At 68.8% G+C, this 51,966-nt stretch carries 65 protein-coding genes, 1 tRNA gene and 1 pseudogene (2 of these 67 cut by a window edge); 32 read left to right on the forward strand and 35 right to left on the reverse strand.

Features of this window, described 5'->3' with window-relative positions; all coding sequences use genetic code 11:
- The 6 genes and pseudogenes from AC1RU4_RS11740 to AC1RU4_RS11765 form a co-directional block, all read right to left on the reverse strand.
- Positions 1-98 (reverse strand): annotated as a pseudogene (locus tag AC1RU4_RS11740) (gene transfer agent family protein); its annotated part reaches 205 nt to the left of the window's first position; the annotation flags it as partial.
- Between the two features lie 23 nt (positions 99-121).
- A complete protein-coding gene (locus AC1RU4_RS11745; protein ID WP_492891270.1) occupies positions 122-529 on the reverse strand; it encodes a phage major tail protein, TP901-1 family in 408 nt (135 codons plus the stop codon).
- A gap of 216 nt (positions 530-745) precedes the next feature.
- Entirely contained in the window at positions 746-1,150 is a 405-nt protein-coding gene (locus AC1RU4_RS11750; RefSeq protein WP_492891271.1) for a DUF3168 domain-containing protein, read from the reverse strand.
- Positions 1,147-1,305, reverse strand: a complete 159-nt coding sequence (locus AC1RU4_RS11755; protein WP_492891272.1) for a hypothetical protein — start codon at positions 1,303-1,305, stop codon at positions 1,147-1,149. The genes AC1RU4_RS11750 and AC1RU4_RS11755 overlap by 4 nt, the downstream gene beginning before the upstream one ends.
- Positions 1,302-1,640, reverse strand: a complete 339-nt coding sequence (locus tag AC1RU4_RS11760) for a head-tail adaptor protein (RefSeq protein WP_492891273.1) — start codon at positions 1,638-1,640, stop codon at positions 1,302-1,304. The genes AC1RU4_RS11755 and AC1RU4_RS11760 overlap by 4 nt, the downstream gene beginning before the upstream one ends.
- The gene (locus AC1RU4_RS11765; RefSeq protein WP_492891274.1) at positions 1,637-2,203 is read right to left on the reverse strand and encodes a head-tail connector protein; all 567 of its coding nucleotides are present in this window, start codon (positions 2,201-2,203) and stop codon (positions 1,637-1,639) included. The genes AC1RU4_RS11760 and AC1RU4_RS11765 overlap by 4 nt, the downstream gene beginning before the upstream one ends.
- Before the next feature lie 106 nt (positions 2,204-2,309).
- Between AC1RU4_RS11765 and AC1RU4_RS11770 the strand changes: the two genes are divergently transcribed.
- Positions 2,310-3,050 (forward strand): S1 family peptidase, encoded by a 741-nt coding sequence (locus tag AC1RU4_RS11770; protein ID WP_492891275.1) that lies wholly within the window; start codon positions 2,310-2,312, stop codon positions 3,048-3,050.
- Positions 3,047-3,577: a hypothetical protein gene (locus AC1RU4_RS11775; RefSeq protein ID WP_492891276.1), complete on the forward strand. Its 531-nt coding sequence runs from the start codon at positions 3,047-3,049 to the stop codon at positions 3,575-3,577. The genes AC1RU4_RS11770 and AC1RU4_RS11775 overlap by 4 nt, the downstream gene beginning before the upstream one ends.
- A 57-nt stretch (positions 3,578-3,634) precedes the next feature.
- Here the strand turns inward: AC1RU4_RS11775 and AC1RU4_RS11780 are convergent, their stop codons facing one another.
- From AC1RU4_RS11780 to AC1RU4_RS11795, 4 genes are read right to left on the reverse strand one after another with little or no spacing between them, the layout of a single operon-like run.
- Positions 3,635-4,885 carry a phage major capsid protein gene (locus AC1RU4_RS11780; protein ID WP_492891277.1) on the reverse strand — a complete coding sequence of 417 codons (1,251 nt, stop codon included), beginning with the start codon at positions 4,883-4,885 and terminating at the stop codon, positions 3,635-3,637.
- Positions 4,886-4,892: 7 nt separating this feature from the next.
- Complete coding sequence (locus tag AC1RU4_RS11785) at positions 4,893-5,477, reverse strand: HK97 family phage prohead protease (RefSeq protein ID WP_492891278.1); 585 nt, start codon at positions 5,475-5,477, stop codon at positions 4,893-4,895.
- Positions 5,474-5,665, reverse strand: coding sequence for a hypothetical protein (locus AC1RU4_RS11790; RefSeq protein WP_492891279.1), 192 nt, complete (start codon positions 5,663-5,665; stop codon positions 5,474-5,476). Before AC1RU4_RS11790 ends, AC1RU4_RS11785 begins: the two co-directional genes overlap by 4 nt.
- Positions 5,662-5,850, reverse strand: coding sequence for a hypothetical protein (locus AC1RU4_RS11795; protein ID WP_492891280.1), 189 nt, complete (start codon positions 5,848-5,850; stop codon positions 5,662-5,664). Before AC1RU4_RS11795 ends, AC1RU4_RS11790 begins: the two co-directional genes overlap by 4 nt.
- A gap of 313 nt (positions 5,851-6,163) precedes the next feature.
- On the opposite strand from AC1RU4_RS11795, the gene AC1RU4_RS11800 reads away from it, so the two are divergent.
- Positions 6,164-6,499, forward strand: coding sequence for a hypothetical protein (locus tag AC1RU4_RS11800; RefSeq protein WP_492891281.1), 336 nt, complete (start codon positions 6,164-6,166; stop codon positions 6,497-6,499).
- A 26-nt stretch (positions 6,500-6,525) separates the two neighbouring features.
- On the opposite strand, the gene AC1RU4_RS11805 is transcribed toward AC1RU4_RS11800, so the two are convergent.
- The 3 genes from AC1RU4_RS11805 to AC1RU4_RS11815 all read right to left on the reverse strand — a co-directional run bounded on the left by AC1RU4_RS11805 (position 6,526) and on the right by AC1RU4_RS11815 (position 9,655).
- Entirely contained in the window at positions 6,526-7,704 is a 1,179-nt protein-coding gene (locus tag AC1RU4_RS11805; RefSeq protein ID WP_492891282.1) for a phage portal protein, read from the reverse strand.
- A 123-nt stretch (positions 7,705-7,827) separates the two neighbouring features.
- The gene (locus AC1RU4_RS11810) at positions 7,828-9,195 is read right to left on the reverse strand and encodes a DNA-packaging protein (RefSeq protein ID WP_492891283.1); all 1,368 of its coding nucleotides are present in this window, start codon (positions 9,193-9,195) and stop codon (positions 7,828-7,830) included.
- Positions 9,116-9,655, reverse strand: coding sequence for a hypothetical protein (locus tag AC1RU4_RS11815; protein ID WP_492891284.1), 540 nt, complete (start codon positions 9,653-9,655; stop codon positions 9,116-9,118). Before AC1RU4_RS11815 ends, AC1RU4_RS11810 begins: the two co-directional genes overlap by 80 nt.
- Before the next feature lie 293 nt (positions 9,656-9,948).
- On the opposite strand from AC1RU4_RS11815, the gene AC1RU4_RS11820 reads away from it, so the two are divergent.
- From AC1RU4_RS11820 to tsaA, 3 genes are all read left to right on the forward strand, one after another.
- The gene (locus AC1RU4_RS11820) at positions 9,949-10,497 is read left to right on the forward strand and encodes a hypothetical protein (protein WP_492891285.1); all 549 of its coding nucleotides are present in this window, start codon (positions 9,949-9,951) and stop codon (positions 10,495-10,497) included.
- The gene (locus AC1RU4_RS11825) at positions 10,494-10,715 is read left to right on the forward strand and encodes a TOBE domain-containing protein (RefSeq protein WP_492891286.1); all 222 of its coding nucleotides are present in this window, start codon (positions 10,494-10,496) and stop codon (positions 10,713-10,715) included. Before AC1RU4_RS11820 ends, AC1RU4_RS11825 begins: the two co-directional genes overlap by 4 nt.
- 84 nt (positions 10,716-10,799) lie before the next feature.
- Entirely contained in the window at positions 10,800-11,291 is a 492-nt protein-coding gene (tsaA, locus tag AC1RU4_RS11830; protein WP_492891287.1) for a tRNA (N6-threonylcarbamoyladenosine(37)-N6)-methyltransferase TrmO, read from the forward strand.
- A gap of 111 nt (positions 11,292-11,402) precedes the next feature.
- Here the strand turns inward: tsaA and AC1RU4_RS11835 are convergent, their stop codons facing one another.
- Both AC1RU4_RS11835 and AC1RU4_RS11840 read right to left on the reverse strand, forming a co-directional pair.
- A complete protein-coding gene (locus tag AC1RU4_RS11835; protein WP_492891288.1) occupies positions 11,403-12,086 on the reverse strand; it encodes a TetR/AcrR family transcriptional regulator in 684 nt (227 codons plus the stop codon).
- A complete protein-coding gene (locus tag AC1RU4_RS11840) occupies positions 12,076-12,648 on the reverse strand; it encodes an NADPH-dependent FMN reductase (protein WP_492891289.1) in 573 nt (190 codons plus the stop codon). The genes AC1RU4_RS11835 and AC1RU4_RS11840 overlap by 11 nt, the downstream gene beginning before the upstream one ends.
- Before the next feature lie 236 nt (positions 12,649-12,884).
- Here AC1RU4_RS11840 and dcd point away from each other — a divergent pair, with 236 nt between their 5' ends.
- The gene (dcd, locus tag AC1RU4_RS11845) at positions 12,885-13,442 is read left to right on the forward strand and encodes a dCTP deaminase (RefSeq protein ID WP_492891290.1); all 558 of its coding nucleotides are present in this window, start codon (positions 12,885-12,887) and stop codon (positions 13,440-13,442) included.
- Positions 13,443-13,445: 3 nt separating this feature from the next.
- Here the strand turns inward: dcd and AC1RU4_RS11850 are convergent, their stop codons facing one another.
- Positions 13,446-14,213 carry a FadR/GntR family transcriptional regulator gene (locus AC1RU4_RS11850; RefSeq protein ID WP_492891291.1) on the reverse strand — a complete coding sequence of 256 codons (768 nt, stop codon included), beginning with the start codon at positions 14,211-14,213 and terminating at the stop codon, positions 13,446-13,448.
- Positions 14,214-14,452: 239 nt separating this feature from the next.
- Here AC1RU4_RS11850 and AC1RU4_RS11855 point away from each other — a divergent pair, with 239 nt between their 5' ends.
- From AC1RU4_RS11855 to AC1RU4_RS11865, 3 genes are all read left to right on the forward strand, one after another.
- On the forward strand, positions 14,453-16,135 hold the full coding sequence (locus AC1RU4_RS11855) for an L-lactate permease (protein WP_492891292.1): 1,683 nt from the start codon (positions 14,453-14,455) through the stop codon (positions 16,133-16,135).
- Positions 16,136-16,195: 60 nt separating this feature from the next.
- Positions 16,196-17,335, forward strand: a complete 1,140-nt coding sequence (locus tag AC1RU4_RS11860; RefSeq protein ID WP_492891293.1) for an alpha-hydroxy acid oxidase — start codon at positions 16,196-16,198, stop codon at positions 17,333-17,335.
- Positions 17,336-17,398: 63 nt separating this feature from the next.
- Positions 17,399-17,980 carry a LysE family translocator gene (locus AC1RU4_RS11865; RefSeq protein ID WP_492891294.1) on the forward strand — a complete coding sequence of 194 codons (582 nt, stop codon included), beginning with the start codon at positions 17,399-17,401 and terminating at the stop codon, positions 17,978-17,980.
- On the opposite strand, the gene AC1RU4_RS11870 is transcribed toward AC1RU4_RS11865, so the two are convergent.
- Positions 17,972-18,487: a YcgN family cysteine cluster protein gene (locus AC1RU4_RS11870; RefSeq protein WP_492891295.1), complete on the reverse strand. Its 516-nt coding sequence runs from the start codon at positions 18,485-18,487 to the stop codon at positions 17,972-17,974. The genes AC1RU4_RS11865 and AC1RU4_RS11870 overlap by 9 nt on opposite strands.
- 211 nt (positions 18,488-18,698) lie before the next feature.
- Here AC1RU4_RS11870 and AC1RU4_RS11875 point away from each other — a divergent pair, with 211 nt between their 5' ends.
- From AC1RU4_RS11875 to AC1RU4_RS11885, 3 genes are read left to right on the forward strand one after another with little or no spacing between them, the layout of a single operon-like run.
- On the forward strand, positions 18,699-20,861 hold the full coding sequence (locus AC1RU4_RS11875) for a transglycosylase domain-containing protein (RefSeq protein WP_492891353.1): 2,163 nt from the start codon (positions 18,699-18,701) through the stop codon (positions 20,859-20,861).
- Positions 20,862-20,919: 58 nt separating this feature from the next.
- Complete coding sequence (locus tag AC1RU4_RS11880) at positions 20,920-21,495, forward strand: DUF1214 domain-containing protein (RefSeq protein ID WP_492891296.1); 576 nt, start codon at positions 20,920-20,922, stop codon at positions 21,493-21,495.
- The gene (locus tag AC1RU4_RS11885; protein WP_492891297.1) at positions 21,492-22,037 is read left to right on the forward strand and encodes a DUF1254 domain-containing protein; all 546 of its coding nucleotides are present in this window, start codon (positions 21,492-21,494) and stop codon (positions 22,035-22,037) included. Before AC1RU4_RS11880 ends, AC1RU4_RS11885 begins: the two co-directional genes overlap by 4 nt.
- Positions 22,038-22,045: 8 nt before the next feature.
- Here AC1RU4_RS11885 and AC1RU4_RS11890 read toward each other — a convergent pair whose 3' ends face one another.
- Positions 22,046-22,216 (reverse strand): hypothetical protein, encoded by a 171-nt coding sequence (locus tag AC1RU4_RS11890; RefSeq protein ID WP_492891298.1) that lies wholly within the window; start codon positions 22,214-22,216, stop codon positions 22,046-22,048.
- A 155-nt stretch (positions 22,217-22,371) separates the two neighbouring features.
- On the opposite strand from AC1RU4_RS11890, the gene AC1RU4_RS11895 reads away from it, so the two are divergent.
- On the forward strand, positions 22,372-23,376 hold the full coding sequence (locus tag AC1RU4_RS11895; protein ID WP_492891299.1) for a DUF2336 domain-containing protein: 1,005 nt from the start codon (positions 22,372-22,374) through the stop codon (positions 23,374-23,376).
- An 11-nt stretch (positions 23,377-23,387) separates the two neighbouring features.
- Here AC1RU4_RS11895 and AC1RU4_RS11900 read toward each other — a convergent pair whose 3' ends face one another.
- Entirely contained in the window at positions 23,388-23,723 is a 336-nt protein-coding gene (locus tag AC1RU4_RS11900) for a DUF1491 family protein (RefSeq protein ID WP_492891300.1), read from the reverse strand.
- A gap of 9 nt (positions 23,724-23,732) precedes the next feature.
- Complete coding sequence (locus AC1RU4_RS11905; RefSeq protein ID WP_492891301.1) at positions 23,733-24,419, reverse strand: peptidoglycan-binding domain-containing protein; 687 nt, start codon at positions 24,417-24,419, stop codon at positions 23,733-23,735.
- Positions 24,420-24,658: 239 nt separating this feature from the next.
- On the opposite strand from AC1RU4_RS11905, the gene AC1RU4_RS11910 reads away from it, so the two are divergent.
- The gene (locus AC1RU4_RS11910; protein WP_492891302.1) at positions 24,659-25,162 is read left to right on the forward strand and encodes a DUF5330 domain-containing protein; all 504 of its coding nucleotides are present in this window, start codon (positions 24,659-24,661) and stop codon (positions 25,160-25,162) included.
- Positions 25,163-25,224: 62 nt separating this feature from the next.
- Positions 25,225-25,662, forward strand: a complete 438-nt coding sequence (locus tag AC1RU4_RS11915) for a SufE family protein (protein WP_492891303.1) — start codon at positions 25,225-25,227, stop codon at positions 25,660-25,662.
- Positions 25,663-25,752: 90 nt separating this feature from the next.
- Here the strand turns inward: AC1RU4_RS11915 and AC1RU4_RS11920 are convergent, their stop codons facing one another.
- Entirely contained in the window at positions 25,753-26,325 is a 573-nt protein-coding gene (locus tag AC1RU4_RS11920; RefSeq protein WP_492891304.1) for a DUF6456 domain-containing protein, read from the reverse strand.
- Positions 26,315-26,662 (reverse strand): helix-turn-helix domain-containing protein, encoded by a 348-nt coding sequence (locus tag AC1RU4_RS11925; RefSeq protein WP_492891305.1) that lies wholly within the window; start codon positions 26,660-26,662, stop codon positions 26,315-26,317. Before AC1RU4_RS11925 ends, AC1RU4_RS11920 begins: the two co-directional genes overlap by 11 nt.
- A 189-nt stretch (positions 26,663-26,851) precedes the next feature.
- Here AC1RU4_RS11925 and AC1RU4_RS11930 point away from each other — a divergent pair, with 189 nt between their 5' ends.
- On the forward strand, positions 26,852-27,130 hold the full coding sequence (locus AC1RU4_RS11930; RefSeq protein ID WP_492891306.1) for a hypothetical protein: 279 nt from the start codon (positions 26,852-26,854) through the stop codon (positions 27,128-27,130).
- Positions 27,131-27,173: 43 nt separating this feature from the next.
- On the opposite strand, the gene AC1RU4_RS11935 is transcribed toward AC1RU4_RS11930, so the two are convergent.
- Positions 27,174-27,593, reverse strand: a complete 420-nt coding sequence (locus tag AC1RU4_RS11935; RefSeq protein WP_492891307.1) for a Ros/MucR family transcriptional regulator — start codon at positions 27,591-27,593, stop codon at positions 27,174-27,176.
- Positions 27,594-28,022: 429 nt separating this feature from the next.
- On the opposite strand from AC1RU4_RS11935, the gene msrB reads away from it, so the two are divergent.
- Both msrB and AC1RU4_RS11945 read left to right on the forward strand, forming a co-directional pair.
- Positions 28,023-28,469, forward strand: coding sequence for a peptide-methionine (R)-S-oxide reductase MsrB (gene msrB, locus AC1RU4_RS11940; RefSeq protein WP_492891308.1), 447 nt, complete (start codon positions 28,023-28,025; stop codon positions 28,467-28,469).
- On the forward strand, positions 28,429-30,579 hold the full coding sequence (locus AC1RU4_RS11945) for a S9 family peptidase (RefSeq protein WP_492891309.1): 2,151 nt from the start codon (positions 28,429-28,431) through the stop codon (positions 30,577-30,579). Before msrB ends, AC1RU4_RS11945 begins: the two co-directional genes overlap by 41 nt.
- Positions 30,580-30,655: 76 nt before the next feature.
- Here the strand turns inward: AC1RU4_RS11945 and AC1RU4_RS11950 are convergent, their stop codons facing one another.
- Positions 30,656-31,810 carry a hypothetical protein gene (locus AC1RU4_RS11950; protein WP_492891310.1) on the reverse strand — a complete coding sequence of 385 codons (1,155 nt, stop codon included), beginning with the start codon at positions 31,808-31,810 and terminating at the stop codon, positions 30,656-30,658.
- Positions 31,811-32,156: 346 nt separating this feature from the next.
- Here AC1RU4_RS11950 and AC1RU4_RS11955 point away from each other — a divergent pair, with 346 nt between their 5' ends.
- Positions 32,157-32,753 carry a superoxide dismutase gene (locus AC1RU4_RS11955; protein ID WP_492891311.1) on the forward strand — a complete coding sequence of 199 codons (597 nt, stop codon included), beginning with the start codon at positions 32,157-32,159 and terminating at the stop codon, positions 32,751-32,753.
- 80 nt (positions 32,754-32,833) lie between these two features.
- Here the strand turns inward: AC1RU4_RS11955 and AC1RU4_RS11960 are convergent, their stop codons facing one another.
- A complete protein-coding gene (locus tag AC1RU4_RS11960) occupies positions 32,834-33,223 on the reverse strand; it encodes a hypothetical protein (RefSeq protein ID WP_492891312.1) in 390 nt (129 codons plus the stop codon).
- Between the two features lie 55 nt (positions 33,224-33,278).
- On the reverse strand, positions 33,279-34,268 hold the full coding sequence (locus AC1RU4_RS11965; protein WP_492891313.1) for a zinc transporter ZntB: 990 nt from the start codon (positions 34,266-34,268) through the stop codon (positions 33,279-33,281).
- A 173-nt stretch (positions 34,269-34,441) separates the two neighbouring features.
- On the opposite strand from AC1RU4_RS11965, the gene AC1RU4_RS11970 reads away from it, so the two are divergent.
- Positions 34,442-34,840 carry a hypothetical protein gene (locus tag AC1RU4_RS11970; protein ID WP_492891314.1) on the forward strand — a complete coding sequence of 133 codons (399 nt, stop codon included), beginning with the start codon at positions 34,442-34,444 and terminating at the stop codon, positions 34,838-34,840.
- Positions 34,841-34,908: 68 nt separating this feature from the next.
- On the opposite strand, the gene folK is transcribed toward AC1RU4_RS11970, so the two are convergent.
- A complete protein-coding gene (gene folK, locus AC1RU4_RS11975; protein WP_492891315.1) occupies positions 34,909-35,445 on the reverse strand; it encodes a 2-amino-4-hydroxy-6-hydroxymethyldihydropteridine diphosphokinase in 537 nt (178 codons plus the stop codon).
- Positions 35,435-36,292, reverse strand: coding sequence for a dihydropteroate synthase (folP, locus tag AC1RU4_RS11980; protein WP_492891316.1), 858 nt, complete (start codon positions 36,290-36,292; stop codon positions 35,435-35,437). Before folP ends, folK begins: the two co-directional genes overlap by 11 nt.
- A 183-nt stretch (positions 36,293-36,475) precedes the next feature.
- On the opposite strand from folP, the gene AC1RU4_RS11985 reads away from it, so the two are divergent.
- From AC1RU4_RS11985 to AC1RU4_RS11995, 3 genes are all read left to right on the forward strand, one after another.
- Positions 36,476-38,122 carry a helicase HerA-like domain-containing protein gene (locus AC1RU4_RS11985; protein ID WP_492891317.1) on the forward strand — a complete coding sequence of 549 codons (1,647 nt, stop codon included), beginning with the start codon at positions 36,476-36,478 and terminating at the stop codon, positions 38,120-38,122.
- Positions 38,123-38,133: 11 nt separating this feature from the next.
- Positions 38,134-39,516: a dipeptidase gene (locus AC1RU4_RS11990; protein ID WP_492891318.1), complete on the forward strand. Its 1,383-nt coding sequence runs from the start codon at positions 38,134-38,136 to the stop codon at positions 39,514-39,516.
- A gap of 104 nt (positions 39,517-39,620) precedes the next feature.
- Entirely contained in the window at positions 39,621-40,481 is an 861-nt protein-coding gene (locus AC1RU4_RS11995) for a branched-chain amino acid aminotransferase (RefSeq protein ID WP_492891319.1), read from the forward strand.
- Between the two features lie 94 nt (positions 40,482-40,575).
- Here the strand turns inward: AC1RU4_RS11995 and AC1RU4_RS12000 are convergent, their stop codons facing one another.
- Positions 40,576-40,779 carry a CsbD family protein gene (locus AC1RU4_RS12000; RefSeq protein WP_492891320.1) on the reverse strand — a complete coding sequence of 68 codons (204 nt, stop codon included), beginning with the start codon at positions 40,777-40,779 and terminating at the stop codon, positions 40,576-40,578.
- A gap of 93 nt (positions 40,780-40,872) precedes the next feature.
- Between AC1RU4_RS12000 and meaB the strand changes: the two genes are divergently transcribed.
- From meaB to AC1RU4_RS12015, 3 genes are all read left to right on the forward strand, one after another.
- Positions 40,873-41,868 carry a methylmalonyl Co-A mutase-associated GTPase MeaB gene (gene meaB / locus AC1RU4_RS12005; RefSeq protein ID WP_492891321.1) on the forward strand — a complete coding sequence of 332 codons (996 nt, stop codon included), beginning with the start codon at positions 40,873-40,875 and terminating at the stop codon, positions 41,866-41,868.
- Between the two features lie 142 nt (positions 41,869-42,010).
- Complete coding sequence (locus AC1RU4_RS12010; RefSeq protein WP_492891322.1) at positions 42,011-42,388, forward strand: response regulator; 378 nt, start codon at positions 42,011-42,013, stop codon at positions 42,386-42,388.
- Complete coding sequence (locus AC1RU4_RS12015) at positions 42,385-43,020, forward strand: pyroglutamyl-peptidase I (protein WP_492891323.1); 636 nt, start codon at positions 42,385-42,387, stop codon at positions 43,018-43,020. Before AC1RU4_RS12010 ends, AC1RU4_RS12015 begins: the two co-directional genes overlap by 4 nt.
- Here the strand turns inward: AC1RU4_RS12015 and AC1RU4_RS12020 are convergent.
- Together AC1RU4_RS12020 and AC1RU4_RS12025 are read right to left on the reverse strand one after the other, a co-directional pair.
- Positions 42,998-43,354, reverse strand: a complete 357-nt coding sequence (locus tag AC1RU4_RS12020) for a c-type cytochrome (RefSeq protein ID WP_492891324.1) — start codon at positions 43,352-43,354, stop codon at positions 42,998-43,000. The genes AC1RU4_RS12015 and AC1RU4_RS12020 overlap by 23 nt on opposite strands.
- Before the next feature lie 60 nt (positions 43,355-43,414).
- Positions 43,415-44,680 carry a PQQ-dependent sugar dehydrogenase gene (locus AC1RU4_RS12025; protein ID WP_492891354.1) on the reverse strand — a complete coding sequence of 422 codons (1,266 nt, stop codon included), beginning with the start codon at positions 44,678-44,680 and terminating at the stop codon, positions 43,415-43,417.
- A gap of 383 nt (positions 44,681-45,063) precedes the next feature.
- Between AC1RU4_RS12025 and AC1RU4_RS12030 the strand changes: the two genes are divergently transcribed.
- A complete protein-coding gene (locus AC1RU4_RS12030) occupies positions 45,064-45,990 on the forward strand; it encodes a sulfite exporter TauE/SafE family protein (RefSeq protein WP_492891325.1) in 927 nt (308 codons plus the stop codon).
- On the forward strand, positions 45,987-46,856 hold the full coding sequence (locus AC1RU4_RS12035) for a TIGR02186 family protein (protein ID WP_492891326.1): 870 nt from the start codon (positions 45,987-45,989) through the stop codon (positions 46,854-46,856). The genes AC1RU4_RS12030 and AC1RU4_RS12035 overlap by 4 nt, the downstream gene beginning before the upstream one ends.
- Positions 46,857-46,900: 44 nt before the next feature.
- On the opposite strand, the gene AC1RU4_RS12040 is transcribed toward AC1RU4_RS12035, so the two are convergent.
- Both AC1RU4_RS12040 and AC1RU4_RS12045 read right to left on the reverse strand, forming a co-directional pair.
- The gene (locus AC1RU4_RS12040; RefSeq protein ID WP_492891327.1) at positions 46,901-48,319 is read right to left on the reverse strand and encodes an AtzE family amidohydrolase; all 1,419 of its coding nucleotides are present in this window, start codon (positions 48,317-48,319) and stop codon (positions 46,901-46,903) included.
- Positions 48,316-48,537 carry a DUF4089 domain-containing protein gene (locus AC1RU4_RS12045; protein ID WP_492891328.1) on the reverse strand — a complete coding sequence of 74 codons (222 nt, stop codon included), beginning with the start codon at positions 48,535-48,537 and terminating at the stop codon, positions 48,316-48,318. The genes AC1RU4_RS12040 and AC1RU4_RS12045 overlap by 4 nt, the downstream gene beginning before the upstream one ends.
- A 167-nt stretch (positions 48,538-48,704) precedes the next feature.
- Between AC1RU4_RS12045 and AC1RU4_RS12050 the strand changes: the two genes are divergently transcribed.
- Together AC1RU4_RS12050 and AC1RU4_RS12055 are read left to right on the forward strand one after the other, a co-directional pair.
- Positions 48,705-48,781: transfer RNA gene (locus tag AC1RU4_RS12050), tRNA-His, on the forward strand.
- A 181-nt stretch (positions 48,782-48,962) separates the two neighbouring features.
- Complete coding sequence (locus AC1RU4_RS12055; protein ID WP_492891355.1) at positions 48,963-50,342, forward strand: pyridoxal phosphate-dependent decarboxylase family protein; 1,380 nt, start codon at positions 48,963-48,965, stop codon at positions 50,340-50,342.
- An 88-nt stretch (positions 50,343-50,430) separates the two neighbouring features.
- Here AC1RU4_RS12055 and AC1RU4_RS12060 read toward each other — a convergent pair whose 3' ends face one another.
- On the reverse strand, positions 50,431-50,748 hold the full coding sequence (locus AC1RU4_RS12060) for a hypothetical protein (protein WP_492891329.1): 318 nt from the start codon (positions 50,746-50,748) through the stop codon (positions 50,431-50,433).
- Positions 50,749-51,163: 415 nt separating this feature from the next.
- On the opposite strand from AC1RU4_RS12060, the gene AC1RU4_RS12065 reads away from it, so the two are divergent.
- Positions 51,164-51,451, forward strand: coding sequence for a hypothetical protein (locus AC1RU4_RS12065; protein WP_492891330.1), 288 nt, complete (start codon positions 51,164-51,166; stop codon positions 51,449-51,451).
- Between the two features lie 99 nt (positions 51,452-51,550).
- On the opposite strand, the gene AC1RU4_RS12070 is transcribed toward AC1RU4_RS12065, so the two are convergent.
- A protein-coding gene (locus AC1RU4_RS12070; RefSeq protein ID WP_492891331.1) for a hypothetical protein crosses the window boundary here: on the reverse strand, positions 51,551-51,966 show its 3' portion. It continues 298 nt past the right edge of the window; 416 of the gene's 714 nt are visible here — the last part of the coding sequence; its start codon lies off the right edge, out of view — the gene reads right to left on this strand; the stop codon is at positions 51,551-51,553.

The raw sequence follows: 51,966 nt of genomic DNA on the forward strand, positions 1-51,966 counted from the left end.
GCGTCCTCCAGCTCGGCGAGCGCGCCCAGCGTCAGCACCAGCCGGCGCCGGCGCCCGTCGAGTTCGGCGGCGATCTCGCCGCGATGCCGGTTGGCCATGGGCCCCTCCATCCCGCCCGTCCTCACAGCGCCGCGAAGGTGATTTCGCCGGCGCTTTCCAGCGCGATGTCGAAGGTCACTTCGCGGTCGTGCTCGGCGGCGATCTCCAGCGCGGTGACCTGGAACGGCCCGGTCAGGGTGCCGAAATCCGGCACCAGCAGCTGGGCGTTCTGCACCGCGCCGTCGAAGAAGCTCTGGCGGATCAGCGCGTCCGACGCCGCGTCCTTGAACACGCCGGAGCCGGAGATCGAGGCGCGCTTCACCCCCGCCCCGGCGAGAAGCTCGCGCCAGCGCCCGGCGCTCTCGGCATGGGTCACGTCCACCGCCTCGGTGTTGAAGGCGATCTGCCGCGAGCGCAACCCGGCCACCGTCACATAGGCCGAGCCGTCATGGATCTTCAGCAGCAGGTCCTTGCCCTTCTGCGCCGCCATTGTCCTGTCCTTCCTTGGTATTTAGGGACCGTTAACCGCGATGCGGTAACGTTGAGTCACGTGCCGCCCGCGCGGATGCGTGCGAGGGTTCGGCATTGCTAAGAAATTGAATCCGAAAGCCTGGCTAAGCGACTTCATCCTGAGATTCAGGTTGAAGTCATTTTTGTAAGTCGATGCCAGCTCTTGATCGGATTTCTTTAAGCATCGTCGAGTTCTTCAATTCGATTCCGTCACGGCACGGAACCGGATGATCGCGTGATAGATGCGCCCGCCCGATTCACGGCGGATGTCGGCGCCGGTCGCCCGCAGGTTTACGAGCCGCGCGCCATCGAGCGGCAGCGCCGCGTCGTGCAGCGCGTCCTGCACCAGCGCGGCGATCTCGTGCGCCTCGCCATGCCCGCCCTGCCGCGACCACACATGCAGGGTCAGCCGGTGCTCCTCGCCGCGATCACTCGCCGTCGACCAGTCGAGCACCTGCGCCTCGCCCAGCGTCACATAGGGAAAGTCCGGCGAGGCCGGCGGCACGTCGTGGACGCGCGGCCCGCCCAGCGCGGCGGCCAGCGGCGCGTCGGCGACCAGCGCGGCATAGAGGGCGGCCCTCAGGGCCGTCGCCGCGCTCATCGCGCCACCTTGCCGGGCGTCGCCGCCCTGGTTTGCGAGGCCCCGGTTTGCGAGGTCCCGGTCCGCGCCGCCAGCGCGGCCCACTCGGAGGGGCGCAGCGCCGCGATCAGGCGGGCGAGCCGGCCGCCGCCTTTCAGTCGGGTGGTGAATTTCATGGTGTCTCCTCCCGGCAGCGGCAGAGAAGCCGCCGCCCGCGTCCTTCCGGGTCGCTCACCACCTCGACCAGCAGCACCCGCGCGCCGAGACGCAGCCGGTCGCCCGGCTTCACGCTCGCCGGCGCCCGCAGCGTGACCGCATGGGTCAGCACCGCCCCCGGCCGGTCGGCGATCTCGGCGGCCGCCGCCTCGGTGAGGATCTCGGCCCAGAGCTGGTCCACCGCCACATAGGCCAGCGCGGCGCCGCCGAGCCCGTCCGGCGTGCCCACCGGCGTCTCGTGGGTGAGCCGGTGGCGCATCTCGCCGATCCCGTTGGTCTCGCCCGCCGCGCTCACAGCCGCGTCACCCGATAGGGCGCCACCAGCGCGTCGAGCGCCGCCGGGAAGGCGGCCGAGGGGCCGGCCTCGTCGCGGTGCTCGTAGAAATGCGCCAGCACCAGCCGCACCGCCTCCACCAGCGGCGCCGGCACGTCGGCGGCGCTCGCGCCATGGCCGGCGGTGATGTCGAGCACGATGCCGGCAAGCGTGCGGATCGGCGGCGCCACCGCGGTGCCGTCGACGCGGATCAGCCCCGGCAGCCGCGCGGCGTCGAGGAGGAAGGCCGACAGCGGCACCGCCAGCTCCGCACCCGCTTCGTCGATGACCGCCGCCGCGTCGAGGCTGCGCAGCGGATTGACCGGCGCCGGGATCAGCCCGCTCGCCGGCCAGAAATCGCGTACGATGCGCCAGCGCTGTTCGATCAGCACCCGGCGGGTCAGCGCCTCCACCGTGGCCCGCGCGGCGACGATCATCGATGAGATCAGCGCGTCCTCGGCATCGTGGTCGACGCGCAGGTAGTCCTTGGCCTCGGCCAGCGTCAGCGGTTCGCTCGCGGGACCCGCGAGCAGCAAAGCGGGCATCGGCCCCTCCCCTGATGATGAAATCTTCCGGCACCGGGACGGCACCCCGGTTGACGCCAGCGCGGCCATACGGGCAGAACCGCGCCGTACTCCCTGAGGAAGCCCGATGCGCCGTGTCCGTCCTGTCCTGATCCGTCTCGCCTGCGTGGCCGCGCTGGCCGCGTGTGCCGCCCCCGCGCTCGCCATCGTCGGCGGCCAGCCGGCGGGCGAGGTGATCAAGGCGCAGACGGCGCTGGTGGTCTCCACCCGCGGCGCCTCCTGCACCGGCGTGGTGCTGGGCCCGCAGGTGGTGCTCACCGCCGCGCATTGCGTGCAGCCGGCGGCGAATTACGCCGTGGTGGTGTTCGAGGCCGCGGGCCCGCGCCTCGTCGAGGCGAGCCGCGTCGCGGTGCATCCACAATTCGACCCGGCCTCGTTCGAGACCCGCCGCCCGACGCCCGACCTCGCGCTGGTGAAGCTCTCCGCGCCGCTGCCGGCGGGCTTCCGCCCGGCGACGCTGTCGGCCGAGCAGGGCCTGCCGTCCCGCCGCACCGCCTTTACCCTCGCCGGCTACGGCGTGGCGAAGGACGGCGACGGCACGTCGGCCGGCACGCTGCGCACGGTGCAATTGCCGAGCATCGGCATCACCGGCGGCATCATGGTCCGCCTGTCGGACGGCGCCGCCGCCGGCGGCTGCACCGGCGACAGCGGCGGCCCGGTGTTCCTGGAGGGAACGGTCGCCGCCATCATCGGCTGGTCGACGGCGGCCGGCGGCGCGCGCGGCTGCGGCGGCGTCACCGGCGCGACGCTGGTCGGCCCGCAGCGCGCCTGGATCGACGCCACCGCGCGGGCGATGGGGGTGGAGTGAGCAACGGCGATCAGCAATTTGAAATGACAGAACCTCAACAACGGGCGGAATTTCGTTCCGAGCGCTTCCATCGCCTCGTCGTTACACCGAACTTCGCTGCGGCGGTCGATGAGCCGGCTGATGAACGTCACATGGCGAACGCGATACTAACACTTGATGCGTGTATTGGCCTCATCCACCAAGATCTATTGGCGAGTAGACATCGCGATATTCCGTTACGCGACGACTGCTATCGAGACAAGTTGGCGGTCGCCAACCCAGACTACCGACTACTCCGCGATCTTGCCGCCGCATACAAGCACGGAGAATTGACGGGCCAAAAAATCCGACTGGTCCGTAACACTGATCAGATGTCCGCGATACAGAATGAAATAGGTCTGTTCGAGTGCGGGGATGAACTGGGTGGAGATATACTGATCGTCGAAACGAACGAAGGGAACTTCGTTCGCGCAACAAATGTCCTCTACACGACGCTGCGTATGGCGCGCGAGCTTCTGAAGTTGCTGGACGCATCAGATAATACCTGAAATGCCCCCTCCCCGTTGGGAGAGGGGGATTATCATTCCCAGGTTCTGTACTGCCCGCTACGACGCCGCGAACTTCAGCAGCTTGATGGCGTCGAAGTCCTGCACGCCGCCGCCGACGCGCTTGGTCGTGTAGAACAGCACATAGGGCTTGGCCGAATACGGGTCGCGCAGCACCCGCACCCCGGCGCGGTCGACCACCAGGTAGCCGCGGCGGAAATCGCCGAACGCCACCGAGAGGCTGCCCGCGCCGATATCCGGCATCTCCTCCGCCTCGTGGACGGGGAAGTTCATCAGGCTCGGCGGCTGGCCGGCGGCGGTCGGCGGCGCCCAGAGATACTGGCCGTTCTCGTCCTTCAGCTTGCGTACCGCGCCCTGCGTGCGGCGATTCATCATGAAGCTGCCATTCTGCCGGTAGCCGGCCTTCAGCGCATAGACGAGGTCGACCAGCGGGTCGGAAGGGCTGGAGCTCGGGAAGTCGCCCGCCGCCCCGGTCGGCACGAAGCCGAGCTTGCCCCACACCCAGGCGGTCTCCGCCACGTTCTCATAGGCGAGGAAGCCCTTCGGCTTGCCGATGCCGTCGCCGATGACGAAGGCGGTGCCCTCCTGGCTGGCGAAGGCGGCCTCCACCTCGATGGCGAGCCATTCGTCGATGTTCACCGCCGCGTCGTCGAGCAGGGTCTGCGTCGCCGCCGGCATGGCGTAGATCTCCATCGCCGGGAAGCTCAGCTCGTCGAGCACCGGGCTCGCGGTCTGGGCGCGGGCGGCGGTCTCGGCCACCCAGCCGACCGCCGGGCCGGAGGTCATGAACGGCTTCTTGTAGGTGCCGGCCGAGATGGTGCGCACATCGGCGATGGCGCGCACCGGGGAGAGCGCGGCGAGCCGCTTGCCGATCTCGCGCTCGGTCTCGCTCGGCACCACGTAGCCGCCATCGGTGGCGACGCCGGCCGACATCGCCTTGGCCTCGATGCGCTTGAGCCCGGAGGCCTCGCCATGGCGCACATAGGCGTCGAAGGCGGCCTTGTGCTCGCGGGCGGCGAGGTCGGTGACGAGGTCGGCGCGGCCGGACAGGCCGGGCCGGCGGGCCTTGAGCACCAGTTCGTCGATCAGCGCCTTCTGGGTGTCGAGCGCGGCATTGATGCGCTCCACCTTGTCGGTGGTGACGGAATCGACGCCGCGGCGCTCCAGCTCGCCGAGCCGCTGGTCATTGGCGTCCTTGAACGCCTCGAAGGCGCCCATGAACTCCTCGAAGGCGGCGCTCACTTCCGGGCCGTTATGGGCGGCCGACTTGGTTTCGAGATGGGTCTGCATGAAGAAGTCATCCTGCTGTTGCATGGAGGGAGCCGAGGGTCCGCAGGCGCCGGGCGCCGCGTCGGATGGTGGCGGCGAGCCGCGTGCCGCTGCCCGGCGCGCGTTTCACCGCGTCGATCCGGGCATCGGGCTGCATGGGGAAGGTGACGACCGACACCTCCCACAGATCGATGCGGGTGAGGCGCCGCACCCGCGAGCGCGGGTCGGTGCGCCCTTCCACCGCGCGGAAGCCGATGGAGAGCCCGTCCAGCGCCCCGGCGCGCATCAGCGCCAGCACCTCGCGGGCGCGGGCGACCTCCGGCATCAGCCGGCCGCGCACGTAAAGCCCGGTGGCGTCCTCGCGGATCTCGGTCCAGATGCCGATCGGCTCGGCGGGGTCGTGCTGGAACAGCATGCGCACGCCGCCCGCGCCGCGCTCGGCGAGCGAGCGGGCGAAGGCGCCGCGCACGATGAGGTCGCGGCCGAGATCGACCCGGCCGAACAGCGCGGCATAGCCCTCGAAGCTGCCATCGGCCTCGACCTCGACGAGCGCGCCCGGCCGGGCCTTGGTCTCGATGGGCGGTTCCGTGAGGACGGCGCGGCCGGGCCTCATGCCGCGCCGCCCTTCTTGCCGCCCTTCCTGGGCTTGCCCGCCGGTTTCCCGGTATGGGCGGCGCGGTCGAGCTTGCCGAGGGTGCGGCTGAATTCGCGGAACACTTTCGGCGCGTCGCCGGCGCGCGTCGGCGCCGGCAGCAACGGCCGTCCGGGCAGGAAGGCCCGGATGCGGGGTGTGACCTTCATTCGTCGTCTCCGAACAGGGAGTTGAAGCGCGCGATCTCGCGCACGAAGTCGTCGAAGCGCCGCGCTCCGGCGGCGAGTTCGCGCAGGGCGATGCAGGCGAAGGCAGAGGCGCCGAGCGCCCAGGCGAGCAGCGCGAGATGCGCCAGATCGCCCCGCGCGGCGAAGGCGTCGATGAGGGTTTGCATGGTCGGGTCTCGACATGAGGCGCTGGCCGCGCGCGAACGGCATGGGTGGCCGGCAGGCATCGCCGGCAGGCCTGAATCGCCGGCAGGCCTGGATCGCCGGCAGGTCCGGTTCAGTGCCCGCCTCGGGTGGACGGATCCGTCGCGATGGCGGCCGGCGCGTCTTGCCGGGTTCGCCGGATGCGGCCGTCATTGGCTCCGGCGGTGCCGGGGTCGACGCGATGGGTGGCGAGGTCGCTACGATGAATTTAGTTTTAAATTTGTACTAAAATCCGTTAAACTGGCTCCGTTGCCTTTGACAGGGAGTCGCCGGACGATGGCTACCTTTCACGATGTCCTGCAGTCGGCCCGCGAGACGCCGCGGGACGCCCGTGAACATGGCGATCGCGCGTTCTGCGCCCGCGACGTCAGCCACGCGGAGATGCGTCCGCAGCCGCCCGCCGTCCTGGAGATGCCCGACCCGCTTCGCGCCGGCATGTCCGACGGCTGGCGTCCTGTCGACATCGAGCGCGTCCGCAGCAGCAGCCAGCACCCCTATGCGGCGATCGACGACATGGTCGCCCGGGTGATGGCCGAGTTCATGGCCGATCTCGGGGTGACGTGCGCCTCCGGCATGGAGGCCGAATCCGAGTTCTCGATCAATCCGATGTAGGTCGCGGGGCCGGCATGACGGTCCCGTCAGCCGCTCGCCCCATATCCCACCGCCGCCCGCTTCTCCTCGTCCGAGAGGAACCCGGCCTCGTTCACCCGGCGCCACAGCGCCTCGCGCTCGGTACTCAGCGCCTCGATGGCGTCGAGGTCCGGCACCAGTTCCAGCGCCGCGTCGCCGAAGGCCGGGGCCAGCCAGCCGGCCAGCCCCTCGCCGATGCGGCGCGCCATCGGCAGCACCGCCTGGCGCCAGAACACCCGGTTGGCCTCGGAATAATTGGCATAGGTGGCGTCGCCGGGAATGCCGAGCAGCATCGGTGGCACGCCGAAGGCGAGCGCGATCTCGCGGGCCGCTGCGTTCTTCGCCTCCAGGAAATCCATGTCCTTGGGGCTCAGCGACAACGGGCGCCAGTCGAGCCCGCCCTCCAGCAGCAGCGGGCGGCCGGCATTGGAGGCGCCGGCGAAATTGCTCTCCAGCTCCTCCTTCAGCCGGTCGAACTGCTCGTCGGAGAGGTTGCCCGCCCCGCCATAGACCAGCGCGCCGGAAGGCCGCGCCGCATTGTCGAGCAGCGCCTTGTTCCAGGCGCCGGCGGCATTGTGCAGGTCGAGCGCCGTCTGCGCCGCTTCCAGCGGCGGGGTGCCGTAATGGTCGTCGAGCGGGTTGAACAAAGCGAGGTGCAGGATCGGCGGCACCGCCCCGTCCTGCGGGAAGCGCATGGTGCGCGCGCCCACCGTATAGTCATAGGCATCCGCCCAGCCGTCGGCGCCGGGCACCACGCGCATGCGGTCCGGCCGCAGCACATGCAGCTCGCGCACCCGGCCCTCGAGGCTCACCGCCTCGACATAGGCATTGCCGGCGAGCAGCAGATGGGCCGCCACCGCCTCGATGAAGGTCGCCCCGGTGGCCCGCGCATTGGGCCGGGCGATCAGTTCCAGCAGCGGATGGGCGGCATGCTCCTGCGCGCCCTCCATCAGCGTGAAGCGCACCTGCGCCGTACTTTCCGCGGTCATCCGCACGCAGCGATGGGCGATGGCGTTGCGCTGGTAGCCCTCGCAGGCCAGCGCCGCATAGTCGCGCGGCGTCCAGCGCGGCCGCCCGCCCGAGAGCAGCGCGACCAAGGCCTCGGTACGCGAGGCTTTCGCCTCGGGGGGCGCGGCCGCCGCGCCGAGGGCGGTTTCCGGGCGGCGGGAGAGGAAGGGCAGCTTCATGTCGGCGGTCCTGTCTTCGTCAGGTCGAGAGCCGCCGGCGCGCCGGGAGAGATGATCCCCCGCCGCCTCAGGCCGGCAGCCGTGAAAATCGGCAAGGACGGCGCGCCGGGCCGACGCGCCGCGTTACATCCGCCGCACCCGCGGCGCGGTCTCCTTCGGGCCCAGCGCCAGCGCGGTGATCGCCCAGACCAGCGCGTCGAGCCGGTCCGGCGAGTGGCCGTTCGACAGCCCGTCCGGGCCGAAATCGCACAATTCGTCCTCCAGCGCCGGGAACGGCCCGGCATGGCGCACCCGGCCGCGCTCGTAGAGCGCCGCCACCGGCTCGGCGCGCAGCCATTTGCCGCGCGTCGCCCGCACCTCGGCCACCGGCAGCGACGGGTCGATGCCGGCAAGGATGGTGCGCACCATCTCGCCGCCCTGGTTCACCTCCACCACCACCCGGTCGGCGGCGAGCCGGTGGAACAGCGCCACCACCCGCGCGCCCCAGGCGCCGGGGGTGAGCCCCTGCCCGCTCTCGTCGGCGAGCACATGTATGAGCCCCTCGCCATCGAGCCCGGCGGCGACGATGCCGCAGGCATCCGCCCCCTTGCGGGAGGAGGCCGGCGGATCCACCGCCACCACGATGCGGGCGAGCGGCGGGGCCGCCTCCTCGCGCCCGGCCTCCAGCAGCGCCCGGCTCCACAGCGCGTCGGCGCGGTCCTCGATCAGCTCGCCCTCCAGCTCCTGCCGGCCGAGCCTTGTCCCGGCATAGCGCCCGACCACCGTCTCCAGGAAGGTCGGGGCGAGATGGGCGGCGTTCTCCGCCGTGCCCATGCGGGTCACGGCGGTCATCGGGTCGGCGAGCAGCCGGCGGACCAACGCGGTCGGGCGCGGCGTCGTGGTCACCATCTGCCGCGGCCTCTCGCCGAGGCGCAGGCCGAATTGCAGCATGTCGAACGCCGCCTCGGCATAGCGCCACTTGGCGAGCTCGTCGCACCAGGCGGCATCGAATTGCGGCCCGCGCAGGCTTTCCGGGTCGTCGGCGGAAAAGCCTTGCGCGATGGCGCCGCTCGGCCATTCGAGGCGCCGGCGCGTCGGCTCCCAGCGCGGGCGCTCGATGCGCGGATGCACGGCCATCAGGCCGGACACCCCCTCCACCATCACCTCGCGCACGTCGCCGAAGGTCTCGGCGACCAGGGCGATGCGCCCGGCCGGCCGCGTGGCGAAGCCCGGCGTGCCGAGCGCCAGCGCCCGCACCCATTCGGCGCCGGCGCGGGTCTTGCCGGCGCCGCGCCCGCCCATCACCAGCCAGGTGATCCAGTCGCCGCCGCCCTGCGCCGCCTCCGGCGGACGCTGGGCGGGACGGGCGAGCAGGCTCCAGCAGTGCATCAGCCAGCGGGCGGTGTCGGGCGCGAGCCCGGCCACCGCCTCGTCAAGCCGCCCGTTCCGCCAGCACGCGCTCAAGAGTTGCCGCAAGCTCGCGTCGGTAGGCGTCGGCGTCACGGAACCCATCCTCGTCCTCGATATCCTCGTCCGGCTCGGCCTCGGCCCGCTCGATGGCGGCGAGCTCGCGCAGCGAGCGCACCAGCACCGCCAGCGTGCGGGCGGCGCGCTCGGCGTCGGCGGCGCTGTTGCGGCCGGCATTGAGCCCGGCGCGCGCCACCAGCCGCTCCACCGCGGAGATCTCGCTCTCCACCCGCGCCACCAGCCGGGCGATCAGCAGCTTGCGCGACACCGGCCCCTCCTCGACGACGGCCGGCCGGGAAGCCGGCGGCGGCAGCGGCGCGGCGGCCTCGACCGCCAGCCGGTCCTTGCGCCGCTTCCAGCCCCATTGCCGCACCCGGAGGTTCAGCGTCGAGCGGCTGATGCCGAGAAGGTCGGCGATGTGCTGGTTCGGCACGCTAGTGTTTTCATAGAGTCGCCGTGCTTCCTCGATCGCCTCGGGCGAGACGTCGCGCTTGGGTATCGACATGGTTCAAAGCCCCTCGAATGTCCTGACCCCGATTGATGGCTCCAGAAACGTGGTTCGACGACAATAAAAAAGCCGGCCTCGCGGCCGGCTGACGAACGGCGCCCTGCCGGCGTCACCGCCGGCCCCGGACGCAATTGTGGAGCATGGCAGGAACATGCCCGAGCAGCGTTACGCTGTCAAGGCATTTATTCCTACACGTCGAAATTTCCCCGCAACCCTTGCGCGATTGTCCCGATGCCCGGAAATCCTATATTCACTGAAATATAGTTCAAGGTGCCGAGGAGGCGCCCGCCATGCCCTTCCCTCCGCGCCGTCCCCGCCTCGCCGCCTGCCTCGTCCTCTGCCTCGCCCTCGGCCTCGCGGCCGCGCTGGTCGGATGGCCCGCCGCCGCCGGCGCGCAGGCGCCGAAGCAGGGCCTCACCCTCGGGCGTGACGGCACGCCGGCGCAGGCCTTCTCCGCCGAGGCGCTGCGCGCCCTGCCGGCGATCACGCTGGAGACCCGCTATCTCACCGCGCGCGGCGAGGAGACCGGCCGCTTCACCGGCGCCAGCCTGTGGGCGGTGCTCACCGGTGCCGGCCTCGTCGACCCGGCCGACCACCACGGCATCGCCCGCTCCATCGTGCTGGTGACCGGCCGCGACGGCTATGCCGCCGCCCTCGCGCTGGGCGAGATCGCGCCCGACCTCGAAGGCAAGGCCGTGCTGGTCGCCTATGCGCGCGACGACGCGGCGATCCCGGGCGACAAGGCGCCGCGCCTCGTCATCCCCGGCGACAAGCGCGGCTCCCGCGCCGTCTTCGCCATCGACCGCATCGACATCCTCAAACCGGAGACCCGGAAATGAAGCTCAGTGCCCGCAACGTCATCCCCGGCACCGTCGTGGCGATCCAGAAGGGCGCCACCACCGCCCATGTCCGCATCGAGATCGCCGCGGGAGACGGCAAGTCGCAGGTCCTCACCTCCTCCATCACCAACGAGGCGGTGGACGAGCTCGGCCTCAAGGTCGGCGGCCCGGCCTATGCGGTGATCAAGGCCTCCGACGTGCTGGTGGCGGTCGACTGAGCCGAAAGCCGCCTTTTCTGCCCTCATGCCCGGAGATGAGGGGTCATTCGAACTTTCGGTCAGCTCCGGGGACAGGAGGCAATCATGGTCCGCCTCAACGAGATCCGCGCCGGCGAGGCAAGCATCGCCCCGCCGGCGGCGCACGATGCCGGCCTCGTCTATATCGGCCGCATCCGCACGCCATGGGTCTCGCGGCTGGAGACCCCGCGCCTCGGACGGCTCGACGGGCCGGAATGCCGCATCGAGATCCTCGAGCCGTGGCGCCCGGCCCTCAAGGGCATCGAGGCCTATGAACGCATCGAGGTGCTGTTCTGGATGCACCTGTCGCGCCGCGACCTGGTGATCCAGAGCCCGGCCGATGACGGGCAGGGCCACGGCACGTTTTCGCTGCGCTCGCCGGCGCGGCCGAACCCGATCGGCACCACCATCGCCCGGCTGGTGCGGGTGGAGGCGGACGCGCTGATCGTGCGCGGCCTCGACTGCATCGACGGCACGCCGCTCATCGACCTCAAGCCGGACCGCAGCCTGTTCACGCCCCTCGCGCCGGAACAGCCGGGCGACACCCAGGTCGGTTGAGGTCAGGCCGGCGGAACGCGCCGGAACCGGCACCCCCGCGATGCGGCGGCACCGGGAACTCGACGGCAAAGGTTCTGCGATTCAAAGGGTTGGCCCGTTCGGACCACATGCTCATGCGCCGGCGGGGCGCGCGCCCGGCTCCGGCGGCGCCCCGACCCATGCCATCATCGCGGCCACCGCCGCCCGCACGGCCTCGGCGCGGTCCGCCTCGCTCGGCGCCGCGTCGATCAGGGCGCGGCTCTGCAGGTCGCTCACCACCATGTCGTGGAACAGCCGCGCCAGCACCGCCACGTCGCTGCTGCCGGGCAGCAGGCGGCCGAGGAAGGCGGCGAAGGCGGCCTGCGCGGTGGCCGGCCCCGCCGCGTACCAGGCGGCGCCGAGACGGGGAAACCGCCCGCTCTCGCCGATGACGGTGCGATGCAGCGCCAGCGCCTCGGGGGTCAGCAGCGCATCCACCAGCGCCCGCCCGAGCCGGGCGAGCCCCGCCTCCAGGAGCAGGCCGCCGGTATCGGCCGCGGTCAGGGGCCGCAGGGTCTCGGCGCAGGACTGCTCGACGGCGGCGACGAACAGCCCCTCCTTGCCGCCATAGAAGGCATAGATATTGGTCTTCGAGCCGCCGGCCGCCTGCACGATCTCGTCGAGGCTCACCCCGTCATAGCCGCGGCTGACGAACAGGCAGGCGGCGACGCGGCGCAGCCGCTCGCAGGTCGCCCGCCCGCGGTCGGTGCGGCGCTCCGGCGCTCGCGGGGCGGTGGTTCGCCCCGCGCCGCCCTCACAGGGTTGGTCAGGCGTCATTCTTGAGCAGCGCCAGCGCCTTGATGTCGGCGATCAGCTGGTCGACCGCGCCGAGCGTGAAGATGATGGCTTCCTTGTCGGTGAGCTTGCCGTCCTCGACCTTCTTGCCGACGCTGGCAATGGCGACATGCGGATAGACCACCGGGCGGGCGCCGGCGCCCGCGAGTGCCGCCAATACCTGCGCCTGCGCGCGCACGCCACCGGCGGTGCCGGGCGAGGAGGTGATGATCAGCGCCGGCTTGCCCTTGATCGCGCCGTTGCCGCCGGGGCGGGAGGCCCAGTCGATGGCGTTCTTCAGCGCGCCGGAAATGCCGTAATTATATTCCGGCGAGGCGACGATGATCCCGTCGGCGGCGGCGATGGCCTCGCGCAGCGCCTTCACGCCTTCGGGCGGCGTCTGGGTGTCGAGGTCCTGATTGTAGAGCGGCACGTCGTTCAGGCGGAACACCGCCAGATCGGCCCTCGGGTCGACGGCATCCTTCAGCCCTTCCAGGATCGCGGTTGAGAAGGAGCCGGCGCGCAGGCTGCCGGAAATGCCGAGAAGCTTGGGACGTGCGGACATGGGATATCGTCTCTCTCGATGCGGCCGGGATACCGTGGCGATACCGGGCCATGAATGATACTGCTTGGTATCATTTACGCGATCCCGCCAGCGGCGCAAGGGGCGGCGCGGCGATGTGTCAGGGCGGGGCGGCGCGGCGATGCGGCGCTCGCGTGCCGGCGCGGTCCATGTTACCGATTCGGCATGCAACCTTCGGTGCAACGCCCGATGCAACGCCTGAATTGGGGTTCTCGCCCTTGATCCTGACCGACCGGGACATCCGCGACGCGCTGGCCGCCGGCCTCCTGCGCATCGATCCGCCGCCACCGGCGGATTTCTATGCGCCCAACGGGGTCGACCTGCGGCTCGACGCCCGCCTCACCCTCTATCGCCCCCCCGCCGAGGGGGAGGACCCGGTCATCGACCCGGCCGGACCGGGCTATACGTTCCGCGAGGCGATCCTCGCCATGGCGGGCGACATCGAGATCGGCGAGCAGGGCTTCGTGCTCGACCCCGGCCGGCTGGTTCTGGGATGGACCTGCGAGACGGTCGACCTCATGCCCGGCGCCCGCCTCGCCGCGCGGGTGGAGGGCAAGAGCTCGCTGGCGCGGATCGGGCTCATCGTACACCTCACTGCACCGACCATACATGCCGGCTCGACCGGCCGGATCCAGCTCGAGATCATCAATCTGGGTCCGCGCCCGATCCGCCTGCGCGCCGGCATGAAGGTCTGCCAGCTGATCCTGGAGCAGACGCTGGGGGTGCCGGAAACCGGCTATCGCGGCCAGTTCGCCGGCCAGCGCGCGGCGGGATGAGGCCTAGCCGCCGGAAATCAGCGTCGAGCGGTTGAGGCGGCGCAAGGCAAGGCTGGCCCGCGCCTCGTCGCGGCGGAAGCGCTCGACGCTCTGGCCGGTATAGATGAGGTGGCGCAGCGCCGCCTCCTCCGCCGCGGCGGCGTCGCCCTGCACCACGGCATGGCCTATCGCCTTGTGCTGGCTCAGCAATTCCTCGCGGAACTCGTCCACCGAGAACAGCTGCGTGCGGTTGAAGAAGATGTCCCGCCGCAGCATCTCGCTGAAGGCCCGCATGACGTGCAGGATGACGAGGTTGTGCGAGGCGCCGTAGATCAGCCGGTGCAGCACGATGTCCGCCTCCGCCTCGCGGTCGGGATCGGCAACGTCATGCGCCGCCTGCATTTCGGCGAGGCAATCGAGGATCGCCTGCCGCTCCGGCTCGCTGGCCCGCACCGCGGCGAGCCCGGTGGCCTTGCGCTCCACCGCCTCGCGGTACTCGAAATAGTCGACGGTCACCTGGTCGTTGGATTGCAGCAGCCCGGCAAGCGGATCGGTGAGCGGCGCCAGGAACTGCGTCACCCGCGTGCCGTCGCGGCCGATCGCCAAAAGTCCACGTTCCTCAAGGATTTGCAGGGCATCGCGCAGCGAGGGCCGCGAGACCTCCAGCCGTTCGGCGAGGTCGCGTTCGCTGGCCAGCCGCTCGCCCGGCCGCAACACGCCCTCGAGAATCATCCGCTCGATGTGCTCGGCAATGGCCTCGGCCAGTTTGGGCGTGCGCAACCGCGCGGTCATGCGTGCTCTCCGAGCGGATTTTCCATTGCTTTTTTCATTTTCCGGCGACCGCGTCTACAACGAAGAGCTAATCGTCTAACCAGTTGACTCGATTGGTAAGTTAAATTTACCAAACATCACTGCTGTAACCACCTTCCCTAACGGGGGCGGATTCAAGGTGCCGGCCTCGCGGCGGCGCCCAATCGCGAACGCGCAACAACGGACGCCAAGTCCGACGCTCGGTTTGGAGGAAACGGACCTTGACCTGGAACCAGATTTACGACCCGTTCGGCAGCCTTGCGCTGTCGACCCTGTTTGCGGCCGTCCCCGTCGTGGTGATGCTTGTCGGCCTCGGCTTCCTGCACATGAAGGCGCATGTCGCCGCCTTCGCCGGCCTCGTCGCCGCCTTCGTCATCGCGGTGTTCGCCTTCGGCATGCCGGCGGAAAAGGCAGGCATCGCAGCTGGTTACGGCGCCGCCTACGGGCTGATGCCGATCGGCTGGATCGTGCTCAACATCATCTTCCTGCACCAGCTGACCGAGGCGAACGGCTCGTTCACCACGCTCCAGCGCTCCATTGCCGGCATCACCGGCGACCGTCGCCTGCAGCTGCTGCTGATCGCCTTCTCCTTCGGCGCCTTCTTCGAGGGAGCCGCCGGCTTCGGCACGCCCGTCGCCGTCACCGCGGCGCTGCTGATCGGCCTCGGCTTCTCGCCGCTTGCCGCCTCCGGCCTGTCGCTGATCGCCAATACCGCTCCCGTCGCCTATGGCGCACTCGGCACCCCGGTCATCGCGCTGGCGGCCGTCACCGGCCTCGACCTGCTCGATCTGTCGGCGATGATCGGACGCCAGCTGCCGTTCTTCTCGCTGCTGGTGCCGTTCTGGCTGATCTGGGCCTTCGCCGGCTGGCGCGGGATGATGGAGATCTGGCCCGCCATCCTGGTCTGCGGCATCTCCTTCGCCCTTCCGCAGTTCCTGGTCTCCAACTTCCATGGCCCGTGGCTGGTCGACGTGGTCGCCGCCATCGTCTCGATGGCCTGCCTCGTGGCCTTCCTCCGGGTCTGGCAGCCGAAGAGGATATGGACCTCCACCGCGCTCAAGGGCCGCACCAACGGCGACGGCTCGGAGGGTGCGACCACCAAGGGCGCCACCGACTTCACCACCGCCCGCCCCTCCACCGGCGCGCTGGTGCGGGCCTGGCTGCCCTGGGCCATCCTCACGGTGTTCGTGTTCTGCTGGGGCATCCCGCAGATCAAGGCGCTGCTGGACGGGTTCTTCATCCAGAAGTTCGAGATGGTCGGCCTGCACAATCTCGTCTTCAAGACCCCGCCGGTGGTCGCGGCAGCTCACCCGGAGCCGGCCGTCTTCAACTTCAACATCATGTCGATGACCGGCTCGGGCATCTTCCTCTCCGCCGTGGTCGCCGGCCTCGCCATGGGCTTCTCGCCGGTGGCGCTGGTGAAGATCTATGGCCGCACGCTGTGGAAGGTGCGCTACTCGCTGGCCACCATCGCCATCATGCTGGCACTGGGCTTCCTCACCCGCTATTCCGGCCTCGACGCCACGCTCGGCCTCGCCTTCGCCACCACCGGGCCATTCTACCCGCTGTTCGGCACGTTGCTCGGCTGGCTCGGCGTCGCGCTCACCGGCTCGGACACCGCCTCCAACGTGCTGTTCGGCGGCCTGCAGAAGATCACCTCGCAGCAGCTCGGCCTGTCGCCGGTGCTGATGGCGGCGGCGAACTCCTCGGGCGGCGTCATGGGCAAGATGATCGACGCCCAGTCGATCGTCGTCGCCTCCACCGCCACCGGCTGGACGAACTCGGAAGGCATCATCCTGCGCTACGTGTTCTTCCACTCGATCGCGCTCGCGGTGCTGGTCGGCCTGCTCGTCACCGCCCAGGCCTATGTCTGGCCGTTCACCGCCCTCGTCATCCATCATTGACCTCATTCAGGGGAGGCGTAATAGCCTCCCCTGCACCTTGGCTGCACAGGAATCCCGCCGATGGTCACCGTCACCAACATCCAGGATCTTCGCGCCATCGCCCGGCGCAAGGTGCCGCGCGCGATCTTCCACTATGCCGATCGCGGCTCCTATGACGAGACCACGCTGAAGGCGAACCGATCCGACCTCGCCGCCATCCCGCTGCGCCAGCGGGTGATGATCGACGTCTCCGAACGCTCCACCGAGACCACCATGATCGGCGAGAAGGTGGCGCTGCCGCTGGCCATCGCGCCGACCGGCCTCACCGGCCTGTTCCATGGCGACGGCGAGATCCATGGCTGCCGCGCCGCCCATGCCGCCGGCATCCCCTTCACATTGTCGACCATGTCGATCTGCTCGATCGAGGACGTGGCCGGCGCGGTGAGCAAGCCGTTCTGGTTCCAGCTCTATGTGATGAAGGACCGCAAGTTCTCGGAATCGCTGATCGAGCGCGCCAAGGCGGCGAAGTGCTCGGCGCTGGTGCTGACGCTCGACCTGCAGATCCAGGGCCAGCGCCACATGGATATCAAGAACGGCCTCGCCGTTCCGCCCAAGCTCACCGTGGCCAACGCCATCGACATCGCCACCAAGCCGGCCTGGGCGCTGAGCGTGCTGATGGGCAAGCGCCATTCCTTCGGCAACCTCGCCGAGCGGGTGCCGGGCGCCGACAGCCTCACCACCCTGTCGCAGTGGATCGCCGGCCAGTTCGATCCCTCGCTGTCCTGGAAGGATGTCGAATGGGTGCGCTCGATCTGGCCGGGCAAGCTCATCCTGAAGGGCGTGCTCGACGTCGAGGATGCCAGGATCGCGGCGGAAACCGGCGCCGACGCCATCGTGGTGTCCAACCATGGTGGCCGCCAGCTCGATGGCGCCGTCTCGTCGATCTCGGCGCTGCCGAAGATCGTCGACGCCATCGGCGGCGGCAGGAGCGAGATCTGGTTCGACGGCGGCGTGCAGTCGGGCCAGGACATCCTGAAGGCCGTGGCGCTGGGCGCCAAGGGCTGCATGATGGGCAAGGCGTTCCTGTGGTCGCTGGCGGCCGGCGGTCAGGCCGGCGTCGCCAAGGCCATCGAGATCATGCGCAAGGAACTCGACGTCTCCATGGCGCTCACCGGCACCAAGGACATCAAGAACGTCGACAAGAGCGTGCTGGGGTTCTGAGCCGAAAGCCCTAAGCAGACTGCCGGATGCCCCGGCACGACGCCATCGCCTAGACAGGGCGGCATGATCGATCCCGTCCTGTTCGCCCTCTCCGTGCTGGCAATCCTCGCCACGCCCGGCCCCACCAATACGCTGCTCGCCACCGCCGGTGCCGCCGGCGGGCTGAAGCGGGCGCTGCCGCTGATGCCGGCGGAAATCGGCGGCTATCTGATCTCCATCATCGCGATCGGCCTCGCCTTCGGCCCCTTGATCGCCGCATCGCCGCTGGTCGGCACGACGCTGCGGCTTGCGGTGGGCCTGTACCTGCTCGCCACCGCCTGGGCGCTGTGGCACCAGGCTGGCGCGGCTTCCGATGCGGTCGTTGCCGTCGTCACCCCGATGCGGGTGTTCATCACGACGCTTTTAAATCCCAAGGCGATCCTGTTCGCGCTCGGCGTGGTGCCGTTCGGCGCGGAGCGGGTCTGGCTCTATCTGGCGGGCTTGGCGGCCATATGCGCACTGGTGGCGCTGGGCTGGATCGGCCTCGGCGTGCTGGCCGGCCGCGCGGCACTGTCGATCGGGCGCAGCCACGTCATCCCACGGATCGGTGCCGCCGCCGTCGCCACTTTTGCGACGATGCTGATCGGCGCGCCGCTGCTACGCTGAACGCCTCTTGCGGGTCTTGCCCACCGCGCCCCTCGGCAGGCGCAGCGGCCAGCGCACCATGTGGTCGACGAAGTCCTCCAGCGGCAGTTCGTCCTCCAGCGCCGCCACCCGACCGCGCACCGAGACGCCGGCGGCATGCACCGTCTCGGCATCGCCCGAGACCAGCGGATGCCACCAGTACAGGTCGCGCCCCTCGGCGATCAGCCGATAGCCGCAGGAGGCCGGCAACCAGTCCAGCGTGCGCACGACCTCCGGCGTCAGCCGCACGCAATCCGGCACCTGTGCCTGCCGGTTGGGATAGTCGCGGCAGCGGCAGCCGAAATCGTCGAGCAGCTGGCAGCCGATATCGGTATAGGCGATGGCCTCGGTATCCTCGTCCTGCAGCTTGACCAGGCAGCAGCGCCCGCAGCCGTCGCACAGGCTCTCCCATTCGGCCGCGCTCATCTCCTCGAGCGGCTTGCGCTTCCAGAACGGCACGTCCAGCGCAGCGGCGACATCGGAATTCATCGGACCTCTCGGCAGGCAGCGGGCTTCACGGCTTGGCAATCAAACATTAGATAGCTTCCGTGCTCGTTGCTGGCGAGCCCCGCGGCGCGAGTAGTGCGCCCGCGGCGCCTCGGCTATAAGAGCGGTCGCGATGCAGCCTCCCGGAGACACCGGCTTGGACGACAGGTCGACACAGGACGAAGCCCCGCCGGGAGGACGGCCGCCGCGCCGGATGCGCCGGCTGCGCAATCGTCTGCTCGCCTTCGATTCCTGGATCGACAGCACCATCTATTCCGGCGGCGTGCGGCTGCGCGCCGGCTGGGAGGCCTTCGTCGCCTTCACCGAGCGATTCAACCTGCAGGGCCCGGCCCGCTGGGGCGTCGAGATCGCGTCGGAAGGCATGACCTGGGGTGCGGTCGGCGCCGTGCTGATGCTGGCGCTGGCCATTCCCGCCTTCCACGAGACCTCGGACGACTGGCTCAAGCGCTCGGAGCTCTCCGTCACCTTCCTCGACCGCTACGGCACCACCATCGGCGAGCGCGGCATCCGCCACAACGACACCGTGCCGCTGGAGGAATTCCCGGACCACCTCATCAAGGCGGTGCTCGCTACCGAGGACCGGCGCTTCTACGAGCATTTCGGCATCGACATTCCCGGCACCTTCCGGGCGGTGCTGTCGAATGCGCGGGCCGGCGGCGTGGTGCAGGGCGGCTCCTCGCTCACCCAGCAGCTGGCCAAGAACCTGTTCCTGTCGAACGAGCGCACGCTGGAGCGCAAGATCAAGGAAGCCTTCCTAGCGCTGTGGCTGGAGTTCCACCTCACCAAGAACCAGATCCTGAAGCTCTATCTCGACCGCGCCTATATGGGCGGCGGCTCCTTCGGCGTCGACGCGGCGGCGCAGTACTATTTCGGCAAGTCGGCGCGGGAGGTCACGCTGGCGGAAGCCGCCATGCTCGCCGGCCTGTTCAAGGCGCCCTCGAAATTCGCCCCGCACGTCAACCTGCCGGCGGCGCGCGGGCGGGCCTCGGTGGTGCTGGACAACCTCGTCGATGCCGGCTTCATGACCGAGGGCCAGGTGTTCGGCGCCCGTCGCAACCCGGCGACGCCGGTCGACCGCAAGCTCGACGACATGCCGGACTATTATCTCGACTACGCCTTCGACCAGGTAAAGACGCTCGTCGACAAGCTGCCGAAGAACTACGCCGAGCGCTCCTTCGTGGTGCGCACCGCGCTCGACCCGAACATCCAGAAGGCCGCCGACACCGCGGTGCGCGACAGTCTCAAGCAATTCGGCAAGGATTACGGTGCCAAGCAGTCCGCCATGGTGGTGCTGGAGCCCAACGGCGCGTTGCGTGCCATGGTCGGCGGCCGGGACTATGGCGAGAGCCAGTTCAACCGCGCCACCGACGCGCTGCGCCAGCCCGGCTCGTCCTTCAAGCCCTATGTCTATACCGCGGCGCTGATGACCGGGAAATTCACGCCGCAGACCATGGTGGTGGACGGGCCGATCTGCATCGGCAACTGGTGCCCGCAGAATTACGGGCGCTCCTATGCCGGCCGCATTCCGCTGATCACGGCGCTGACCCGCTCGCTGAACACCGTGGCGGTGAAGCTCGCCGAGGCGATCGGCCGTGGGCGCATCGTCGACCTCGCCCATGCCATGGGGGTGAAAAGCGAGCTCAAGATCACCCGTGCGCTGCCGCTCGGCGCCGCCGAGGTGACGGTGGTCGACCAGGCGACCGCCTATGCGGTGTTCGCCAATAACGGCATGTCGGTCGACCCGCACGCGATACTGGAGATGCGCACCCCCGCCGGCGAGCCGGTGTGGAATTTCGACCGCAACGGTCCCAAGCCGCACCGCGTCATCCCAGAAAACATCATCGCCATGATCAACCCGATGCTGAACAGCGTGGTGGAGAACGGCACCGGCCGGCGCGCCATGATCCCCGGCACCAAGGTGTCGGGCAAGACCGGCACCACCAATGCCTATCGCGACGCCTGGTTCGTCGGCTTCACCGGCAACTATGTCGGCGCCATCTGGTTCGGCAATGACGACTACACGCCGACCCGCAAGATGACCGGCGGCTCGCTGCCGGCGATGACCTGGCAGAAGGTGATGGCCTTCGCCCATCAGGGCATCGAGCTGAAGCCCACGCCCGGCCTCGGCAATCAGCCGGCGCCCAAGCTCGATGGCGCGGTGGCGGAATCCGCGCCGCTGGAAATCGACGGCTTCCAGCGCCCGGTGACGCTCTCGCCCGCCGCCGCCGCCCGGCTGATGGCACTGTCGGAACGGATGCGCGAGGCAGCCGAGCCGCCGCGCCGGCCGAGCGCCTCCCTGCCAACCACCGAACGCGTCGCCGATGCCGTCGCCAATCCGGCAATCGGCCGCAACTGACCTCCGCTCCCGGCGCCCCTGCCGATATCGTGCCCCTGACACCGGATCCGACCCGATCGTGCGTTCGCTCCCCTTCCTCCTGACCCTTGCCATCGGCGCCCTGGCCGGTCTCGGCCTCACCTGGCTCACCACGGCCAGTGGCTATGGGCCCGGCGGGGTGCGCGCCGGCGCCTGGAAGGCGTGGCCGAAAGCCGGCACCGAGGACGCCGATCCCTATGCCCGCGCCGCGCTGGCGCGCGCCGGCGAATTGCCGCTGGAGCTGGCCGACGGCCTCGCCTTCATCGCCGCGACCGACGACAAGGGTGCGCCGCTGGACGGACGTTGCGACATCCGCCTGTCCGGCACGGTGCCGCAGGCCCGCTTCTGGACGCTGACGCTGACCGATCGCGACGGCAACCTCGTCGACAACGCCGCCGACCGCCACGGCTTCACCAGCACCGAAGTGGTGTGGAACCGCGACGGCACCGTCGACGTGGCGCTCGGCCCGCGTGCCCGCGCCGGCAACTGGCTGCCGACCGGCGCACGCGACCGCCTCGTGCTCACGCTGCGACTTTACGATGCGCCGGTGGGCCTCGCCAGCCGCACCAGCGACGCGCCGGAAATGCCGAAGCTGGTCACGGAGCGCTGCCCGTGAAGCGGCTCCTCTTCCCCATCCTCGCCGGGCTGGTGCTGGGCGGCATCGTCCATTTCGCCGGTGTGCTCATCATGCCCTACGTGGCCGAGCAGGACGCCTATGCCCGGCTGTCGGGCGTCGGCACCGTCAATGCCGTGACGATGATCGAGGATCCCGCCGCGCTGGCGGCGGTGCTCCCCGCCTCCGATCCTGCCTTCGTAACCTCGGTCTGCCTCTACGATCTCGGCGAGGGACCGCTCAAGGTGCGCGTGCCGACAACCGAGGACTACACCTCGATCTCGTTCTACACGCGCCACGGCCTGCCCTTCTACGCGATCAACGACCGCTCGGCCGGCCGCACCGTCATCGAGCTCGACCTGATGAATGCCCGCCAGAAGGCGGCGATGCCCGAGGACGACGAAGTCACCGTCGCCGACCGCCTCGTGGTGGAATCGCCGTCGGAGGAAGGCATCGTGGTTATTCGCGGCATGGTGCGCGAGCGCGGCGCGCGCGACGAAGTGAAGGCCGCCATCGCCTCAGCGAGCTGCGTTCCGGTTCCCTGAAGCGGCGTTCATCGCTTTGGCGGAACCGCGGCGGCCGAAGGTTGCGGCGGCGCCGGGCGCGAGATGCGCACCGCTGGCAGGATCACGACTTTCGCCGACGGCGGCTTCTGCCCCTCGCGGCGCGGATCGCGCGGCTCGCGAGGCTTGCGGCAGGCAGGAAACGGCACCACCGAGCCCATTCTGCGTCCTCCGACCATCAGCCCAACCGGATAGGGTGAGGCTAGTTTCGGCATGGTTAACGCCTTGCTAACGTTCATGGCGCAATTTAGTTCAGCCGCCCCGGCACGGCTTCCAGCCCCCGTCGAGCCACATCCTTCGAGTGCGTCGCCTCCCCATGCCTTCCACCATCGGCCCCGGCCTCAAGGCCGCCATAGAGGACGCCCGCCGCCGGAGCGCCGACACGCGCCCGGCGCTGCTGACGCGGCTCGTCGATCGCCTGGTCGAGGATGGCCCCGGGGATGAAGAGGCGGTCCGCCGGCTCAGCGTGCTGCTGCCGCGGCTGATGCAGGGCGTCGCGCCGGCCGAGGCGCGGGCCGCCGCCGAGCGGCTCGCTCCACGGGCGGACCTGCCGATGGCGCTGGCCCGGCTGCTGGCCGCCGGGCGGATCGAGATCGCCGCGCCGATCCTGCGCCTGTCGCCGGCTCTCGACGAGGCCGCGCTGATCGATCTCGCCGCCGGCGCCGAGCCGGCACGCCTGCAGGCCATCGCCGCGCGCCGCGACGTCTCACCGGAGCTGGCCAAGCGTCTCGCCTCCACCGTCCATCATGCACGAGGTGCCTCGTCCGCCGCCCCACGCGCCGGGACACCGACGCCGGACTTCTTCAGCGCGTCGCCGGAGGAGCGCACCGCATTGCTGCACCGGCTGCTCACCCTGCCGCCGCTTCCGCTGGCCGAACGGGTGGGCGCGCAGGGCGGTTCCTTCACCGAGAACCTGCTCGCCGCCAGCAAACGCGGCGACCGCGCCGCCCTCGCCCTGCTGCTGGAGCGGGCGCTGGGCGTGCCGGCCGATATCACGGCACGGATCGTCGAGGATGAGACCGGGCAGGCGCTCGCCGTGGCCGCCCGTGCGCTCGGCCTGTCCTTCGCGCTGCTCTCGCGCATGCTGTTCCGTGTGCACCCTGTGGTCGGGCGCTCGTCGAGCGACATGGCGCGGCTCGCCGACCTGTTCGATTCCCTGCCATTATCGAGCGCCCAGCACATGGTGGCGATCTGGCGGGGCTCCCGCCGGCCAGCCCCATCGCGCCCCGGCGCCGAGGCTCCCTCGATGCGCGATTTCGCGGTGCCGCGCCCGGCCGCCACGCAGCCCGCGGATGCGGCCGAGCAGCGGCGACAGGGCTGAAAACGGGGCGATCAGGCGAGGTCGAGGAAGCTGCGCCCGTCGCGATCCTCAAGCTCGACGAACCACAAGTCGGGATCGAAGCGGATTTCCTTGCCCATCCGCTCCTCGGCCTCGCTCTCCGGCCGGCCGGGCGGCACCAGCACGACGAACCGTCGTTCCGGGCTCGGCTCGTCGTCGAAGGAGGGCGGCGCCGGTCCGTAGAGCGCGGCGTTCCCGTCCTGCGTCGCCACCTTCACGAAGACGGCGCCCGCCTCTTCGGCCCCGCGACGGCGGACGGCGGCGAACGCCCCCGCGCCGTTGGCGCGCCGGATCAGGGCGGAAACCCAGATCGCACTCTTGAGGCGCATGGCGCGCCCCTATTGGATGGAGAAGCCGGCGACGGCGTTCAATTCGCGCACCAGCCGGTCGGAGAGCTGGCCGGTCACCGGCAGGCGGCGGTCGCGCTCGAAGCGTTCGATCGCATCCTTCGTCGCGTCGCTGCTGCGGCCGTCGATGCGGATGGGTCCATAGCCGAGACGGGCCAGTGCCTTCTGCACTTCAAGCATCCGCGCCGACACCGCGATATCGGCGGGCGGGCGGACCGGCGCGGCGGATACCGGGGCAGCGGGCGCCGGTGCGTTCGCCTGCGTCGCCAGTCCGGCGATCCCGCCGGTCTCGGCCTTGGCAACCGGCTTGGGCGCCGGCGGCTTGCCGGCTGGCTTGGCCGGCGGTAGCGGGGTCGCGGCCGCCAGCGGAACCGGAGCGGAGGCGGGCATCGCCGGGGCGGCCTCGCTCGCCGGCATCGAGGACGCCACGGGAGGCGCGCCGCTCATCGGCCGGGTCGAAGCCGGAGCGGGGACCGGAAGCGGCGTCGAGGTCCCGACGCGGCGACCATCCTGGAACACGAAGGCATTGGCGAGCACGGCGGCGCTTGCGGCGGCCGCCACCACGACCATGAACAAATCCGACCGCCGGTGCGGCACACGCTCGGGCACGACCAGACTGCGCTGCGCGCCGAGATCGATCCCGTCGACGAGAAGATCGCTCGCATAAGATCGCGGCATCCCGTACTCCCCCCGCGGCCGGTCATCCCGGCCGGCACCCCGACGACGCCATGGTCCGGCGCCGCTGCATGACGACTATGGCGTCGACGTACTTAACACCGGCTTTCCGCGATCGGCTGATTTTGCGCGATTGCGACACCGGTTGCGCAACGTCTGCCCGCTATTATGCACGAAGATCGGCGAGAAGAAGGGCGTGCGAGGGACGCTGACGGCGCCTGTCGGGGAGATGAGAAACGGCAATGTTCTTCCTTCTGCGTATCGGGTTCTGGCTGACCGTCGTGCTGCTTCTGCTGCCGTCCGTACCGGATACGCAGCCGTCGAGGACGGAGGGAGTGGCATCGGCCAAGGTCGACGCGCTGCAGGCCCTGTCTGCCGCCACTTCCGCGATGTCCGACGCCGGCAGTTTCTGCAGCCGCCAGCCGCAAGCCTGTGCCATCGGCAGCGAGATCGTCACCCTGCTCGGCACCCGCGCGGAGGCCGGGGGGCGGCTGCTCCTCGGCTATATCGGCGACCAGATCGCGGCGCAAAAACGCAAGGTCGCCGATCGCGCCGCCGCCAATCCCGCCGGGGACACGCTCACCGCCCACGATCTCAGCCCGGCCTGGCAGGCCCCCGCACCTCCGGGGACCGGCAATCGTGCGGACGCCACGTCGGCGGCCTCCCCTGCCACGCCGGCAGCCGCAAACCCGGCCTCCAGCCCCATGGCGCCCGGCGTTCCGACGCCGCCGCGCCGGCCAAGCTGACGCCGCACCATTGCGCCGGAGGGCATCGCATCCCTATATGCGCCTTTCAAGGGCACATCGACATGGCCATGCGCATCGACGACATCATCGACGACTTCGAGCTGCTCGACAGCTGGGACGACCGCTACCGTTACCTGATCGAGCTCGGTCGCAAGCTGCCGCCTTTTCCCGAGGCTGAGCGTTCCGACGCCACCAAGGTGCAGGGCTGCGCCAGCCAGGTATGGCTGGTGAGCGGCATCGAGGCGGGATCGGCCGGCCAGCACCTCACTTTCCTCGGCGATTCGGACGCCCATATCGTGCGTGGCCTCATCGCCATCCTTCTGGCGCTCTATTCGGGCAAGCCCGCGCGCGACATTCTCGCCGTCGACCCGGCGACGGTTTTCGACCGGATCGGGCTGCGCGACCATCTCACGCCGCAACGTTCGAACGGCCTGCGCTCCATGGTCGAGCGCATTCGCGCCGACGCCCGCCTTGCGCTGGAGCCCCTGTCGATCAGGTAAATTCCTGCCATCGATGGGAAAGGACTCCCGGATTCAACAGGCTGGGGAATAATCTCCCCGCAGCATCCGTTCAATTTTGCGAAACGGGCTCTAGTCACTGCCTGAGCGTTCCGATCGCTCCGGCGGCGCGACCCAGCTGCGCATCGGGGCTCGCGCGGGTCCCTTGATTTCGCGCGACAGGCCGTAGTGCCGCGCCAGCCGGTCGAGGGCGAGGCCGAGCACCACCTTGCCGGTGCGCAGCGGCCAGCCGCGCTCCTGCTCCACCCGCTCCATCCCCTTCAGGAAGCAGCATACGTCGAGCAGCATGCCGGAGAATTCCGGCCCCACCGCCTCCATGGCCCGCGCGACCCGCTGCTTGGCGGCAAGCACCGCCTCGGACGCATCGAGCCCCGGCCGGGAGCCGTGCCGGCCCGGCGCGCGGCCGCTGCCGCTCCAGTCGGCGGTGGTGCGCGGCATCATCTGCGCGCGGGTGAAATCCGCCCGCAGCCGCTCGCCGGCCATCAGCTGCATCGCATCGATGAAGGCTCGCCCATCGCGGCCGCGTCGCCGCGCCAGCCAGGCGAGAGGGCTCTCGGTGATGTCGACCTCCACCCAGGTGCTCTGGCCCTCGATGACGATCTCCAGCCGCTCGACGATGCGCTCGGCCGACTTGTCACCCGACATGACCGGCCTCCGTCTCGCCGCGCAGGCGCCGCTCGAGTCCCTCGACCCAGGCATCCCAGCCGGCGTCGTCGCGCCACTCCTCGATCCGGCGGCAGGCATGGGCGACGGTGGAGCGATGCCGCCCGAAATCCCGCGCCACCCGTGCCACCGGCTCGCCGAGGCCGACATGGGCGAGATACATGGCGAGCGCCCGCGCAGTGGCGCTGGCGCGGCCCCGGCGGTGGGCATGCAGCACTTCATGAAGGGGCAGGTCGGCGATTTCGGCCGCGAGGCGCGCCGCCACGAGGCAGGGACGCCCGATCGGCTCGACGGCCGCCTGAGAAGAGGGATATGGCATGAAACATACTCTTGATTGCAGGAATTTAAACCTACACTTTTATCGTGTATTCCGCAAGATCGAGCCTTCCATGGCCATTCATGTTGATTTTCAATACGTTCGGCGGCCTAAATGGGCCACTTCATAGGAATTCTATCCGCATCATCGGCGGTCGCTGCATAGTGGCGGACGAACGGGCGGAGCCTTCCGATGCAAGCGACACAACCTAGAAGAGCAGTCATTCGCGCGATGCGCAGCCATCATCCGGCCGAGGCGATCGCCGAGCGGGTCACCGCATTACGACCCTTGCTTGGGTCCAGCGCCGCCGAACGCCGGGCCCGCCTCGCGCGATTGCTGCGCAGCGAGCGGCGCGCGGCCCTGTCGGGCATCGGCTACGATGCGACCCGCCACGCGGCCCTGAACCGCCTCGCCGCGGAGACGATGGGCACAATGCAAAAAGGCCGCGGCGCAAAGCGCGGCGGCCTTTGATACTGACGATCGAACGCGGAAGGTGCCGCCTTGCAGGCTGCGTTCAGCGGGTGCCGCGGCGACGCTGCTGGCCGAGACCCATCTGCTTGGCAAGCTCCGAGCGCGCGGCCGCGTAGTTCGGGGCCACCATCGGATAGTCGGCCGGCAGGCCCCACTTCTCGCGATACTGTTCCGGCGTCATGCCGTACTGGGTGCGCAGGTGGCGCTTGAGCGACTTGAACTTCTTGCCGTCCTCGAGGCAGATGATAAAGTCAGGCGAGATCGACTTCTTCACCGACACCGCCGGCTTGAGCGGCTCAACCGCCGGCTCTTCCTCGACCTTGCCGAGCGAGTGAAGCGCCGCGTGGACGTCGCCGATTAGCGCCGGCAAGTCATTCGACATAACCGCATTGTTGCTGACATAAGCGGACACGATGTCCGCGGCGAGCTCAATATATTTTTCGATGTCAGTATTTTCGCCCATGAGTCGTTCTTTGTCATACTAGCGGCAGAAGAATCGCCGGCTGTCCATCCATTGCAACATCGGCTCGACGTCGAATCCATGCGACGCTCTGAAGCCATGTGCGTGTCTAACCTTTTAAATAATGTTGTTTTTGATCGACATCAAGAACTTTCGAATTCCAATAATCTATTTGTGAGATCGCGCATGTGTTTGCGCCCGTCAACGGTGAAACGCCCCTCGCTCAACTGAGCGTCCGCGCGTCGAACCGCGGCCAAAAGGGCCGTTTGAATTTCAATATACCCTCAAATCGAGGGACTTTTCATGAAATTTTATTCACCTAAGGTATCGTATCGTCGGAATTTCGAAACGTCGGATGCTGGGGCGGCATCCAGACTTGAAGAACGGCCCTCCGGCACCTATCTCAGCGCCGTTCAGCAGGGAAAGCTCGATATGGCCGACACCGCCCACCACCCGAAGGTCGTGAAGACGGAGGCCGAGTGGCGCGCGCTGCTCACCCCCGAGCAGTTCCGCGTCACGCGCGGCCATGGCACCGAATGCGCCTTCTCCGGCCCGCACCTGTCGCAGAAGGAGCCCGGCACCTATAGCTGCGTGTGCTGCGGCGAGAAGCTGTTCCATTCCGCCGCCAAGTTCGAATCCGGGACCGGCTGGCCGAGCTTCTTCCAGCCGGTCTCCAAGGACGCGGTCAGCGCCATTCACGATCATTCCCACGGCATGCACCGTATCGAGATCCGCTGCGCCAGCTGCGATGCCCATCTCGGCCACGTCTTTCCCGACGGTCCCCGGCCGACCGGCCTGCGCTACTGCATGAACGGCGTCGCCCTCACCTTCCGCGCCGATGAGGCGCCCGCCAGCGAAGAGCCCGCCGGTGAGCGCTGACCGTCCGGCCGATGCCCGTGATGCCGACGCCCATGCCCCGCTGGTCCGCCGGTTTCACGGTGAAACGCTGAGCGATCCCTACGCCTGGCTGCGCGCCGAGAATTGGCGCGAGGTGATGCGTGATCCATCGGTGCTCGCCCCCGACATCCGCGCCCACCTGACGGCCGAGAACGCGGCGGCGGATACCTGGTTTGCACCCTATGCCGGGTTGTGCCGGACATTGGTGGCGGAGATGCGCGGGCGCATCAAGGAGGACGATTCCTCCGTGCCGTCGGTCGATGGTCCCTTCGCCTACTACACCCGCTTCCGCGAGGGCGGGCAGCATCCGCTCTATTGCCGGATTCCCGCCGCCGGCGGCGCCGAGGAGCTGCTGCTGGACGGCGATGCGCTCGGGGCGGAACCGGCCTATTTCAGCTTCGGCGATATCCAGCCGTCGCCCGACCATCGCCTCGTCGCCTGGACCGCCGACACCGCCGGATCGGAATATTACACGCTGCGCCTGCGCGACGTTGCCGGCGGCGTCGATCTCGCCGATGTCATCGACGAGACGACCGGCGACGTGCTGTGGAGCGCCGATGGGCGTCACCTCTTCTATATCCGCCGCGACGAGGAGCACCGGCCGAGCTTCGTCTACCGCCATTTGCTCGGCAGCGATCCGTCCGCCGACATGCTGGTCTATGAGGAGCCGGACAAGGGCTTCTTCGTCTCGCTCGGCCGCACCCAGTCCGAACGCTTCGGCCTGATCTCCTGCGGCGACCACGACACCAGCGAAGTCCATTTGATCGACCTCGCCGATCCGCTGGCGCCGCCGCGCCTCGTCGAGCCGCGCACGCCCGGCATGCGCTATGACGTCGAGCATCATCCCGCGCTCGACGGCGCCGAGACGCTGGTGCTGCTGACCAATGCCGATGGCGCCGAGGACTTCAAGATCGCCGTCGCTCCCCTCGCAGATTCCGGCCGGGCGAACTGGCGCGACCTCGTTCCGCATCGCCGCGGCCGCTTCGTCCTGTCGCACGGCGTGCTGCGCGGCCATCTGGTGCGGCTGGAGCGCGAGGACGGCCTGCCGCGCCTCGTGGTGCGCGCGCTGGCGGACGGCGCCGAACATGCGGTGGCCTTCGCGGAAGAGGCCTATTCGCTCGGCGTCGACCTAGGGCACGGCTTCGACAAGACACTGATCCGCTTCACCTATTCCTCCATGACCACGCCCGCCGAGGTGTGGGACTACGATGTCGCCTCGCGCGAGCGCGTGCTGCGCAAGCGCCAGGAAGTGCCCTCCGGCCACGATCCGGCGCGCTATGTCACCCGCCGGCTGATGGCGGAGACGGCGGATGGCGAGCGCGTGCCGATCTCGCTGCTTTTCGCCCGCGACACGCCGCTCGACGGCACCGCGCCCTGCCTGCTCTATGGCTACGGCGCCTATGGCATCTCCATCCCCGCCGGCTTCTCCACCTCGCGGCTGTCGCTGGTCGACCGCGGCGTCGTCTATGCCATCGCCCATATACGCGGCGGCACCGAGAAGGGCTGGCGCTGGTATCTCGACGGCAAGCTGTCGAAGAAGACCAACACCTTCCACGACTTCATCACCGTGGCCGATCACCTCGTGGCCGAGCGCGTCGTCGCACCCGACCGCATCGTCGCGCATGGCGGCTCGGCCGGCGGCATGCTGATGGGCGCGATCGCCAATCTGCGGCCGGACCGCTTCAAGGGCATAGTGGCAGAGGTCCCCTTCGTCGACGTGCTCGCCACCATGCTCGACGACACGCTGCCGCTCACCCCGCCGGAATGGCCGGAATGGGGCAATCCGATCACCGACCCGGATGCCTTCCGCTTCATCCGTTCCTATTCGCCCTATGACAACGTGGCGGCGAAGGACTATCCGGCCATATTGGCCCTTGCCGGCCTCACCGACCCGCGCGTCACCTATTGGGAGCCGGCGAAATGGGTGGCGAAGCTGCGCGCCACCCGCACCAACGATGCGCCGCTGATCCTGAAGACCAATATGGATGCCGGTCATGGCGGCGCCGCCGGCCGGTTCGACCGACTGGAGGAGACGGCGCTGGTCTATGCCTTCGCGCTGGCCGTCGCTCGGGTGAACGCGCCCGCGGACTGAGGCTTCCCGCAAATGAAACGGACGTCGGGCTTTCGCCACGACGCCCGTTTTTCTCCGTCCACGTAACGATCCGACGTCAGCCTTGGCTGGCGGCAGCGCCCGAGACATGGTCGCGCAGTTCCTGCAGCGAACCGAAGCGCAGCGTGCCGTCCGGCAGGTCGGCCTCGATCGAGCCGTCCGAGAACAGCTTGTAGGCCATGCCGCCGATGACGCCGGCCTTAAGCACGGTGACTTCCGGCGCCAGCGGCTCGTCCCCCGCTTCCTCGACCAGGTCGGAGACCCGCAGGAAAGCCGGCGGCGCGCCGGGACCGGCATCGGCCACATCCGCGATCGGATCGAACGGCGCGGGAGGCTCCTCGCGCACGGGCGGCGGCGGCCGCACCGGCTCGGGCGCACGCGGCTCCGCCGGCTTCGGCATGGCGACCTTCGGCTCGACGAATTTGGGCTCGGCCGTTTTCGGTTCCGCCGGCCGCGAAGACGGCGCGCGCAAGTCCGGCATCCGCGGCTCGCGGAATACCGGCTCGTGCGCCGGTGCCGGCTTGGGCTCGACCGGAGCCGGCTTCGGCTCAGGTGCCTTGGGCGCCGCGGGCTTGGCGTCCGGCAGCTTTGCTGCCACCGGCTTGGGCTCCGTCGGCATCGCGGGCGGCGTGAGCAGGTCGGAGAGCTCCAGCGCGGGCAGATCGAAATCCGGCAATGTCGGCGCGGCCGGCGCGGCCTCGGGCTCGCGCTTGCGGCGGAACCAGGAGGGAAGCCCGCCCGAAGCCTCCTTCTCCGGCTCGGGAGCCGGCGAGACCGGGGGCGGCGGCGGAAGCGGAGATGCCGGGATCGGCGCCGCGAAGGACGGCTCGACCGCCTTGGGCTTGGCCTCGACCGGCGCAACCTCGACAGGCTTGGTCACGGTAGGCAGCGTCTCGAAGGTCGGCATCGCGGCCGGCTGGTGGCGCGCCAGTTCCTCGTCGACCGGAGCGAGGCGTCCGCTGTCGCGATGCTCCGCCTCGTAATAATCGTCTGCCTCGACATGGACGACGCCATCGAGCTTATCGGCGATGTTGACCAGAGCCCGGTGGACGAAGCCCAGCGCGACGAGCAGCAGTCCTCCGACGAAACCGATGGCGCCGACGATGACGAACGGGGTCCCGGAAGGTTGTGCCAGGGACTGCACGCCGATCAGCCCGAGACCGACGCCGATCGCGCCGACCACCAGACCGATGCCAATGATGATTGCACCCATAGAAAAACTCCGCCGGGCTGATTCGCGACCAGCCCTCCTCCCCTGCAAACTTACGTCCCGCATGGCTTTTACGGAAGCTTGCCCCAATAACCAAGCGGCTTTGCTTCCGAGAGCCCTCCAATATGGCTGCAGAGAGGCTTCGGCGGCGCCGATGGAAATTCATTCCAGGGAAATGCGGGGCCTCCGTGGCTTTCAGTTGTCCCGGGACGCGGACCGACCTATCTAATCACCGTCTATCTCTTTTCGGTGCGCACGCACCTTTGGGAGGAAGCCGCCCGGAGTTGGAGCTCCCAGCTCGGACTCCCGAGGCGGTCCAGCCGAATTTCCTATTGCGGAGACAGAGTCGATGTCCTTCACGCTTCCCGATCTGCCTTATTCCTACGACGCCCTCGCGCCCTACATGTCGCGCGAAACGCTGGAGTATCACCACGACAAGCATCACCTCGCCTATGTGAACAACGGCAACAACCTGCTGAAGGGCACCGAGTTCGAGGGCAAGTCGCTCGAGGAGATCGTCAAGGGCTCCTACGGCAAGAATCCCGGCCTGTTCAACAATGCCGGCCAGCACTACAACCACCTGCACTTCTGGAACTGGATGAAGCCGAACGGTGGCGGCGCCATCCCCGGTGAGCTCGAGAAGAAGATCATCGAGGACATCGGCTCGGTCGAGAAGTTCAAGGAAGACTTCATCCAGGCCGGCGTCACCCAGTTCGGCTCCGGCTGGGCGTGGCTGGCGGTGAAGGACGGCAAGCTCGCCGTCCTGAAGTCGCCGAACGGCGAGAGCCCGCTGATCTCCGGCGCCACCCCGATCCTCGGCGTCGACGTGTGGGAGCACTCCTACTATATCGACTACCGCAACCGTCGCCCGGACTATCTCAAGGCCTTCGTCGAGAGCCTGGTGAACTGGGACTACGTCGCCGAACTGTATTCCAAGGCCGTCTGACACCTGCGTGCCTGACAGCGACGAAGGCGTCGGCCTGCCGGGCCGGCGCCTTTTTCGTGACCTCGCCCCCGCCTGCCGCTTCAGCCGGCATAGGGCCGGCGCGGCCTGGGCTGGTTGCTCCGCACGCAATAGTCGTTCCAGAAATTGTACTGGAAGGTCGAGCGCCACTGATAAAGCCAGTTGTCGCACTCGGCACTGCTCTTGAAGCAGCCCTCCACGGTGCGGGTCTGGATTTTCTCCTCGAAGGTTCCCCATTGGCGCTGGCCGGTGAAATGACCGTACCAGAGCCTCGAGGCCGGAATGGCCTGCACCATCACCGCACAATTGCCGCCCGGAAAGGCGCCGGTGAATTCATAGGCCGATGCGGTGCCGGCCCCCAGAACGACGCCAAGCGCGCCCGCCAGCAGAACCACTCCGCCATGCATCTCCGCCTCCCGATCGGCCCCCGGCCGCATGCCCGCGACCGCCATTCTACATTCATCGAGGCGGGGCAGCGGTTCAATTTTTGCGGATGGAACCGCGCCGTCAGATCCAGCGCGCCCAGCGGAACAGGCCGACGGCCATGGCGATGCCGGCCAGGCTTGCCAGCACGGTGACGGTCCAGAACCCGCCCGGATCGTCCGATCCCGGAATCCCGCCGACATTCATCCCCATCAGGCCGGTCATCAGGGTGAGCGGCGCGAACACCACCGTCACCACCGCCAGGATCAGCATGGAGCGGTTCATCTGCTCGGCCCGCCGTTCCACCATCTGGTCGTGGATCACCGCGGCGCGATCGCGCACCGAATCGAGTTCCTCGGCGAATCGCGTCACCCGGTCGGCCGCCTCGCGCAATCGGTTGCGGTCGCGCCCGGACAGCCAGGCGGCGTCCTCGATCGAAAAATGATTCAGCGCCTCGCGCTGCGGCGCGATGTAGCGGCGCAGCAGGATGGCGACGCGCCGCACCTCCGACACTTTGGGGCTCAGCGTCGCGAGGGTCAGGTTCCACACCGTCTCCTCCAGTTCGTCGGCCTGCTCGGCAAGCGCGGTGATCACCGTGTCCATGCGATCGACCAGGCGCAGCGACAGGTCGGCGATGAACTCGCCCGGCGTGCGCGGCACCCGCCCGCGCGCCAGCGCGTCCTCGAAATCGCCCACCGCCGAGAGCGGGCGAGTGCGCACCGAGATGATGCGGTTCGGCTCCACCCAGAAGCGGATGGAGTGCATCTCGTCCGGCAGCGAATAGGGCATCAGGTTGATGCCGCGCAGGTTGAGGAAGGCGCCGCTGTCGAACAGCATGCAGCGCGGCCTGGTTTCCTCGGCCGTCAGCGAATCGGCGATGCCGGGCTCGATGCCGGCGTCGTTCTGCAGCCAGGGCAGCTGGCGGCGCTCCAGGAGCTGGAGATTGATCCAGATGAAGCCGCTCGGGCCGAGCTCGCACCCGCCGCGAATATCCGCCCAGCCGAGCCGACGCGCGCCGCCCGCCCCGTCGAAGGCCCAGGCGGCGATCAATCCTTCGCTGTCGTAGTCAGCCACCCCTATGCCTCCTGCTGCCCGGCATGAACGCTAAATGAACGGACCCGATGGAATGCGTTCAGTTTGATGAACCTTTTGCAACAGCGGGTTCAGTTTGGGTTCGAACGTCCCGGCCTAGTGTCTTCTCCATAGACGGTCGATCCCCGGCCGAAACCGAGACACAAGAGGACGTCATGAGCCGCTTCGCTCACAGCACCAAGATCGCCGCGGTCGCCCTCGCGGGCGTCGCTCTGGCCAGCGCTCTTCCCACTCCCTCGCAGGCGGGCAACAACAATGGCGCCGCCGTCGCCGCCGGCGTCATCGGCGGCCTCGTGGTTGGCGGCCTCGTCGCCTCCGCGGCCAGCGACTATTATGCGCCGCCCCCGGCCTATCGCCCCGGCCCGGGCTATGGCTACGGTCCCGGCCCCGGCTACGGTCCTGGCCCGGGCTATGGCGGCGGCTACCGGCCGGCCTATGCCCAGGGCTACCAGCCGGAATATCGCCACCGTCGCCCGCGCTGCTGGATCGAGACCCAGACCTTCTACGGGCGCCATGGCCGCCCCTACTACCAGGACGTCCAGGTCTGCCGCTGAGTCGCGTTGCGCGGCATGTCGGGACGACACCGGGAGGGCGGCGGAGCGATCCGTCGCCCTTTCCGGTCTCAAGCCACCGCCTCGGCGACCTGCACGATGCCGGTTGCGTCGAGCCCGGCCAACGCGTCGCGGATCGGCACCCCCGCCACCGCGAGATCGGGAGCGATCTCGGCGAGCGGCAGCAGCGCGAAAGCCCGCTCCATCATCCGCGGATGCGGGATTTCGAGGTCCGGCTCGTCGATCGTCGAGTCGCCGAACAGCAGGATGTCGATATCGATGGTGCGCGGCCCGAACCGCGTCTCGCGCGTGCGGTCGCGCCCGAAGGCGTGCTCGACGCCGAGCAGCATGTGCAGGAGCTCGCGCGCCGACAGCTCGGTCTCGATGGCGACGACGAGATTGAGATAGGGTCCCTGCGGCACCGGCCCCCAGGGCGGCGTCTCGTAGAGCGAGGAGCGCTTCAGGATCGTCACGCCCCCGGTGCGGGCGATCAGCCCCACCGCCTTCGCCATGGTCTCCGCCCGGTCGCCGAGATTGGAGCCGAGGCAGAGATAGGCGATGCGTTTCTCGACCCGGCGCGGCCGGCGGATGAAGAATTCAGGCGGCACCCTTGATTGCCTCCGTCACCCGCGCCGCCTGCACATGCTCGGCGACGTCATGCACCCGGATCATGGCACAGCCCGCCAGAATCCCGATCACGTTGGAAGCGATGGTGCCCGGCAGACGCTCGGCCGGGGTCGCGGCGACCACCTTGCCGATCAGCGACTTGCGCGAAGTGCCGAGCAGCAGCGGGAAGCCGAGCCGGCCGATCTCCTTCAGCCGCGCCAGCGCGGTGAGGTTCTGCTCGAAGCTCTTGCCGAAGCCGATGCCCGGATCAAGGCAGATGCGGTCGGAACGGATGCCCGCGCGCGCCGCCCGCTCCAGCGCCTTGTCGAAGAAGGCCAGCATGTCGGCGATGATGTCGATCGCCGGGTCGACGCTGGCGCGGTTGTGCATCACCACCACGCCGGCCTCGTAGGCGGCGGCGACGCGCGCCATGTCCGGGTCGCCCATCAGGCCCCATATGTCGTTGACGATGCCGACGCCCCGCTTCAGCGCCGCGTCCGCCACCCGCGCCTTCTGGGTGTCGATGGATACCGGCACGCCGATATCGACGATGTCGGACAGCGCCGGCAGCACCCGGTTCAACTCCTCCTCGGCGGTCACCGGCGTATGGCCGGGCCGCGTCGATTCCCCGCCGATGTCGAGGATATCGGCCCCATCCGCCACCAGCTTGCGGGCATTGATCACCGCATCCCCCGCCGCCGCGCTGCGGCCGCCGTCGGAAAAGGAATCCGGCGTGACGTTGACGATGCCCATGATCAGCGTGCGGCTGGCATAATCGAGCCGGCGGCCGCGGGCGTCGAAGGACGTCCGGGCCGGAGGCGGCAGCGGATGGTCGGGCGAAACGGGCATCGTTGGTGCGGACATCGTTGGAGCGGACATGGGCGGCACTCGCATTCCATCATCAAATCGCGCGGCGGGCCGGCGAATGCAAGACATCCGAGCCGGAGCCCGACAATGTGTGCAGGCCCCGCTTGCCGAACCGCCTGCCCCCGCGCTCTATAGGCGGCGACGAATCCGCGCGGGGAGAACACCATGACCGGGGATGTCGACGGCAAGATCTTTGTCGGGCGCTCCGACAAGCCCGAATACCTCACCCTGAAACTCGCCAACCGCCACGGCCTCGCCACCGGCGCCACCGGCACCGGCAAGACGGTGACGCTGCAGACGCTGGCCGAAGGTTTTTCGCGCGCCGGCGTGCCGGTCTTCGCGGCCGACATCAAGGGCGACCTGTCCGGCGTCGCCATGCCGGGCGAGGGGCAGGAATGGATCCTCAAGCGCTGCGCCGAGATCGGCGTCGACTACGCGGCGGATGAATTCCCGGTGGTGTTCTGGGACCTGTTCGGCGAGCAGGGGCACCCGATCCGTGCCACCGTCACCGAGATGGGGCCGCTGCTGCTGGCGCGGCTGATGAACCTCAACGACGTGCAGGAAGGCGTGCTCAACGTCGTCTTCCGCGTCGCCGACGAAAACGGCCTGCTGCTGCTCGACCTGAAGGACCTGCGGGCGATGCTCGCCTTCGTCGCCGAGAACGCCGCCAAGCTGACGACCACCTATGGCAATGTCTCGCCGGCCACCGTCGGCGCCATCCAGCGCGCGCTGCTGGTGCTGGAGAACCAGGGCGCCGACAAGTTCTTCGGCGAACCGGCGCTCGCTATCGCCGACCTGATGCGCGTCGACCGCCGCTCCGGCTACGGCACCATCAACATCCTCGCCGCCGACAAGCTGATGGGTGCGCCGCAGCTCTACGCCTCCTTCCTGCTGTGGCTACTCTCGGAGCTGTTCGAGGAGCTTCCCGAAGTCGGCGATCCCGACAAGCCGAAGGTGGTGTTCTTCTTCGACGAGGCGCATCTGCTGTTCGACGAAGCGCCGAGGGCGCTGCTGCAGAAGGTCGAGCAGGTGGTGCGGCTGATCCGCTCCAAGGGGGTGGGCGTCTATTTCGTCACCCAGAACCCGCTCGACGTGCCCGAGACCGTGCTCGCCCAGCTCGGCAACCGGGTGCAGCACGCGCTGCGCGCCTTCACCCCGCGCGACCAGAAGGCGGTGAAGGCGGCGGCCGACACATTCCGCCCGAATCCGGCGCTGAACACCGCCCAGGTGATCACCGAGCTCGGCAAGGGCGAGGCGCTGGTCTCGACGCTCGAGGGCAATGGCACGCCCTCCATCGTCGAGCGTACTCTCATCTGCCCGCCCGTCAGCCGGGTCGGGCCGATCACGCCGGAGGAACGCCGGGCCCTCATGGACAAGAGCCCGCTCAAGGGCGCCTATGACGAGACGCTCGACCGCGAATCCGCCTTCGAGATGCTGGCCAAGCGCGCGGAAGCGACCACGCCGGAAGCCGCCCCCGAAAAATCCGCCGCGCCGACTCCCGCTCCCACCGAGGCCGGCGCCGCGTCGGGCGGCGGCTGGCTCAGCGACGTGCTCGGCGGCATTTTCGGCACGCCGTCGCGCGGACGCATGAGCGTCGGCGAGCAGGTGGCCCGCCAGGTCACGCGCGAGGTCACCAATCAGGTGACCAAGGCGATCCTGCGCAACGTGCTCGGCGGCCGCTCGCGCGCCACCCGCGCGGTCTCCGCGACCTCCTCGCCGAGCACCTCGTCGCGGAGCGCGAGCTCGGGCGACGCTTTCGGGCAGATCTTCGACGACTTCACGGGCGCCAAGCCCACCCCCCGCCGCAAGTGAGTTATTGAACCATGAGTGATCTCGACCGCGTCCTCGCAGCGGTGGATGCCGATCTCGACGCCAGCCTCGATCGCCTGTTCGCCTTCCTGCGCATCCCCTCGATCTCGACCGACCGCGCCTATGCCGAAGACTGCCGCAAGGCCGGCCAGTGGCTCGCCGACGATCTCGCCGGCCTCGGCCTCGCGACGAAGCTGAACGACACGCCCGGCCACCCCATCGTCACCGCGACGTCGAGCCTTGGAGCCGCGCAGCGCGTGCTGTTCTACGGCCATTACGACGTGCAGCCGGTCGACCCGCTGAACCTGTGGGACAATCCGCCCTTCGAGCCGAAGGTGGTCGAGAGCGCCGGCGGCGTGAAGCGGATCGTCGCCCGCGGCTCGTCGGACGACAAGGGTCAGATCATGACCTTCGTCGAGGCGTGCCGCGCCTATCTCAAGGTCACCGGCACCCTGCCCGTCGACGTCACCGTCATGGTGGAGGGCGAGGAGGAGAACGGCTCCGGCAACCTGCCGCCCTTCCTCGCCGCCCACAAGGACGAGTTGAAGGCCGACCTCGCCCTCGTCTGCGACACCAGCATGTGGGACGCGAAGACGCCGGCGATCACCGTGTCGCTGCGCGGGCTGATGCATGACGAGATCGTCGTCACCTGCGCCAATCGCGACCTGCACTCGGGCTATTATGGCGGCGCGGCGGCCAATCCGCTGCATGTGCTGTCGAAGATCATCGCGAGCGTGCACGGGCCGGACGGGCACATCGCCATTCCCGGCTTCTATGACGGCGTCGCCGAGCCGCCGGACGAAGTGAAGGCGCAATGGAACGCGCTCGGCCTCACGCCCGAGAGCTTCCTCGGCCCGATCGGCCTGTCGCAGCCGATCGGCGAGAAGGGCCGTTCGCTGGTGGAGATGACCACCTCCCGCCCCACCTTCGAGGTCAACGGCCTGTGGGGCGGCTATACCGGCGACGGCACCAAGACGGTGATCCCCTCCATCGCCACCGCCAAGATCTCCTGCCGCCTCGTGGCGGGTCAGGATCCCATCCATGTGCGTGATGTGGTGCGCGCCTTCGTGCGCTCCCTCATTCCGGCCGACTGCTCGGTGGCGTTCCTCGGCGGCGAGGGCTCCCCCGCCGTCGCCGTCTCGCACGACAATCCGAACCTCGCCAAGGCGACCGCCGCGCTGGCCGACGAATGGGGCAAGCCCGCCGTCGTCATCGGCGCCGGCGGCTCGATCCCCATCGTCGGCCATTTCAAGAAGACGCTCGGCCAGGACACGCTGCTGGTCGGCTTCGCCCTCGACGACGACCGCATCCACTCGCCGAACGAGAAATACGACCTCGCCTCGTTCCACAAGGGCATCCGTTCCTGGGTCCGCATCCTCGCCGCGCTGGCGGCGTGAGCATTGGCCACATGTCTTCCGCCAAAAGGACGAGGCGTGTTGCCGCCCGCCTCGTCCGTCTTTCGCTATGTTGCGACCTCGTCTGATCTTCGGGAGTGCGTGAGATGACCGGCAGCTGGTCGCAGACCTGGACCTTCCTCGATGGCGCGTGGCACGAGGGCAACGTGCCAATCATGGGCGTGCGCACCCATGCCGCCTGGCTCGGCACCTCGGTGTTCGACGGCGCCCGCGCGTTTGAGGGGGTGACGCCCGACCTCGACCTGCACTGCGCCCGCGTCAACCGCTCGGCGCTCGCGATGGGGCTGAAGGCGAAAGTGTCGGTCGAGCGCTGGATGGAGCTCACCGCCGAAGGCCTCGGGCATTTCGCGCCGGATGCCGCGCTCTATATCCGCCCGATGTACTGGGCGGAGCTGCCCGGCCCGCGCACGGTGGATGCCGACCCGGAATCGACCCGCTGGTGCCTCAGCATCTACGAGGCGCCGATGCCGCAGCCCGGACGCGGCACCTCGATCACTTTGTCGCCGTTCCGCCGCCCGACCATCGAATGCGCGGTCACCGACGCCAAGGCCGGCGCGCTCTATCCCAATAACAGCCGGGCGCTGGTGGAGGCCAATTCCCGTGGGTTCGATAATGCCGTGCTGTGCGATTTCCTCGGCAACGTCGCCGAGCTCGCCACCGCCAACATCTTCATGGTGAAGGACGGCGTGGCGCTGACCCCGGCCGCGAACGGCACCTTCCTCGCCGGCATCACCCGCACCCGCACCATCGGCCTGATGCGCGAGGCCGGTCTCCCGGTCTCCGAGGCGACGCTGCGCTGGGAGGACTTCAAGGCCGCGGATGAGCTGTTCACCACCGGCAACTACTCGAAGGTGTCGCCGATCACCCGCATCGAGGATCGCGAATTGCAGCCGGGCCCGGTTTTCCGCCGGGCGCGCGAACTCTACTGGGACTTTGCCCATAGCTGATCCGCAGGCCGCCGAAGCGAAACGGCCGGGACAGGCCCGGCCGTAATGACGCGATGTCCGCCCTCGCGAGGCGAGGGAGCGACCGCAGGCCCGATCACATGCGGAAACGGCCGCTCCATTCGTCGACCTGGCGCTTGGCCTCGTCCTTGGCGATGCCGTAGCGCTCCTGCAGCACGCCTTCGAGCTCCTGGCGCTTGCCCTGCATGCGGTCGAGGTCGTCGTCGGTCAGCTTGCCCCATTGCTGGCGAACCTGACCCTTGATCTGCTTCCAGTTACCTTCGATACGGTCCCAGTTCATGGCGTTCATCTCCGTTTGATCGCTGGTATGCCGCGCCTCGTCAGGCACGGTTCCGGCTGCTAGCATCGCGGCGTCAACGCGCAGGCTTCGGTTTTGATCCACGCTCCGGCCCTTCTCCCCTCGCTCGACGAACTGGTCGACGGCGTGCGCGCCGGGCGCCGGGCGGTGCTCGCGCGGGCGATAACGCTGGTCGAATCGCGCAAGCACGCCCACCGGCAGCTCGCCGAAGACCTGCTCCAGGCGCTGCTGCCGTTCACCGGCGACGCCATGCGGGTCGGCATTACCGGCGTGCCCGGCGTCGGCAAGTCGACCACCATCGATTCGCTCGGCGCCCTGTTGCTGGAGAAGGGCCATCGCGTCGCGGTGCTTGCGGTGGATCCGTCCTCGACACGCACCGGCGGCTCGATCCTCGGCGACAAGACCCGCATGGCGCGGCTGTCGATCGACCAGCGCGCCTTCGTGCGCCCCTCCCCTTCCGCCGGCACGCTCGGCGGCGTCGCCGCCCGCACCCGCGAGACCATGCTGCTGTGCGAGGCGGCAGGCTACGACGTGGTGCTGGTGGAGACCGTCGGCGTCGGCCAGTCCGAGACCGCCGTCGCCGACATGACCGACACCTTCCTGGTGCTGATGCTGCCCGGCGCCGGCGACGAATTGCAGGGGCTGAAGAAGGGCATCCTGGAGCTCGCCGACATCGTCGCGGTGAACAAGGCCGATGGCGACAACATGAACCGTGCCCGCGGCGCCGCCGCCGAATATCGCGCGGCGCTGCATGTGCTGGGTGCGCGCGAGCCGCACTGGTCGACGCCGGTGCTGGCCTATTCCGGTCTCACCGGCGCCGGGCTCGATGAATTGTGGGCGCAGGTGGAGCGGCACCGCGAGCGGTCGCGTCAGGCCGGTGCCCTCGCGGCGCGGCGCAGCGCCCAGCAGGTGAAGTGGATGTGGGCGCTGCTTGATGAGCGCATCCGCGACGCCATCCGCTCCGATCCCGGCCTGCGGAGCGAGGTGCCGGCGATCTCCGGCGAGGTCGCGGCCGGCCGGCTCGCCCCCGGCCTCGGGGCCGCGCGCATCGCGGCACGGCTCGGCCTGTAGGATCCGGCCTCCAAAAAAGCCCTATTGCAAACTCCAATCGAGGAATCGATCCGAAATGTCGACTCCGGCGTATAAGCGAAGGCGATCCGGGCTTAAGAATGGACCGGTCGAGGCAGTGGGCGGGGAAATGGAACAACGGGGCATGCTCGCCGGACGAAGCGTCTTCATCGTCGAGGACGAGCCACTGGTCGCCCTGATGATCGAAGCGATGGTCGAGGAGCTCGGCGCCGTGGTGATCGGCAGTGCCAAGCACCTGCCCGACGCGCTCGATTTCGTCGCCAAACGCCACGAAGACATCGACATCGCCCTGCTCGATCTCAATCTCGGTGGCATCGCGAGCTACGATGTCGCCCAGGCGGCCGCCGGACAGGGCATTCCGGTGGTGTTCTCCACCGGCTATGACGACGAGGCGATCTCCGAGCCCTGGCGTAGCCGGCCGCTGCTGTCGAAGCCGTTCCAGCTCGCCCAGCTCGAGGACGCGCTCGCCTCGGCGCTGGCGTCGCGCGTGCCGCGCGGATGAGTGCGGCGGACGCCCCGCATATCCTGATCACCGGCTTCGGCCCGTTCCCCGGCGCGCCGGCCAATCCCGCCGCCAGCCTCGCCCGCGCCCTGGGGCGGGTGCGGCGGCCGGCGCTGTCCGACACGCGGCGCAGCGTGCGCATCCTGCCGACGCTGTGGGAGGAGGCGGCCGGCTTCCCGGCAGCGCTCGACGCGCTGGCGCCCGACATCGTGCTGATGATCGGCCTCGCCGCCCGCCGCCGGGAGCTGTGCGTCGAGATCGTCGGCCGCAACCGCACCCGGCTGCATCCCGATGCGGCCCGCCGCCGACCGCCGGCGCCGCGCTTCGAGCCCGGCGCGGCGGCCTTGCGGGGTTGCCCGGTCGACCCCCTGCCGCTGCTGCACGCGCTGAAATCCGCCGGCCTGCCCGCCCGGCTGTCGCGCGATGCCGGCGGCTACGTGTGCAACGCCTTGAGCTGGCGCGCCTATGGCTGGGCACGACGCGAGGCTCGCCAGCGCCTTGCCGTCTTCGTGCATGTCCCGCGTCCACGCCGTGGCGGCCCGCTTGCCCCCGCCCGCATGCTGCGCGGGCTCGCCGCCCTGCTGGTGGCGCTGCTGGCCCAGTACCGGCTCAGGGCGGCGGCTGCACGCTGACCTCGATCGAGTTGTACCAGGCGGCGAAATTGGCGATGTCGTCGTCGCTCAGCTCCTTGCTGACGACGGTCATCATCTCGTTCACCCGCTTGCCGGAACGAAACTCCTCCAGCCCCTTGGCAAGATACATCTCCACCTGACCGGCGAGGTTGGGCGCCTCCGGGTGCTGGGACATTCCGTTCGCCCCATGGCAGACGGCGCATTGCTGCGCCGCCTTGGCGCGTCCCGCCGCCGCGTCGCCGGCACGCGCCGGTGCGCCGGCGAGGCAGGTAGCCGCAAGACTCGCCACCGCCGCCAGCGGCAGGCTCCACGTCCGCTTCATCAACTCATCCATGCGTGATTTCGGGAGAAGGCCGCGACGGGTCGATGCCGCCGCGGCCGGAAGGATCGGAACTCACTGACCGTAGGAGATGCGGTAGATCGCCCCCGATGTATCGTCCGATACCAGCAGGGAGCCGTCATTGAGCTGCGCCACCGATGCCGGCCGGCCGAGATACTCGCCGTTCGGCGTCAGCCAGCCTTCGGCGAAGGGCTCGCTCCTGCCGGCGGTGCCGTCCTCCTTCAGCTCGGTGAACAGCACCCGCGCGCCCACCGGCACGGTGCGGTTCCACGAGCCGTGCTGCACCGAGAAGATGCCGCCGCGATATTTCGCCGGGAATTGCGAGCCGGTGTAGAAGGTCATGCCGAGATCGGCGGCGTGCGCCACCGTCTCGACCTGCGGCTTCACCGAATCCGCCGGCGGCGTCTTGTCCTTGTATTCGGCGGTCCGTACCGATCCGCCGCCATAATAGGGGAAGCCGAAGGTCTGCCCGGCCCTCTCGGCACGGTTGATTTCGCCGGGCGGAATGTCGTCGCCCATGCCGTCCACCTGGTTGTCGGTGAACCAGAGCAGCTTGTCGCGCGGGTTGAAATCCATGCCGACGGAATTGCGGATGCCCCAAGCGTAAACCTCGCGATTCTTGCCGTCGCGGTCCAAGCGCACGATGCCGCCGATGCCGATCTTCTGGTAGAGGTCGTATTTTTCCGGCGCGAACACGTTGAAGGGCTGGCCAAGCGTTATGTAGAGCTTGTCGTCCGGCCCGATCCGGCAGACGCGGGCGGTGTGATTGTAGGATTCCTCCTCCTTCGGAATCAGCTCGCCCTGCTTCACCACCACGAAGGCGGCGACGTCCGGCCCTTCGTAGAAATATTCGGCCGCGGGGAACAGCAGCACCCGGTTCTGCTCGGCGACGAACAGGAAGCCGTCCTTGCTGAAGCACACGCCGTGCGGCACCTTCATCTGGATCGACGGCGCGAAGGGTTTCACCTCGTCGGCGACGCGATCCTTGTCGCGGTCGGTCACCGCCCAGACCTTGGTCTTGCGGGTGCCGACGAAGACGACGCCGGTGGTCGGCCCCACCGCCATCTCGCGCGCATCCGGCACGATGGCGTAGAGGGCGATCTTGAAGCCGTCCGGCAGCTTGATGCCCGCCAGCGTCTTGTTGAAGGCGGCGACACGCGGGCCGTCCTGCGGCACCGTCACCATTTCCAGCGGCGTGCCGGTCGCCTGGAAGTTCGACAGCTTCTCCAGATTGTCGGTCGCTTGCGCCAGCGCCGCCCCGGGGGGAGCTGCGAGAAGCAACGCGCCGGCAAGCATGGTCGAGGTCAGCAGCGCCGACATACGGCGTCCGCGGGTCCGTCTTGTGGTCATGGAACATCCTCCCAGGCATTCGGGCCACGTCCGGGCCCGTTCCGCCAATTAGTATTACCATTACCTTGCGAAATTAAAGCGTCACGAAGCCAATAAATTCCGTGAAATAATATATAATACATTGCAGTGCAAAATATTACTTGGATCGAAACAATATCGACTTATTGGACGCTCGGCAGGATCCGCACCCCGTCGCCGGCTTCGCAACCGCCGCACCGAGGGTCGGCACCGCCGCGCGAGCGCGCGCCGCCGTCTCTCCCCATTGCCGCCCCGCATCCGCGCTCATCACCTGTTAGCGGAATTCTGCTAAGCGGAGGGCACGGCCCCTCCCCCCGATGCGGGAACCGACGCGCGTGACCATCTATCTGCCAATCGCCGAATTGCCGGTGAACATCTTCACCCTCCTCGCCATGGGGATCGCGGTGGGCTTCATCTCCGGCATGTTCGGGGTTGGCGGCGGCTTCCTGATGACGCCGCTGCTCATCTTCCTCGGCGTCGCGCCGGCCGTGGCGGTGGCGAGCGTGTCGACCCATATGGCCGCCTCCTCGCTGTCCGGCACGCTCAACTACATGCGGCGAAAGCTGGTCGACGTGCAGCTCGGGATGGTGCTGCTGGCCGGCGGCCTCACCGGCACGCTCACCGGCGTGCTTCTGTTCATGCTGATGCGGCGCTTCGGCCAGCTCGATCTGTTCATCGCGGTTTCCTACATCGTGCTGCTCGGCACCATCGGCACGCTGATGGTGATCGAGAGCCTGCGCGCGCTCATCCGCAACTGGCGCGGCGGCAAGGCGCAGGTGCGCCGGCCGGGCGCGCATCCGTGGTTCCTGCGCATGCCGTTCAAGATGCGCTTCCGCCAGTCGCGCATCTATGTCTCGGTGATCCCGGTGGTGGTCATCGGCTTTTGCATCGGCCTGCTCGGCGCCCTGATGGGTATCGGCGGCGGCTTCCTGCTGGTGCCGGCACTGATCTATCTGCTGCGCGTGCCCACCCTGACCTCGGTCGCCACCTCGCTCATGCTCACCCTCGTCACCATGGCGGCGGCCATCGTGATGCACGCCGCGCTCAACCAGACGGTGGATGCGGTGCTGGGGCTGGTGCTGATGGTCGGCGGCACCATCGGCGCCCAGTTCGGCGCCCGTGCCGGCCAGACCATGAAGGCGGAGAATCTGCGGCTGCTGCTCGGCCTGCTGGTGCTGGGCGTCGGGCTGCGCGTCGCCGTCGACCAGATCAGGCAACCGGCCGACCTCTATGCCGTCACCATCGACGAGGCGCGGCGGTGAGACACAGGCTCGCCCTGCTGTTCTTCGGCCTCGCGGCGCTGGCCCTCGGCGCCGCGCCGGGCAGTGCGCAGGAACAAGTCGCGGCGCAGGGGCAGGCGGCGGCGCAAGGACCAGCCGCGGAGCTTGGGCACACCCCGGCGCTTGGGCCAATCCCGGCGCTTGGGCAAGGACTGGTCCTGTCGCTCTCCAAGGCGCGGGTGACCATCGCCTCCAGCTTTTCCGGCGACAGCCTGGTACTGTTCGGCGTAGCGCCGGCCAATACCGACGGCAGTGCGCCGCAGGACGTCGTCGTCACCGTGCGCGGGCCGAACGAGAGCTTCGTCACCTGGCGCAAGGCGCGCCGCTTCGGCCTGTGGACCAATGTCGAGAGCCGCTCCTTCCTCGCCGCCCCCTCCTATCTCGCGGTGCTGAGCAGCCGCGAGCCGGCGCTGATGGCCGACGCCGATACGCTGCGGCAGGAACAGGCGGGCTTCACCAATAACCGCCTGCTGCAGCGCGTCGGCTCGGACTATGCCGACGTGGTGCCGGACGATCCGTTCCGGCAGGCCTTCCTGCGGGTGAAGCAGGCGCAGGGCCTGTATTTCGAGCGCATCGCGGCGGTCGAATTCATCGCCCCGCATGTCTTTCGCACCGTGATCCCGATCCCCGGCATCGCGCCGATCGGCGCCTACGAGGTGCAGGTGAAGCTGTTCCAGAACGGCGAGCTCGTCGCCCGCGGCCAGCTGCCGCTGGAGGTGACGAAGGTCGATTTCGAACAGACGGTCGCCACCGCCGCGCAGGAACACGCGCTGCTTTATGGCCTCGTCACCATGCTCGGCGCGCTGGCCGTCGGCTTCATCGCCAATCTGGTGTTCCGGCGGGATTGAGACGCGGAGCCCGCGCCGGCCACATCCGGCCGTCGCCCCCGCCCTTACACCGCCGGCTCGGGTGCATAGGCGACACCGGCCGCTTCCAGCACCCGCGCCGCGCGCAATGCCAGATCCTCGCGCCACGGCGCCGCGATCAGCTGCACCGCGATCGGCAGCGGCCCGCCGCCGGGAATCGGTGCTGCGGCCACCGGCAGGCCGATGAAGGAGATCGGCTGGGTGTAGATGCCGATATTCGGGCGCACCAGCATCTCCCTGCCGTCGAGCACGAAGGTCGCCTGCCCGCTGCGCGGTGCCGGCACCGGGGTCGCCGGCGCGATCAGCACATCGAACGCGGCGAACAGTTCCAGGGCCCGATCATGGAACCAGCGGCGGAAATTCTGCGCCTTCACCACCAGCCCGGCCGGCAGCGCCGCGCCGGCAAGCAGCCGCTCGCGCACCGCCGGGTCGAAATCGTGCGGCCGGTCGCGCAGCCGCTCGCGATGCAGCGCCGCCCCTTCCGCCATGGTGATGAGATAGGCGCTGGCCCGCGCCCGCTCGACCTCCGGCAGCTCCACCGTCCGCGTGGCACCGAGCGCGGCGGCGGCGCGGAGGACCGCGTCATAGGCCTGCTCCGTGCCCTGGCGGGCGAACCAGCCGCCGAGCACGGCGACGCGCAAGCCCTCGGCGCCGCGCATCAGTTCCGGCAACGTCGGCGACGCCGGCATGTCGGCGAGGCCGGGATCTTCGGCGTCCGGGCCGGTAAGCGCGTCATAGGTGGCGGCGAGGTCGGCGACGTTGCGGGCGAAGGGGCCGAGATGGTCGAGGCTCGCCACGAAGGGAAAGGTGCGCGCCCGCGACAGCCGTCCATAGGTCGGCTTCAGCCCGAAAATGCCGCAGAAGGAGGACGGCACGCGGATCGAGCCGTTGGTGTCGGAGCCGAGCGAGAGCGGCACCAGCTTGCCGCCGACCGCAGACCCCGAGCCGCCGGAGGAACCGCCGGACATGTGGCCGAGATCGTGCGGGTTGCGGGAATTGCCGGCATGGATGTTCTCGCCGGTGAAATCATAGGCATATTCGCCCATGTTCAGCGCGCCGACGCAGACCGCTCCCGCCGCGCTCATGCGCTCGACCAGCGTGGCGTCGCGCGGCGCCGGGTCCCGGTCCCTGTTGATCTTCGAGCCGGCAAGCGTCGCCAGGCCCTTGAGATCGAACAGGTTCTTCACCGCATAGGGCACGCCGGCGAGCGGGCCGAGGGCCTTGCCCGCCGCCCGCGCCGTATCGACCGCTTCCGCCTCGGCCAGCGCCCGCACCGCCGTGACATGGGTGAAGGCGTTGAGCCTCGGGTCGACCGCCTCGATGCGTGCGAGCGCCGCCTCGCAAATGGCGCGGGCGCTGACCCGGCCGCTGCGCACCGCGTCGGCGATGGCGAGCGCCGGACCGGCCGCGAGGTCGGCGATGGTCGAGAAATCGGTAGCGCTCATGGCCGGTACACCGGCGCGGGCTCCGCCTCGTCGGGGAGCGCGAAGTCGAGCACCAGCGCGCCCATGCCGAGCGCGGTTTCCAGGTGCATCAGCACGCGCGGACGCAGCTCCGGCTCCAGCGGCAGGCCGGCCAGCGCCAGCGCCGCATCGAGATAGGAGCCGAGATCGCCGGATCGCTCGCCGCCGCCCTTGCCGCCGCCCGCCCGTTCATCCGTCACATCCGCCTCCACTGCCATGCTCTCGTGCCTTTATTCAGGAAGCGTGCCACGCCGGATCGGGCGCGGCGAGGCGGGCAGCCCCTTCTATCCCAAGGATTTTACGCCTCGCGGTTCGGCGGTCTTGCAAAGTGACCTTCGCCCCAGTAGGTTCCGCGCCATTCTGGCATGCAGCTGTAGCTCAGTTGGTTAGAGCGCCGGTCTGTGGAACCGGAGGTCGGTGGTTCGAGCCCACCCAGCTGTACCAGAAAAACCACAGCATTTTCGGCTCTTTACGAGAGCTTGGCGCCAAGCGGGCGGCCTTCTGTGACGCGTCGCGAGGCCGCTGGCGGCCTTCCTTTTGCGCGTGACGCCGCCGAGCCTGGAGAAGGCTGGGCGTAAGGGAAAGACATGCTATCGTGCCGTGGTCGCCGAGAAGTCCCGTGGCCATGCACAGCTTGAACATCTCCGACGAGGAATTGTCGCGCCTGACCGAGCAGGCTCTGGCGCTCGCCCTGAACTATTGGGCGTCCGTGAACGACCTGCCGGCCTATCCCGCGACACGCGGCGATCAGACTTCCCGCCTCTTTGCCCGGCCCTGGCCCGAACAAGGCCTCGGGGGAGTGGTCCTCGATGACTTCAAGGTCATCGCGGAACACGTACGTCCTTCGGGCGGCAGGTTTTTCGGCTATGTCGTCGGATCCGGCGAGCCCGTCGGCGCGCTCGGGGACCTGCTTGCGGCGGTGCTCAACCAGAATGTCACCGCCTGGCGATCCGCCCCCGCCGCAACGGCGATCGAGCAGGTGGTCGTCGGCTGGCTGGCGGAGGCGGTCGGCTGCGGCGGCTTCAGGGGCAGCCTGTGCGGCGGCGGGTCGGCGGCAAACCTGATGGCGCTCGCCATGGCGCGTGAAGCAAAGCTGCCCGCCAATGAAGAGGGCGCGCGGCCGGGAACGGTCTACACGTCCGAACAGGCGCACATGTCCATGGCAAAGGCCGTTGCTATGCTGGGCATAGGCCGGAGCAACCTGCGCCTGATCCCGGTGGACGAGGGCATGCGGATGCGGACGGATGCGCTCGAGGCGGCCATCGCCGCCGACCGGCAGGCCGGCAAAACACCGATCGCAATCGTGGCGACGGCCGGCACGGTCAATATGGGCGCCATCGATCCGCTGCCGGAGATCGCCGACATAGCAGAGCGCGAGGCGATATGGCTGCATGTCGACGGCGCCTATGGAGGCCTGGCGGCCCTTGCGGCGCCGGAAAAATTCCGGGGGCTGGACCGGGCGGACTCGATGTCGCTCGACGCGCATAAATGGCTGTATCAGCCCCTCGAATGCGGCTGCCTCCTCTACCGCGATCCGCAGATCGCGCGCCAAACCTTCTCGCATAGCGGCGACTATGTCAGGATATTTTCTGAAGTCCCCGAGGAAACCTTCGCCTTCTTCGAGGAGTCGATGGAGCTGTCGCGCCGCTTCCGGGCGCTGAAGCTCTGGATGTCGCTGCAATATCACGGACGCGCCGCCTTCCGCGAGGCGATCAACCGCGACCTCGCGCATGCCCGGCTGCTGGCCGATATGGTCGAGGCGCAGCCCGAACTGGAACTGCTTGCGCCGGTGCCTCTCAGCGCGGTCTGCTTCCGCCATCGCACGAAGGACAACGCGGCCATTCTGCAGCGCGTGATCGCGCGCGGCCGCGTGTATCTGTCGAACGCGACGATCCACGACCAGTTCGCGCTGCGTGCCTGCTTCGTCAATCACCGGGCGACGGAAGACGATGTGCGGGCGATCGTCTCGGAAGTCATCGCCGCCGCCGGCGAGCTCAATCGCTGACGCGCCCGTCCTTCGGTTCGAAAGGGCGGAACGCCCCCGGACAGGGTTCTCCAGGCCTCACCGCCGCAGGTGAATCACCAGGGTCGGATCACCTCGCGGCCTGCTCGATCGGCAAGGGCTCGATGCTCGCCCGCGCATAATAGGTGGCAAGCCTGCCCGGCGTCTCCAGACTCGACACCGAGCAGGGCTCGTCGGTGGGAAGCCAGCTGGCCACGTTGAGGTTCATGCCACAAATGGCGAGCCGGGGACCATTGGGACCGGTCAGGCAGACGCGCTGATCGTGCTGGTAGTCCTTGCCCCGCGCCCGGCAGGTGCAGTCGGCGGCGGCGACGGCCAAGCCTGCCAGCAGGAAAGCGAGGCACAGGCCGGCGATCCGGCCGCCCCGCAATATCGAAGATTTGCGCATGTGAAGACCTCCACGGGTTGGAAGGCGATGCACTGGCAGGCCACAGCACGGCAAGCGAACATGTTTCGTGGGCGAATATGCGGGATCTCGCGAGGATACCGCTCCAGAAATGCCCAACACGCCGGATCCCACCGGGGGCCGTTTCGCGCTACTTTTTCATTGGGTGCGAAACGGTCGCCGAGCGCAGGTAGAATGCACCAAGAACGGCCATTTGGAAACGCAACTCCTGCGCTATGGATAGGCCGGGGCGTACGGTCGGTCAGCGCGACGCGTGCGCTTCCTTCGCGGATGGCCAGCCGTCGCCCGTCAACGGCCATCCAATCCGCCGAACCATGCCGCGGCACGCACGTCGTATTGATTAGGCAGGGCGCGAACGGCGGCTAGAATTGGTGGCAGGCCGTTGCGAGGCGAAACGATGCGAACCGCTCTTCTGTGCGTCCCCTTCATCCTCCTGGCTCCGCCGGCCTTTGCCCAGGTACAGCCGAATTCGCTGAGCATGACCTGCGCATCCGCCAGCACGCTCGTCCGCCAGCGGGGCGGAGTGGTCATCGGCACCGGTCCCAATGTGTACGACCGCTACGTGGCCAACCAGAGCTATTGCGAACTGGACCAGACGACCGTCCCGGCCTGGATCCAGACGACCGACCAGAGGCAGTGCTTCGTCGGCTATCGCTGCCGCGAGCGCCTGGAACGGGATCGCTGAGCGGCGAACGCTCGCGACCGGCAGGATACGAACAAGGGCGGCTTTCCTCTCGCCCGAGGACGCCTGCGCCCAGCGCATGCGCTCCCGGCCCGGCAGCGATCACATCGCCACGGCGTTTTCGTTCACGACCGGCTGCTGGGAAGCCATCTGTTCCGCGAGCTTCCGAGCTCGCCGCTGGACCAGCAGGCGGTAGGGCTTGACCTCGTTCTGGAGCTGGTCCTGCCACAAAACGAAGGTTGTCCGCGGGTCGGCATGATGGTCCGTATCCAACCGCGGCAAGTACTCCGGCTTGTATTCATAATTGCTATCCAGCATCTCTTCGTCGATGCGGAAGAACTTGACCTTGCTGTTCTTCAATAGCCCCTGCGCCAGCTGATTGTTGAAATCGACGCAGCGGCGGTTTCGAGCTGCATGCCTGATATCGATATAGTCGGCGGCCTCCTGCATTCTCTCGGGGGGAAAGCTCGCAAGGCGGGAAGTAACCGAAACGAATGCGCTATCGCGCAGCGGGCAGG

Source organism: Ancylobacter sp. GW821-FHT10E12, assembly GCF_058809335.1.

Coding starts and splice junctions, on each gene's coding strand:
- AC1RU4_RS11745 (WP_492891270.1), bottom strand. CDS start 529: ATGGCGGCGCAGAAGGGCAAGGACCTGCTGCTGAAGATCCATGACGGC.
- AC1RU4_RS11750 (WP_492891271.1), bottom strand. CDS start 1,150: ATGAGCGCGGCGACGGCCCTGAGGGCCGCCCTCTATGCCGCGCTGGTC.
- AC1RU4_RS11755 (WP_492891272.1), bottom strand. CDS start 1,305: ATGAAATTCACCACCCGACTGAAAGGCGGCGGCCGGCTCGCCCGCCTG.
- AC1RU4_RS11765 (WP_492891274.1), bottom strand. CDS start 2,203: ATGCCCGCTTTGCTGCTCGCGGGTCCCGCGAGCGAACCGCTGACGCTG.
- AC1RU4_RS11770 (WP_492891275.1), top strand. CDS start 2,310: ATGCGCCGTGTCCGTCCTGTCCTGATCCGTCTCGCCTGCGTGGCCGCG.
- AC1RU4_RS11780 (WP_492891277.1), bottom strand. CDS start 4,885: ATGCAGACCCATCTCGAAACCAAGTCGGCCGCCCATAACGGCCCGGAA.
- AC1RU4_RS11785 (WP_492891278.1), bottom strand. CDS start 5,477: ATGAGGCCCGGCCGCGCCGTCCTCACGGAACCGCCCATCGAGACCAAG.
- AC1RU4_RS11790 (WP_492891279.1), bottom strand. CDS start 5,665: ATGAAGGTCACACCCCGCATCCGGGCCTTCCTGCCCGGACGGCCGTTG.
- AC1RU4_RS11795 (WP_492891280.1), bottom strand. CDS start 5,850: ATGCAAACCCTCATCGACGCCTTCGCCGCGCGGGGCGATCTGGCGCAT.
- AC1RU4_RS11800 (WP_492891281.1), top strand. CDS start 6,164: ATGGCTACCTTTCACGATGTCCTGCAGTCGGCCCGCGAGACGCCGCGG.
- AC1RU4_RS11805 (WP_492891282.1), bottom strand. CDS start 7,704: ATGAAGCTGCCCTTCCTCTCCCGCCGCCCGGAAACCGCCCTCGGCGCG.
- AC1RU4_RS11810 (WP_492891283.1), bottom strand. CDS start 9,195: ATGGGTTCCGTGACGCCGACGCCTACCGACGCGAGCTTGCGGCAACTC.
- AC1RU4_RS11815 (WP_492891284.1), bottom strand. CDS start 9,655: ATGTCGATACCCAAGCGCGACGTCTCGCCCGAGGCGATCGAGGAAGCA.
- AC1RU4_RS11820 (WP_492891285.1), top strand. CDS start 9,949: ATGCCCTTCCCTCCGCGCCGTCCCCGCCTCGCCGCCTGCCTCGTCCTC.
- AC1RU4_RS11825 (WP_492891286.1), top strand. CDS start 10,494: ATGAAGCTCAGTGCCCGCAACGTCATCCCCGGCACCGTCGTGGCGATC.
- tsaA (WP_492891287.1), top strand. CDS start 10,800: ATGGTCCGCCTCAACGAGATCCGCGCCGGCGAGGCAAGCATCGCCCCG.
- AC1RU4_RS11835 (WP_492891288.1), bottom strand. CDS start 12,086: ATGACGCCTGACCAACCCTGTGAGGGCGGCGCGGGGCGAACCACCGCC.
- AC1RU4_RS11840 (WP_492891289.1), bottom strand. CDS start 12,648: ATGTCCGCACGTCCCAAGCTTCTCGGCATTTCCGGCAGCCTGCGCGCC.
- AC1RU4_RS11850 (WP_492891291.1), bottom strand. CDS start 14,213: ATGACCGCGCGGTTGCGCACGCCCAAACTGGCCGAGGCCATTGCCGAG.
- AC1RU4_RS11860 (WP_492891293.1), top strand. CDS start 16,196: ATGGTCACCGTCACCAACATCCAGGATCTTCGCGCCATCGCCCGGCGC.
- AC1RU4_RS11865 (WP_492891294.1), top strand. CDS start 17,399: ATGATCGATCCCGTCCTGTTCGCCCTCTCCGTGCTGGCAATCCTCGCC.
- AC1RU4_RS11870 (WP_492891295.1), bottom strand. CDS start 18,487: ATGAATTCCGATGTCGCCGCTGCGCTGGACGTGCCGTTCTGGAAGCGC.
- AC1RU4_RS11875 (WP_492891353.1), top strand. CDS start 18,699: ATGCGCCGGCTGCGCAATCGTCTGCTCGCCTTCGATTCCTGGATCGAC.
- AC1RU4_RS11890 (WP_492891298.1), bottom strand. CDS start 22,216: ATGGGCTCGGTGGTGCCGTTTCCTGCCTGCCGCAAGCCTCGCGAGCCG.
- AC1RU4_RS11895 (WP_492891299.1), top strand. CDS start 22,372: ATGCCTTCCACCATCGGCCCCGGCCTCAAGGCCGCCATAGAGGACGCC.
- AC1RU4_RS11900 (WP_492891300.1), bottom strand. CDS start 23,723: ATGCGCCTCAAGAGTGCGATCTGGGTTTCCGCCCTGATCCGGCGCGCC.
- AC1RU4_RS11905 (WP_492891301.1), bottom strand. CDS start 24,419: ATGCCGCGATCTTATGCGAGCGATCTTCTCGTCGACGGGATCGATCTC.
- AC1RU4_RS11910 (WP_492891302.1), top strand. CDS start 24,659: ATGTTCTTCCTTCTGCGTATCGGGTTCTGGCTGACCGTCGTGCTGCTT.
- AC1RU4_RS11915 (WP_492891303.1), top strand. CDS start 25,225: ATGGCCATGCGCATCGACGACATCATCGACGACTTCGAGCTGCTCGAC.
- AC1RU4_RS11920 (WP_492891304.1), bottom strand. CDS start 26,325: ATGTCGGGTGACAAGTCGGCCGAGCGCATCGTCGAGCGGCTGGAGATC.
- AC1RU4_RS11925 (WP_492891305.1), bottom strand. CDS start 26,662: ATGCCATATCCCTCTTCTCAGGCGGCCGTCGAGCCGATCGGGCGTCCC.
- AC1RU4_RS11930 (WP_492891306.1), top strand. CDS start 26,852: ATGCAAGCGACACAACCTAGAAGAGCAGTCATTCGCGCGATGCGCAGC.
- AC1RU4_RS11935 (WP_492891307.1), bottom strand. CDS start 27,593: ATGGGCGAAAATACTGACATCGAAAAATATATTGAGCTCGCCGCGGAC.
- msrB (WP_492891308.1), top strand. CDS start 28,023: ATGGCCGACACCGCCCACCACCCGAAGGTCGTGAAGACGGAGGCCGAG.
- AC1RU4_RS11945 (WP_492891309.1), top strand. CDS start 28,429: ATGAGGCGCCCGCCAGCGAAGAGCCCGCCGGTGAGCGCTGACCGTCCG.
- AC1RU4_RS11950 (WP_492891310.1), bottom strand. CDS start 31,810: ATGGGTGCAATCATCATTGGCATCGGTCTGGTGGTCGGCGCGATCGGC.
- AC1RU4_RS11955 (WP_492891311.1), top strand. CDS start 32,157: ATGTCCTTCACGCTTCCCGATCTGCCTTATTCCTACGACGCCCTCGCG.
- AC1RU4_RS11960 (WP_492891312.1), bottom strand. CDS start 33,223: ATGGCGGTCGCGGGCATGCGGCCGGGGGCCGATCGGGAGGCGGAGATG.
- AC1RU4_RS11970 (WP_492891314.1), top strand. CDS start 34,442: ATGAGCCGCTTCGCTCACAGCACCAAGATCGCCGCGGTCGCCCTCGCG.
- folP (WP_492891316.1), bottom strand. CDS start 36,292: ATGCCCGTTTCGCCCGACCATCCGCTGCCGCCTCCGGCCCGGACGTCC.
- AC1RU4_RS11985 (WP_492891317.1), top strand. CDS start 36,476: ATGACCGGGGATGTCGACGGCAAGATCTTTGTCGGGCGCTCCGACAAG.
- AC1RU4_RS11990 (WP_492891318.1), top strand. CDS start 38,134: ATGAGTGATCTCGACCGCGTCCTCGCAGCGGTGGATGCCGATCTCGAC.
- AC1RU4_RS11995 (WP_492891319.1), top strand. CDS start 39,621: ATGACCGGCAGCTGGTCGCAGACCTGGACCTTCCTCGATGGCGCGTGG.
- AC1RU4_RS12000 (WP_492891320.1), bottom strand. CDS start 40,779: ATGAACTGGGACCGTATCGAAGGTAACTGGAAGCAGATCAAGGGTCAG.
- AC1RU4_RS12010 (WP_492891322.1), top strand. CDS start 42,011: ATGCTCGCCGGACGAAGCGTCTTCATCGTCGAGGACGAGCCACTGGTC.
- AC1RU4_RS12015 (WP_492891323.1), top strand. CDS start 42,385: ATGAGTGCGGCGGACGCCCCGCATATCCTGATCACCGGCTTCGGCCCG.
- AC1RU4_RS12020 (WP_492891324.1), bottom strand. CDS start 43,354: ATGGATGAGTTGATGAAGCGGACGTGGAGCCTGCCGCTGGCGGCGGTG.
- AC1RU4_RS12025 (WP_492891354.1), bottom strand. CDS start 44,680: ATGTCGGCGCTGCTGACCTCGACCATGCTTGCCGGCGCGTTGCTTCTC.
- AC1RU4_RS12040 (WP_492891327.1), bottom strand. CDS start 48,319: ATGAGCGCTACCGATTTCTCGACCATCGCCGACCTCGCGGCCGGTCCG.
- AC1RU4_RS12055 (WP_492891355.1), top strand. CDS start 48,963: ATGCACAGCTTGAACATCTCCGACGAGGAATTGTCGCGCCTGACCGAG.
- AC1RU4_RS12060 (WP_492891329.1), bottom strand. CDS start 50,748: ATGCGCAAATCTTCGATATTGCGGGGCGGCCGGATCGCCGGCCTGTGC.
- AC1RU4_RS12065 (WP_492891330.1), top strand. CDS start 51,164: ATGCGAACCGCTCTTCTGTGCGTCCCCTTCATCCTCCTGGCTCCGCCG.